Genomic DNA, 57,671 nt, shown 5'->3' with positions numbered 1-57,671 from the left:
GCGGTGTTGAACACCTCCGCCTCCTCGGGGTGCTCGGCGAGGTAGGCGAAGTGCGTCGTGCCGATCACCTTGTCCCAGGCGGGCTGCCCGGTGCGCACCGAGTACTCCAGCTCGCCCCAGCTGCGCCACGCCTCGGGGCCGCTCACGACCAGCGCCATGCCGTGCAGCGAGCCCGGCACGTCCGAGCGCAGCCCGTCGCACAGCGGGCCGGGGGCGAACTCGCCCGGCTCGGTCTCCACGAGCACGCCCAGGCAGGCCATGGCCCGCAGCAGCCTGCGCAGCGCCCCGGGGTGGGCGCCGGTCGCCTCGGCGAGCTCGGTCGCGCCGGTGGTGCCCGCGGCCACCAGGTCCGGCAGCCGCAGCCGGGCCGCGACGTGCACCACCTGCGCGGTCGCCAGGCCGAAGAGCATCGGCATCAGGTCGGGGCCTGTTCGGGTCTGGCTCATCGCCTCGTCCTCTCTGTCTGCTGGTCGGGAATCGGGATCTGGGCCCACGACCGGTACTGCCGCCTGCCGTAGAGCAGCGGGGTGGCGGGCTCGGTGTGCACGCGGCGCACCGAGCCGAAGACCACGACGTGGTCGCCCGCCGCCCGGCTGTCCCAGACCTCGCACTCGGCCACGGCGTGCGCGTGCTGGGGCAGCCACGGCAGCCCGCCGTCGGGGCCGGGGGCCCACTCCACCCGCGCGAAGCGGTCGGTGACCGGGGAGGCGAAGATCTCCGCGGCGCCGCGGCCGCGGTGGTGGAGCAGGTTGACGGCGAACGCCCCGGTGCGGCGCAGCGCGGCGAGGGTGCCGCTGAGGGCGTGCAGGCACACCAGCAGCAGCGGCGGGTCCAGGCTCACCGACGCGAGCGAGGTGCAGGTGACCCCGCGCGGGGTGCCGCCCGCCTCCCTCGCGGTCACCACCGCCACCCCGCTGGGGAACAGGCTCATCAGGCTGCGGAAGGCTTCCGGGCTCGCCGTCTCCGGCGGTTCTGGTCGGGTCGCGCTCACCACGCGCACCACCTCCACTCACGCGCGCACGGCAGGCGCCGTGCGGCCCGCCGAGCATCGCGCGGACCGCTCGCGGGAGCGCTGCCCCGGCGAGGTGGCCAGTCGGGTACCCCGCCGAGGGGGACGCGCGCCGGGCCCGTCGGCCTAGCGTCGGGGCCGAGATCAGCAGCCGAGCCTGCGGGAGTGGCGATGGGCCTACACGGCAAAGCAGTGGTGGTGACCGGCGCGGGCACCGGGATCGGGGCCGCGACCGCGGTGGCCGTCGCGGCCCGCGGCGCCGCCGTGGCGCTGGTCGGACGGCGGCGGGACGCCCTGGAGGACACCGCGGCGGCCGCGAAGGACCGCGGCGCGCCCCGGGTCGTGGTGATTCCCGCCGACCTCACCGACGACGACGACGTCACCCGGGTGGCCGAGACCGTACTGGCCGAACTGGACGAGGTGGACGGACTGGTGAACAACGCGGGCATCGGCCGCTTCGCGCCGCTGCGCGACGCCGACTTCGCGGACCTGCGCTACATGTTCGACCTGCACGTCACCGCGCCCGCGCGGCTGATCCGCGAGTTCCTGCCGAGCCTGGCGCGGCGGCACGGCGCGGTGGTCAACGTGACGTCGGTGGCGGGCTCCCTGGCCGCGCCGAACCGCTCCTTCTACGGAGCGACCAAGGCCGCGGCCAACCACCTCACCCGCTCGCTGGCCCGGGAACTGGCGCCGGACGTGCGGGTCAACGCGATCGTGCCGGGACCGGTGGACACCCCGATCTACGACGGGCTCCCGCTCTCGCCCGAGGGGCTGGCGGAGTTCCGCTCGGCCCTCACCGAGGCGACGCCGATGGGCCGCTTCGGCGGCCCCGGCGAGGTGGCCCCGTGGATCTGCGCGCTGCTCGACGAGTCGGCGTCGTGGCTGACCGGGGTGCTGCTGCCCGTGGACGGGGGGCGGTGCGCATGACCGGGTCCACCCGCACCCGCCCGCGCGCGGCCGCGCTGCCCCCGTCCGCCGTGCACGCGATCTACCGGTCGGTGAACGCCTGGCAGGCGCGGACCGGCCGCGAGGCGGCCCGGCTCGACGTCGGCGAACCGGCGTTCTCCCCGCCCCGGGAGGCCGTCGAGGCCCTGGTGGACGCGGTCCGCTCGGGACGGGCGGGGTACACGAGCGCCGAGGGGCTCGCGCCGCTGCGCGCGGCCTTGGCCGACAAGCTCATCGCCCAGGGCCACGACACCGACCCCGACCGCGTGCTGGTCTGCGCGGGAGCCGCGCAGGGGCTCACGTCGCTGCTCATGTCGCTGGCCGACCCCGGTGACGAGATCCTGCTGCCCGCCCTGCACTGGCCGATCCACCTGCAGCAGAGCATGCTCGCCGGGCTGCGGCCGCTCTGCTACCCGCTCGACGAGCACGGTCTGCCCGACCCGGCGGCGCTGCGCGCGCTGGGCGGCCCCCGGTCGCGGGTGCTGCTGCTCAACTCCCCCGCCAACCCCTCGGGCGCGGTGTACGACCGCGACCTGATCGCCGCGCTGCTGGAGGTGGCCGAGGAGCGGGACTGGCAGGTCGTCAGCGACGAGGCGTACGAGCACTTCGCCTGGGACCGGCCGCACATCAGCGTCGCCGCCCTTGAGGCCGGGCTGGCGCCCGCGGCGCGCCGGGTGTCCACCGCGTACAGCTTCTCCAAGTCCTACGCCATGACCGGGTACCGGCTGGGCTACATCGCCCTGCCCGACAGGGAGCGGGCCACGACGTTCCGCGTCGTGCAGGAGGCGGCGATCCTCAGCTCGCCGACGCCGGTGCAGTACGCGGGGCTGGCCGCGCTGGCCACGGACGCGGCGATGGCCAACCGCGACCTGGTCGCCTCGGCGAGGACGGCGCTGGCGCCGCTGGTCGACGCCGGACTGCTCGACCGCCTCCCGGCGGGCGGCTGGTTCGCCATGCTCGACCTGGCCGGGGTGGGCGGCGGCGACGCCGAGCGGTTCGCCGCGACGCTGCTGGAGGAGGAGGCCGTCGCCCTGGCCCCGGCCCGCGGGTTCGCGATGCGCCCGGGGCCCGACGGCGGCCTGGAAGCCGACCCCACCGCCCACAGCAGGCTGCGACTGGCCTACTGCGGGGACCCTGCGGTCGTCGGCGCCGCCGCGACCGCGATCGCCGAGTTCGCCAGGAGGTGGCAGCCATGAGCGGCGTGACCTATGCGGGGTACCTGCGCCTGCCCGAGCTGCTCGGGGCCATCCGCCCGCTCTCCCCGCCAGGGGACCGGCGGGTGTACAGCGCCGAGCACTTCTTCATCGTCGCCCACCAGGCGTCCGAGCTGTGGCTGCGCCAGGTCCTGGTCGACCTCGACCTCGCCGTGCACGCCGTCGACGACGGCCAGCCGGAGGTGGGCGCGGCGGCCACGGCCCGCGCCGCGGCGGCGCTGCGCCTGCTCGCCGAGCACGTCGGCCTGCTCAGGGCACTGTCCCCCAGGGACTTCGCCAACTTCCGCCAGCTGCTCGGCCAGGCCAGCGGCGCGCACTCGGGCCAGTTCCGCTCGGTGCGCAGGGCTTTGGGCCTGGAGGGCGGCGACGGTCCACTCTGGACGACCCTGGTCGCCGCGGCCGACGGCCGCGGTCTCAGCGTGTCGGACCTCTACACCAGTGCCGACGACAGCGACCCGCTGTTCCGCCTCGCCGAGGCGATGGTCGAGCTGAGCCAGGCGTACTGGACCTGGCAGGTGGTCCACGTCGAGGTGGTGCGCCGCAGCATCGGCAACGCCAGGGGCACCGGGCGCACCAGCGGCGCCGAGTACCTGGCGGGCAGGCTCGGCGCCCCGTTCCCCGAGCTGTGGGAGGCGCGCTCGCTCCTGCACGAGAGCTCGACGGTCCCCTCCCCCCGCTAGGGCGTGTTTCAGGTGTGGAGCACGCCTTAGCCCGCACACCCAGGCCGTGTTTCAGATGTGGAGCACGGCATAGCCGCGCCAGTCCACACCTGAGACACGACCTAGGAGTGAGTGCCATGTCCCCCACCGGCCCGGTCCTCGTCACCGGCTGTTCCTCCGGTATCGGCCGCGTCACCGCCGAGCACCTGCTGCGCCGGGGCCACGTCGTGTGCGCGACCGCCCGCGACCCGCGATCGCTCAGCGACCTGGCGCGGGCCGGGGCCGAGACCGCCCGCCTCGACGTGACCGACCCGGACAGCGCCGCGGAGGTGGTCGCCGAGCTGGAACGGCGCCACGGCCGCGTCGGCGCGCTGGTGAACAACGCCGGGTACGGCGAGTACGGGCCGGTGGAGACCGTGCCGCTGGACCGCGCGCGGCAGCAGTTCGAGACCAACGTGCTGGGCATGGCCCGGATGTGCCAGCTCGTGCTGCCCGGGATGCGGCGCGCGGGCGGCGGGCGCATCGTCAACATGTCCTCGGTGGGCGGGCGGATGACCTTCCCGGGCGGCGGGTTCTACAACGCGTCCAAGTACGCGGTGGAGGCCGTCTCCGACGCGCTGCGGTTCGAGACCGCGCCGTTCGGGGTGTCGGTGAGCGTCGTCGAGCCGAACCTCATCCGGGACACCCGCTTCGAGGACCACGTCAGCGCGTCGCTGAGCGGCAACACCGAGCCGGGCGGCCCCTACACCGGCCTGATGGAGGCGATCCGCGACCAGATGCGCCGCTGCTTCGGCAACGACAGGATGAGCTCGCCGCCGATGGCCGTCGCCCGGACCATCGAGCGCGCCCTCACCGACCGGTCACCGCGCGCCCGCTACGTCGTCTCGGTCAGCGGCAAGCTGATTCTCGCCAGTGGCCGGATTTTCCCCGCCAAGTCGATGGACACCATTCTGCGCAGGCAGTTCGGCCTGGCCCCGGACGGCTCCTACACGGGCAAGTACGCGGCCGAGCAGCCGGAGGGCAAGGGCGATAACATCAAAGTTATCAACCAATAACTTCGAGGGCGGAACGGGCGGCCCATGACCGAGCGAGCGGATGTCCTGATCATCGGCGGCGGGCAGGCCGGGCTGGCCGTCGGCCAGTTCCTGCGCCGGGCGGGGGTGGTCCCGCGCATCCTCGACGCGAACCCCGAGGTGGGCTGGGTGTGGCGGCAGCGGTGGGACTCGCTGCGGCTCTACACCCCGGCCAAGCGCAACGACCTCCCCGGGATGCGGTTCCCCGGCCCGCGCGAGGCGGTGCCGGGCAAGGACCAGACGGCCGACTACCTCGTGGCCTACGCGCGGCGCTTCGGGCTGGACGTCGAGTGCGGCGCGCCGGTCGAGCGCCTGACCGCGGAGGCGGGCGGACCGGCGCGCTACCTGGCCGTCTCCGGCGACCGCGACGTCTGGGCCGACCACGTCGTGGTCGCGACCGGCCCCACCGGCACCCCCCGCGTCCCGGCCATCGCCGACCTGATCGATCCCGGCGTCTTCCAGGTCCACGCCGCCGAGTACCGCAACCCGGCACAGCTGCCCGACGGTCCCGCGCTGGTGGTGGGCGCGGGCAACTCCGGCGCCGAGATCGCCATGGAACTCGCCGCCACCCGACCGGTGTGGCTCGCGGGCCGCGACGTCGGCGGCCTGCCGGTCAAGCTCGGCGGGGTGCCGTACCGGGTGCTCAACAAGTTCCTCACCTCCGACACGGCCTGGGGCCGGTCGATGGCGCGCAAGAACTCCGGCAAGGGCACCCCGCTGGTGCGGCTCACCCAGGAGGACATCACCGCCGCCGGGGTGCGCAGGACGCCCAGGGTGGACGAGGTCGATGCCGGGATGCCGGTCGCGGACGGCGTCCGGCTGGAACCCGCGGCCATCGTCTGGGCGACGGGCTACACCCGGGACTTCTCCTGGATCAAGCTGCCGGTGCTCGGCGAGAACGGCGACCCCGCGCACCACCGCGGCGTGGTCGCAGGCGAACCGGGCCTCTACGTGATCGGCCTGCCGTTCCTGCACTCCTTCGCGTCCTCGCTGATCATGGGCATGGACCGCGACGCGGGGCACATCGCCCGGGTGGTCCTGGACCGCCTCGGCAGGCGCTGAGCGCCCGGCCCGCCCCCCGGGCGGGGCGGGCCTACGCCTACGCCCGCACCCGGTCGAGGATCTCCGCGCCGGAGAGGCCCTGCCAGCCCAGTCGCGCCAGCGTGCGGCCCTCCGTGCGGTAGTCCTGGCCCGCCAGGACCGAGGCGAAGGTGATGACGGCGTCGGTGACCGGGGTCGGCACCCCGGCCCGCGCGGCCAGCTCGGTCATCGGGACCAGGGTGCACGAGACGTCCTCGTGCAGGATGCGGTGGTCGAGCGAGGTGGGGGCGGTGATGTTCCGGTAGGCGGGCACCTCGCGCATCGCCTCCAGCACGGTCTCCGCCTCGGGGCAGCCGTAGTAGCGGTCGAGCAGCTCGTGCAGGGCGGGCACCCGCGCCTGGTAGGCCGCGGCGACGTCGACGAACTCCTGGCCGACCTCCTCGAGGAGCACGACCGTGCGCTCGCTCATGCCGTCGCGGTAGAACAGCATCCGGTCGCCCCGATCGATGCGCGCCAGGTTCGCCAGCGCGATCGGCGCGTGCGCCACCGCCCCGAAGTCCACCAGCCCGCGCTCGATCAGGTGCTCGGCGGGCTCGATGCCCGGGAACAGCCCGCACAGCAGGTCGGCGTGCTTGCGGGCGGCGGTGCTGGTGAGACCGGCGAACAGGTTCCACCGCTTGCGCCCGTGCACCCGGACGCCGTCGTCGCCGTCCGGGCGGGCCGCGAACAGCGCGTCGGTCTCCACCACGTCGACTTCCGGGGCGCCCGCCTGCCGCAGGGCGGCGCCGAACGCCGCGCTGCCGCACAGCTTCCCGGAGAACAGCACCACGACGTGGTCCCCGGTCAGCGCGGGCGCCAGCCGGGCCGCGACCTCCGGGTACGCGGTGGTGACCGTCGCGACGAACACGAGCCTGCGCCCGCGCAGGGCGGTGGCGGGGGTGTCGTCCACCTCGGCGACGGGGAAGTCGCCGTCGATCACCCCGCTCGCGTGGACGCTGCCGTGCCTGGCGATCCCGGCGACCCGGTCCGGCTCGCGCGTGCAGATCGTCACCGCGTGGCCGGTGGCGGACAGGTGGGCGCTCAGCGCGAGCCCCTCCCCGCCCGCGCCGACCACCACGACCGGTTCCGGGTCGATGCTCACGCCGCGTCCCGCTTGCGGCGCAACAGGTAGCGCCACGGGTCGAACCAGCCCTTCTCGAACGCCTTGCGCAGCAAGGGCGAGCCGGTCCCGTAGCGCAGCATCTCCTGGCCCGCCAGGCTCTCGGCGTTGACGATCTCCCAGCCGGTGAACCGCGCGCGCACCTCGTCCTCGCGCGCGCCCTTGAGCACCGGATGGCGGGCCAGGGCGAGCATCAGCAGCAGTGCCCCCGGGTTGGCGCGGCGCGTCACGCCCGGCACGTAGCGGTCGCGCATGCGCGCGGGCAGGCCGTGGAAGCAGCCCGCGTCGATGATGAGGTCGTGGCCGCCGGGCACCGCCAGCGCGTCGAGCTCGGTGACGTCGCCCTGCAGCAGCCGCGGCGCGACGTCCGCGGCGGCGGCCTTCTGCCGCGCGGTCTCCACCGCGTCGCGCACGAGGTCGACGCCGGTGACCTCCCAGCCGTGGCCGGCCAGGTAGATCGAGTGCCTGCCGTGCCCGCAGCCCAGGTCCAGCGCGCGGCCCGGGGGCCGCGCGTCCGGGCCCTCGACCAGCGCCCGCACGGCGTCGTCGGGGCCGTCGCTGGACTGGGGGTTGAACGGGGACTTGTAGAGAAGGTTCACGACCGCGCGGGTCGCCAGTGAGGTCATCGTCCTGGACGTCCTTCCTCGTCTCGCCCCGCCGCCTCCGGAACGGCCAGCAGGGTCGCCGCGATGGTGCGCAGCTGGATGTTGGTCGTGCCCTCGTAGATCCCGCCGACCTTGGCGTCGCGGTAGAGCCGCGCGACCGGGGAGTCGGCGGTGTAGCCGAGGCCGCCGAGCACGTCGACGGCCAGGGTCGCGGTCCGCTCGGCCACGTCGGCGCAGAAGAGCTTGGCGCCCGCGCAGGCGCGCATCCGGTCGGCCGGGTCGGCGCCCGCCTCCACCGCGCGCACCGCCTTGTCCAGCAGGGCGCTCGCGGCCTCGATCTCGACCGACGCGCGCGCCAGCGGGAAGCGGACCCCCTGGAAGGCCCCGATGGGGCGGCCGAACTGCCTGCGGGTCGTGGCGTGGCGCAGCGCGTGCTCGAGCGCGCCGCGGGCCAGGCCGACCTGCTGGGCGGCGATCCCGAGCTTGCCGATGTCGAGCACGGCCATGACCAGCTCCGCGCCCCGCCCCGCCCCGCCGAGCACGTCGTGCTCGGGCACCGCCACCCCGTCGAACACGACCGGGCAGGTGGAGCTGGCCCGCACGCCGAGGGTGTCCACGCGCGGCCCGACCCGCAGGCCCGGGGCGTCGGAGGGCACCAGGAACAGCGTCAGCGCGCCGCCGGTGCGCGCGCACACCAGGAACAGGCCCGCCTCGGCCGCGCTGGAGATCCACGCCTTGGCGCCATCGATGCGGTAGCCGCCCGAGACGGCTTCGGCGCTGGTGGCCATGGCGAAGGCGTCGCTGCCCGCGCCGTCCTCGGACAGCGCGAACGCCGCGACCGTCCCGCCCGCCAGCAGGGGCAGCCACCGCCGCTGCTGGTCGCGGGTGCCGTGGCGCAGCACGGCGGCGGCCACCAGCGCGTTCTGCACGTCGACGAGCACGGCGACGGCCGGGTCGACCACCGCGATCTCCTCGATCGCGGCGAGGGTGTGCCGCAGCCCGCCGCCGAGGCCGCCGTAGTGCTCCGGCACCTCGATGCCCAGCAGACCGGCGTCGCGCAGCTCGGCGAGCAGGTCCAGGTCGTAGGCGGCCTTGGCGTCCATGGTCGCGGCCAGCGGCGCCACCCGCGTGCGGGCGAACTCGGCGACGGCCTCGGTGAAGGCAGGCAGGGGCTCCGCGGTGAGGGGTCCGCTCACGCCGCCACCCCCGTGGCCCGGAACCCGACCGGCAGCCGTCGCAGGCCGCGCAGGACCGCGGAGGGCACCCGCTCGACCGGCCCGGTCACCGTGACGGCCTCGACCCGCCGGAGGAGTTCGGCGAACAGCACGCGCAGCTCCATCCGGGCCAGGGTGGCGCCGAGGCAGAAGTGCGCGCCCTGCCCGAAGCTCAGGTGGCGGTTGGGGCTGCGGTCGACCAGGAACCGCTCCGGGGAGTCGAAGACGGCCGGGTCGCGGTTGACCGCGGCGTTCCACACGACGACCCGCTCCCCCGCCGCGATCGGAACGCCCGCGATGTCGGTGTCGGCGGTGGCGGTGCGCAGCACGTGCATGCCGGGGGTGGTCCAGCGCAGGACCTCCTCGACGGCGCGCGGCAGCAGGCCGGGGTCGGCCCGCAGCGCCCGCCACTGCTCGGGGTTCTCCACCAGGGCCAGCAGGCCCCCCGACGCCGCGTGGCGGGTGGTCTCGTTGCCGCCGATCACCAGGTTGGTGCAGTTCAGCAGCACTTCCTCGACCTCAAGCGGCGCGCCGTCGACCTGCCCGTGCACCAGGGCGCTGACCAGGTCGTCACCCGGGTCCGAGCGCCGCGCCTCGGCGAGGGCGGCGTAGTAGTCGAAGATCTCGCCGTAGGCGTCGGCGCGCTCGGACGGGCTGACCCGGTCGGCGTCCAGGCTGGGGTCGCCGCCGCCGAAGGCGGTGCTGGTCAGGTGGTACATCCAGTCGTGGTCGGCGGCGGGCAGGCCGAGCAGGTCGCAGACGACGGCGACCGGCAGCCGCGCGGCCACCGCGTCGACGAACTCCGCGCCGCCCGCGGCCACGGCGCGGCCGAGCAGGTCGCCGACCAGGCCGCGCACCCCGTCCTCCAGCCTGCGCAGCACCCTCGGGGTGAACGCGCCCGCGACGACCGCGCGCAGCGCGCCGTGCCGGGGCGGGTCGGTCACCACGAGCATCCGGCCCGCGGCCGGGTCGGCGTCGACGCCGAGCACCATGCCGCGCTCGGAGGTGAACAGGCCGGGATCGCGGTAGACGGCCAGGGCGTCCGCGTGGCGGGTCACCGACCAGAACGCCGACCCGTCCGCCCGGACGGTGCGGTGCACGGGGTCGCTGTCGCGCAGCTCCGCCCACACCGCGTCCGGGTCGCCGTGGGCGTACAGCTCGGGGTCGGCCAGGTCGATGGTGGGAACCGGGGACACGGCGCTCACCCCGCCGGGGCCAGGTCGAAGGTCATCATGGCGCGCCAGCCCTGCTCGGACTTCTCCGGCGGGGCCTTGCGGGTGAAGGTGTTGCGCACCTTGCACAGCAGGCGGTTCTCCACCTTCTGCAGGCGGTCCATGGTGAACACCCGCTTGCGCAGCCAGGCGACCCGCGCCTCCCGCCGCGACTCATAGGCGCGCAGCGCCGCGACCGGGTCCTGCGCCCTGGCCAGCTCCTCGCCGAGCACGGCGGCGTCCTCCAGCGCCTGGCACGCGCCCTGGGCGAAGACCGTCGGCATGGCGTGCGCCGCGTCGCCGAGCAGGGTCACCGGCCCCGTGCCGCGGTGCGCGGCCTCCGGGCGGACCAGCACGGCGCTGGTGATGATGGCCGAGTCGGGGGTGGAGCGCACCAGCGCGGCGAAGTGGTCGGGGAAGTCGGCCAGGAACTCCAGCACGGCCTCCTTGACGGGGGCGCCACCGGCGATGCGGGCCCGCAGGGCGCTGGTCGTGCCCACGGTCCAGGACACCGCGTCCCCGCCGAGCGGCCAGCAGCCGACGCCGCCGCCGCGCGGCCCCCAGGCCATGCTCACGGTGCGGGGTTCCACGCCGGGGGCGATGTGGCCGATGCCGCGGATGGGGTGGCTGCTCTCGACGGGGTCGCCGTCGTCGAGGAGCACCTGCCGCACCGCCGACCGGGCGCCGTCGGCGCCGATCAGCACGTCCCCGTGCTCGGCCGACCCGTCGGCCACGTGCGCGGTCACTCCGCCGCCGGGTTCGAGTTCGTACCCGGTGCAGGCCGCGCCCAGCCGCAGCGGGATGTCCGCGGCGCGGCACGCGTCGGCCAGGATGCCGACGAGGTCGGCGCGGCGGATGTTCACCGACGCGGTGCCGAGCTTGGCGCCGATCGCCCCGATCGGGGTCTCCCCGATCGGCCTGCCGAGGTGGTCGCTCAGGCGCATCCGGTCGATCGGGTCGCCGACGGCCAGGACGGCCTCCCGAAGCCCGATGCGCTCCAGCGCGGTGACGGCGTTGCCCCACAGGTTGAACGCCGTGCCCGCCGAGCGGGTGGGCTCGGCCGAGCGCTCGATGACGATGGGCGCGGCGCCCGCGCGGTGCGCGGCCAGCGCGGCGGCGAGACCGCCGACGCCGCCTCCGGCGATCAGGACCCGGCCACGGGTGTGCTCGGCCACGCCAGTGCTCCTTCCTCGGTGGGGGTGTCCTTGGGCTCGACCAGGAACCCGATCTCACGCAGGTGGTCGAGGTAGCGGGCGAGGACCTCGGCGTCCACGAGCGGGCAGCGCACGTCGTCGCCGAGGAACTCCTGGGTCTTCCCGGACTCGAACCGGGGGTCGCGCATCCGGTGGCTCGCGTGCTGGGTCCACTCGCTGAGCAGCGCGGTGGCCACCGACCAGTCGGTGTCGGGCTCCTCGGCGGCCAGTTCGAGCAGCCGCGCGTACCAGCGGGTCATCGGCAGCGTCGTGGTCGGCCTGCCCGCGAGGGCGAACCCGGCGACCAGGTCCTCCAGGGCCAGCGGGCGGGGGTTGACCAGGTGGAACACCCGGCCCGACGCGTCGGGCCTGCGGGCGATCGCCGCCATCGCCGCGCCGACGTGGTCGACGGGCACCATGTCCAGCACGCCGTCGAAGGCGGGCAGCGCGCCGAGTGCCACCGAGGCGCGCAGCAGTTCGGCCAGCGCGTCGTGGCCCGCCCGCCACGCCCCGGTCCTGCTGTCGCCGCTGACCCGGCCCAGCCGGTGCACGACCACCGGCAGCCCGCGGTCGCGCGCCTGGGTGACCAGCCGCTCGGCGACCCACTTGGTCTCGGTGTAGCCGTTGGGCAGCACCGGCGCCGTCGGGGCGAGGTCGACCTCCACGCCGCGGTACTCGCCCTCCGCCGCCGCGCGGGCGGGGAAGACCCCGACGCCGGAGACGTGGTGCAGCACCGACGGGGCGCCGGTCATGGCGAGCCGGATGACCTCGGTGGTGCCCTCGACGTTGCTCGCCCGCAGGCGCCGGTAGGGGTAAAGGAAGTTCACGTGCGCGCCGAAGTGGTAGATCTCGTCCACGCGGGCGAGCTCGGCGAAGCGCTCCTCCCCCACGCCCAGCGCCGGGCGGGCGAGGTCGCCCGCGACGCCGTGCAGGCGCTCGGCGAACCCGTCCTCCCACCAGCCCAGCTCGCGCAGGTGCTCCACCAGCCGGGCCCGCGCCTGGGTGTCGTCGGCGGCGCGCACGAGGCAGTGCACGTCGGCCTTGGTGGTGCGCAGGGTCTCGACCACCAGGCGGGCGCCGGGGAACCCGGTGGCGCCGGTGACCAGGACCGAGCGCGGGTCGCGTGGCCACGAGTGGCCGCTGTCGCAGGTCAGGTCCGGGGCGAGGACCGCCTCGCGGGTCAGGTCAGCCGCGCCGGGCCGGTCCGGGCCGGTGACGGGGACGCCGCCGCCGTCCACCAGGGTGGCCAGGGCCGCGACGGTGGGCGACTCGAACAGGGTGCGCAGCGGAATGGACATCCGCCAGCGCGACCGGATGCGGCTGACCACGCGGGTCGCGATCAGCGAGTGCAGCCCGAGGTCCTGCAGGTTGTCCTCGACGCCGATGGGGGTGACCCCGAGCAGCTCGGTGAACAGCTCGACCAGGTGCGCCTCGGTGGCGCTGCGCGGCGCGGTGTGCCCGCTCGCCGCCCCGCCGGGGGTGGGCAGCGCGGCGCGGTCGACCTTGCCGTTGTCCCGCAGCGGGATGCGCTCCAGCACGGTGACCGTGTCGGGGACCAGGTAGTCGGGAAGGGCCGCGGCGCACCGGGCGCGGACCGCGGCGGGCAGCTGCTCGGGGTCGGTGCCCGGGTCGGGCACGACGTAGGCGGCGAGTGTGCCGCCGCCTGCCGGGTTGCGGACGGCGGCGACGGCGGCCTTGACCCCCGGCACCCCGTGCAGGTGGTGCTCGACCTCGCCCAGCTCGACCCGGTGGCCGCGGACCTTCACCTGGTCGTCGGCGCGGCCGAGGAACTCCAGCTCGCCGTCCTCGGTCCAGCGGGCGAGGTCGCCGCTGCGGTAGGCGCGCAGGTGGGCCAGCTCGGGCAGGGGGGCCTGGCCGAAGCGGTCCGCGGTGCGCGCGTCGCCGTCGGTGTACCCGGCGGCCACCCCCGGCCCGCACAGCCACATCTCCCCCGGGGCGCCCAGCGGCGTCGGCAGGCCGTCGGCGTCGGTGAGCACGATGGCGGTGTCGGGCAGGGGCACGCCGATCCGGGACCGGGCCTCGGGGTCGGCCGCCTCCCGCGGGCTCAGCCGGTGCCCGCACACCCACACCGTGGCCTCGGTGGGCCCGTAGGCGTTGACGGTGTCGACGTTCTCGGTGGCGCCGAGCCAGTCGGTGAGCGTGGCCGGTTCCACCTTCTCCCCGCCCAGGACCACCACGCGCAGGGCCAGGTCGGGGCCGTCGGTCGGCACCTGCCGCAGGGCCGAGGGCGACAGCGTGCACACCGTCACCCGCTCCCGGGACAGCAGCTCCCGCAGCGCCTCCGGGTCGCGGGCGGTGTCGGCGGGCACGATCACCAGCCGCCCGCCGGTGACCAGGGCGCCCCACGTCTCCCAGGCGGCGCCGTCGAAGGCGGGTGAGAAGAACTGGGACCACACGTCGTCGCCGCGCAGTCCCAGCCGCTGCTGAGCGCCCGCCACCAGGCGGAGCACGTTGTGGTGGGTGACCGCGACGCCCTTGGGCGCGCCGGTGGACCCGGAGGTGTGCAGCACGTACGCGGGGGTGTCCTGGTCGACGGGCACGGGGGGCTGGGGGTCGGGCAGGTCGCCGTCGATGTCGACCACCGGCAGGTCCAGGTCCGCGCCCAGCCCGCCCTCGGCGACCACCGCGCCCGCGCCGCAGGCGGCGGCGACGGCGTGGTGCCGGGCGGCGGGGTGGTCGGGGTCCAGCGGCACGTAGGCCGCGCCCGCGCTGAGCGCGCCGAGCACGGCGGCGGCGTGCCGGGCGCCGCGCCGGGTGCGCACCAGGACGCGGTCGCCGGGGCCGATGCCCGCCGCGCGCAGGGCGGCGGCGACGCGGTCGCCCAGGGCGACCAGTTCGGCGTAGGTCAGGGAGCCGTCGGGGCCGGTCACCGCGACGCGGTCGGGCGCGGCCCCGGCGTGCCCGCGCACGGCATCGGGCAGCGAGCGGGCGCCCGGCTCGACCGCCCCGCGCGGACCGGCCAGCTCGATGACGCGGCGCCGCTCGTCCTCGCCGACGACGTCGAGGCGGCCCAGCGCGATGTCCGGGTCGGCGACGAACGCCTCCAGCGTGGTGACGAGCCGGTCGAGCATGCGCCGCGCGCCCGCCTCGCCGAAGCGGGTCCGGTCGAAGATCACCCGCAGGGGCAGGCCGTCGCCGGGCAGGGCGATCAGGCTCATCGGGTACTGCGGCCTGCCGTCGACGCGGTAGCCCAGCAGCTCCAGGCCCTCCTCGGCGAAGGAGATCTCCGGGATGGGCACGTTCTCGTAGGACACGATGGTCTCGAAGAGCGCCGCGGGCGCCCGCACGGGGCTCCAGGCGCGGATGTCGGGCAGCGTGGCCCCCGCGTGCTCGCGGGCGGCGAGGATGCGCGACTGCAGGTCGGCCAGCCAGTCCGCCGCGGACGCCGCCGGGTCGACCCGGGCGCGCACCGGCAGGGTGACGATCAGCGGCCCCACCACCGACTCGCAGCCCGCGACCTCGGCGGGCCGGTGCGACATCGTCGCCCCGACGACCACGTCGCGCCTGCCGTAGGACCGGGACAGGACCAGGGTCCAGGCGCCCTGCACGAGGGTGTTCAGCGTCAGCCTGCGCTCGCGTGCCAGGGTCTCCAGGCGCTGGGCCAGCGGGCCCAGTTCGCGCTCGACGTAGCCGTGGCGCACCAGCTCGTCGGTCGGGCCGGGGTCCTCCCCGGTGTCCAGGGGCGGCGGCGGGGCGTACCCGGCGAGGTGCTCGGTCCAGAAGTCCTTCAGCCGCCCGGTGTCCTGCTCGCGCCACCAGCGCACGTACCCGCGCGGGGAGTGGGCGGGGCCGAGCACGGGCTCACGGCCGTGGTGCAGCGCTTTGTATAGCTCGATGAAGTCGGCCATGATCAGCCCGAATGACCAGCCGTCCATCACCAGGTGGGAGAACCGCCAGGCCAGGCGGTACTCCTCGGCGGCGGTGCGGAAGACGGTCAGCCGCAGCAGCGGGGCGGACTCCAGGTCGAAGCCGCGCCTGCGCTCGTCGAGCAGGTGGGCGTTCAGCGCGCGTTCCTGCTCCTCGGTGTCCGGCCCGCGCAGGTCGACCTCGTCGAGGGGCAGCGTGGCCTGCCGGTGCACCACCTGCACGGGCCGGTTGATGTCCTCCCACGAGAACGACGTGCGCAGGCCGGGGTGGCGGGCGACGATCGCCTCCCAGGCCCGGCGCACGAGCCCGGTGTCCAGCGGCCCGCGCATGTCGAAGGTCATCTGCTCCAGGTAGTAGCCCGCGTTCGGCGCGCGCAGGCAGTGCACCAGCAGGCCGTGCTGGACCGGGGTCAGTTCCAGGACGTCCTCGACGTCCGGAGCGCGCAGTGTGGTCATCGGCGCGTCCCTCCTTTCGGCCGGGCCCCTTCGGGGGCCGCGGTGGCGTGTGCGGAGGCCAGGGCCGCGGCGATGCGCCGCAGCAGCCCAATGCGGTCTGTGTTCGGGAAGAAGTGGCCGCCGGGCAGCACGTGCACGGCGAAGCCCGCGGTGGCGTAGCGCGCCCACGCGGTGGCGTCCTCGACCGGGGCCTCCTCGTCGTCGGCGCCCGCGAAGACGGTGAGCGGGCAGCGCAGCCGTTCCCCGGTGCGCGGGCGGTAGGTCTCGGCGACGGTGAGGTCCGCGCGGAGGGTGGGCATCAGCAGCGCCATCAGCTCCGCGCTGTCGAGCACCTCCCGGGGCGTGCCGCCGAGCCGGGCGAGGTGCGTGAGCAGTTCCCGGTCGCCCATGCCGCCGGTGCGGCTGCGGGCGGGCAGGTGCGGGGCGCCCGCCCCGGCGGGCAGCAGGCACAGCGGCGGTCTGCCGTCGCGCTGCATGTCCACCGACAGCTCGTACCCGACGAGCGCGCCCAGGCTGTGCCCGAACACCGCGTAGGGCCCCTGCGCGGCCGCGCTGAACTCGGGCCGCACGGCGTCGAGCAGGCCGTCGCGGTCCGGGCGGGCGCGCTCGGAGAACCGGGCGCCCCGGCCGGGCAGCTCGACCGGGACGACCTCGATCCAGTCGGGCAGGTCCCAGTCGAGGTAGGCGCGGGCCGTCCCGCCCGCGGGCGGCAGGCAGAGCAGGCGCGTGCGCGGCGGGGTCATCGCCCACCGTCCGAGAGCCCTGACAGTCCCGAGAGGACGGTGGCCAGCTCCCCGTCGTCCAGCCCGGCGAGCGGGAAGTCGGCGGCGTCGGCCATGCCCGCGCCGACTTCCGTGCAGTGGCGGGCGATGGCGCGCAGGGCCTCGGCGGTGGCCTCGGCGAGCGCGGTCGCGTCCCGCCCGCCGTGCGCGGCGTTCCAGGCGAAGCGCAGGGCCCCGTCGACCACGGCGGCGGTCATGACCGGTCCGGCCGTCTCCTCCGGCAGGGGCGCCGCTCCCGCGAAGTGGAAGCCGACCGCCGCCTCGCCCGCGTCGTGGCCCAGTCCGCGCAGGGCGGACTTGGCGTGGGAGAACAGCTCTGGCGCGGGGGCGTCCGCCGCGGGCGCGGTGAGCGAGCCCGCCAGGGTGAACGGTCCGATGTGGTCGGTCGCGTCCACCTCGGGCAGCGCGCCGCGACCGTCGAGGCGCACCTGGCAGGGCGTCGGCTCGGGCAGGACCAGTGCCAGGGCGGCGAAGCACGCCTCGGCGAGGGTCATCCGGTAGGCGTCGGCGCACACCCGCGCCAGCCGCTCCGTCTCGGCCGGGTCGAGTCCCGCCCCGGCGGGCTCGCCCGGCTCGCCGGGCGGTGGCGGTGGCGCGGGGGCGTGGTCGCCCAGGGCGCGCAGCCACTCGACGGCGGCGGTGGCGGGCTCGGGCGGTGGGCCGCCCGCGAGCAGCGCGGCCGTCCGCTCGGCCAGCAGCGGCAGCGAGGCCGCGTCGGCGGCGAAGCCGTGCGCGAGCCAGTAGACGGCCTGCTCGTCGCCGAGTTCGAAGACCGCGGCCTGGGCCACCGTGCCCGCGGGGTCCAGTTCCTCGGTCATCTCCGCGAGCATCGCGGTCAGCACCCGGCGCTGGCGGTCGCCGGGCAGCGCGGACAGGTCGACCACCGGCACGTACGCGGGCTCGGGATCGGTGACGACCTGGATGTCGTCCTCGCGCCGCAGCCGCAGCGCCGGGGTCGCGGCGAGCAGCGCGGTGGCGGCGGCGGTGACCTCCTCGGCGCTCACCTGCCGCTCGGTCGGGACGCGCACCCAGGCCGCCCGGTCGGCGCCGCGCTGGTGCGGCGTCAGCGGGATCGGGACCCCCGTGGCCGCTCCCCCGCCGGGCCGCGGCACCGCCAGCGCGGCGGCCGTCCGCAGCGTCGGCTGCTCGAACAGGTCCTGCAGGGCGATGGCGAGGCCCTCGGCCCCGGCCCGCGCGGTGACCTGCACGGCCCGGATGGAGTCCCCGCCGACTTCGAGGAAGCCGCGGTCGATGTCGACGGACTCCAGGCCCAGCGTCTGCGCCACGATCCGGCCCAGCAGCTCGGCGGCGGCGGAGTCGGCGGGACCGCCGCCCGAGGCGGGGGCGGCGTCGGCGGCCGGGTCCGGCAGCGCGGAGCGGTCGACCTTGCCGTTGGCGGTCAGCGGCAGCCGGTCGAGCACGACCAGCGTCGGCGGCACCAGGTAGGCGGGCAGCTCGCCGCGCAGGTACTCGGCGACCTCGTCGACGAGCCGGTCGCGGTCGGTGTCGGGCTCGGGCACCAGGTAGCCGACGAGCCTGCGGTGGTGGCGGTCGCCGGGGGCGGCGGCCACCGCGGCGGACACCGCGGGGTGGCGGGTCATCGCGGCCTCGATCTCGCCCAGCTCGATCCGGAACCCGCCGACCTTGACCTGGTTGTCCTCCCGGCCCAGGAACTCGATGAACCCCTCCGGCCGCCACCGGCCGAGGTCGCCGGTCCGGTACAGGCGCTCACCCGTGCGGGGGTGGCGGATGAACCGCTCGGCGGACTTCTCAGGGTCGCCGAGGTAGCCCTCGGCGAGGCCGACGCCGCCGATGTGCAGCTCGCCCGCCACGTGCACGGCGCACTCGTCCAGCGCCTCGTCCAGCACGTGGAAGCTCTGGTTGCGCATGGGCGTGCCGTACGGGATGGAGTCCCACTCGGGGTCGACCTCACCGATCTCGTGGGTGATCGACCAGATCGCGGCCTCCGTCGCGCCGCCCAGCGACATCACGCGCATGTCGGGGGCGATCGCGCGCAGCTTCCCGGGCAGGTCCAGGGGGATCCAGTCGCCGGAGAGCATCGCCAGGCGCACGGGGACCGGGTCGGCGTCGGGCAGCCCGAGCACGTGCTCGGCGAACATGGTGGCCAGGGCGGGAACCGAGTTCCACACCGTGACCCCGTGCTCGCGCACCAGCTCCAGCCACCTGCCCGGGTCGCGGCGGTCCCCCTCCCCCGGCAGGACCAGCGTCGCTCCCGCGCCCAGGGCGCCGAACACGTCCCACACCGAGAGGTCGAAGCTCAACGCCGACAACCCCAACACCGCATCGCCCGCGCCAACCCCGAACCGCTCGCACACGTCCACGCAGGTGTTCACGGCGGCCCGGTGCGACACCACGACACCCTTCGGCTCCCCCGTCGACCCCGACGTGAAGATCACGTACGCGGGGTCGGTGGGGCGCACCAGCACCTCGGGCGCCGTGCGCCGCTCGGGGGTCTTGGCCGGGTCGACCACCAGCACGCCCACCCCGTCCGGCCACTCGGCGTTGGTGTCGGCCGAGGTGACCACCACCCGGCAGCCCGCGCGGTCGAGCAGCCGTTCGCGCCGGGACAGCGGGGAATCGGGGTCCATGGGGAGGTACGGCGCCCCGGAGGCGAGCACGCCGAGCGCCGCCGCCACCTGGGCCGCGCCCTTGGCGCAGGCCACCGCGACGTACTGGCCGGGGCCCGCGCCGAGCGCGCGCAGCCGGTGGGCGAGGTCGGCGGCGTGCGCGCCGAGGTCGCCGAAGGTCATGCCGCCCGGCGCGTCGGCGGCCACGATCGCCCGCTCGTCCGGGTGCTCGCGGACGCGCTGCCAGACCCGGTCGCCCAGCAGCCCCTCGGGCACCGGGCCCGCGGTGTCGTTGGCGGCCTCGACGAGGGCGCGGTCGCCGTCGGGCAGCGCGAGGACGGGCCGCTCGTCCCAGCCCTCGCCGTCGGCCATGCGCTCCAGCAGGCCGACGAAGCGGTCCAGCATGGTGTCGAGCAGCCCGTCGGGGAACAGCGCGTCGACGCCCAGCCAGCTCAGGTACACCCCGCCCGCGACCTGGATGGCCGCGCCGTCGAGCCACACCTGCGGGGTCTGCGCGGCCTCGTGGACGATCTCGCCCAGCCAGCCCAGCAGCGCCTCGCCGGGGCCCTCGGCCTGCTGCACGAGCGTGGAGGTGAACACGACGGGCATACCGCCCTGCACGCCGCGGCGGGCCAGCTCGCGCAGCACGTCCATGCCGTCGACGTGGCGGTGCTCCAGGTCGGTCCAGCTCTGGTCGCGCAGCGCGACGGCCACCTCGGCGAGGGTGCCGCCCGCGAGGTCCACCGGCAGCAGGTCGAAGGAGGCGAACTCGCCCACCAGATCCTCGACGTCGGGGTGCACGGGGTGGCGGTTGGTGACGGTGACGTTGACGGTGAAGCGGCGCTCGCGCGTCCACCGGCCCAGGGCCACGCCGTAGGCGGCGAGCAGGACCGACGACGGGGTGAGGCCGCGGCGCGCGCCCTGGTCGACCAGGCGCAGCCAGGTCGGCTGCGGCAGCAGCCTGCTGTGGGTGCCGAAGCGGGGCGCGGTGATGTCGGCGGGCCGGGTGACCAGCGGCAGGTTGGGCGCGGCAGGCAGTTCGCCGACCCGCTCGCGCCAGTACTCCAGGGACGTGGCGTGCTCCGGGGTGTCGCGCACCCCTTCGGCGGCCAGGACGTAGTCGCGGTAGGTGATGCCCAGCGGGCCGAGCACGTCGGGCCCGGAGGCGTAGGCCCGGCCCCAGTCGCGCAGCAGCAGCCGGATGGAGCCGATGTCGGCGATGAGCAGGTCGAAGGAGAGGAACACGCGGGCGGCGCCGTCGGGCAGCAGCGCCACGGCGATCTCGTAGAGCGGCCAGCTGTGGATGTCGCGCATCTCGTGCGAGAGCCGCTCGCGCAGCCCGGCCAGGCCGCCATTCTGGTCGGCGCCGGGGCCGCTCAGGTCCACGACCCGGATCTCGTAGGGCCCCACGTCGGAGCAGATCCGCTGGTGGCCCTCCGGGGTGATGACGGCGTCCAGCATGGCGTGCCTGCGCTCCACCGCGCGCCACGCGGCACGCAGGCGGGGCAGGTCGAGGTCCTGGGCGGCCACCTCGAAGTACACGTGCGCGGCCACGTTGCCCATGGCGAAGCTGCCCTGCCTGCCGATCCACTGCGCCTGCTGGATGCCGGTGAGCGGGAACGGCTCGCCCGCGTCCTCGGGCCGCGCTCCCGCCGCGGGCACGACCTCGGTGCTGGGCGCGGCGGGGTCGCCGGGTTGCGGGTCGACCGCGCCCAGTCCGGCGGCGAGCGCGGCGACCTCGGCGACGGTGCCCGCGTGGACCAGCTTGCGCAGCGGGATGGCCACCCCGAGGTCGGCCTCCACCCGCTGGACGACCTTGATGGCCAGCAGGGAGTGCCCGCCCAGCTCCAGGAATGGGTCGTCGGCGCCGACCTTGCGCACGCCGAGCAGGTCCGACCAGATCGCCGCGATGGCGCGCTCGAGCCCGGTGCCGGGGGCGCGGTAGGCGACCTCCAGGTCGGGGCGGTCACCGGTGGACGCGTCATCGGGCGCGGCGGTGGCGGCGGTGGGCTCCGGCGGCGCGGGGACCGGCCCGCTCGCCGGGTCGGCGTCGACCCAGTGCCGGTCCTTGCGCAGCCGGTGGCCCGGCAGCGCGACGCGGCGCCTGCGCACCCCGCCGTCGACGGCCGTCCAGTCGAGGTCCACCCCGGACATCCACAGCCTGCCCGCCGCCGTGGCCGCCGCGTGCGCGTCGTCGCCCTCCTCGCCCGCCGCGCGCAGCAGCGGCACCAGCGCCGCGCCGCGGGCGGCCGGGTGGGTGCGCACGAGGGAGGTCAGGGTGTGGCCCGGTCCGACCTCGACCCACGCCGCGCCGGGGTGGCGCTCGGCGACGGCCGCGACGCCGTCGGCGAAGCGCACCGGCTCCAGCAGCTGGCGCGCCCAGTAGGCGGGATCGGTCGCCTGCTCGTCGGTCAGCCACGTGCCGGTCGGGTTGGACAGCACCGGCACGGTCGGCGCGCTGAGGGCGACACCGTCGAACACGCGGGCGAAGTCGTCGGCGGCCGCGCGCATCATCGGCGAGTGGAAGGCGTGCGAGGTGTGCAGGTCGCGGGTGCTCACCCCGTCCTGGCGCAGCCGCTCGGCGAACTCGGCGACGGCGTCGGCCGGACCGGAGACCACGCTCAGCTCCGGGGCGTTGGCCGCGGCGGGCGCCAGGCCCTCGGGCAGCCGCTCCCGCAAGGCGTCGATGGGCAGCCCGACCGCGACCATCGCGCCGGGCGGGCAGTCCTGCATGAGCCTGCCGCGCGCGGCCACCACCCGGGCGGCGTCCGGCAGCGACAGCACGCCCGCCAGGTGCGCGGCGGCGAGTTCGCCGACGCTGTGGCCGAGCAGGGCGGTGGGCGCCACGCCCCACGACCGCAGCAGCGCGGCCACGGCGACCTCGGTGGCGAACAGGGCGGGCTGGGCGTGGCGGGTCTGCCGCAGCGCCGCGGGGTCGGCGCCCTCGGCGATCAGCGCCCGCAGGTCGGCCCCATTCAGGTCGGCCCCATTCAGGTCGGCGCCATTCAGGTCGGCGCCGTCGAGGTCGGCCGCCACGGCGTCGGCGCAGGTGTCGATGACCTCGCGGAAGACCGGTTCGTCGCGGTAGAGCCCGGCGCCCATGCCGGGGTACTGGCTGCCCTGTCCGGGCAGCAGCCAGCACAGCGGCGGCGGGTCGGCGGGGGCGCGGCGGGTGAAGACCCGGCGCGGGTCACGCGCGGAGAGCGCCTCGGCGATGCCGTCCGCGCCACCGGCACTGTCCACAATGGCGATCCGGCGGTGGCGGAAGGCGGTCCGGCCGGTCTGCAGTGTTCGCGCCACGTCACCCAGGTCCGTCTCGGCCGGGCTCCCGGCGAGCGCGGCGGCCAGGTCGTCGGTCGCGCCGTCCAGGGACTCGCTGTCGCGGGCGGACAGCGCCAGCACGTGGACGGGCCGGGCGGGACCGGCGGGCGGCGGCTCCGGCGCCTGCTGGAGCACCGCGTGGACGTTGGTGCCGCCGAACCCGAAGGAGCTGACCCCGATGCGCCGCGGGCCCTGCCCCGGCCACGGGGTGGCCTCGGTGGGCACCGCGAACACCTCGCCGAAGTCGATCTCCGGGTTCGGCTCGGCGTAGTTCAGGCTCGGCGCGACCTCCCCCGCCCGCAGTTGCAGCACCGCCTTGGCGAAGGCGGCGATCCCGGCCGCCGAGTCCAGGTGGCCGAAGTTCGACTTGACCGAGCCGAGGAGGCACGGCGCTGAGCGGTCCGCGCCGTCGCCGAAGACCCGGCGCAGCGCGGCGACCTCGATCGGGTCGCCCAGCGGGGTCCCGGTGCCGTGCGCCTCGATGACGTCGATCTCCTCCGGGGTCACCCCGGCCACCGCGAGCGCGGCGGCCACGGTCCTGGCCTGGCCGAGCACGCCGGGGGCGGTGTAGCCCGCCTTGGCGGAGCCGTCGTTGGCCATCGCGCTGCCGATGAGGACCGCGTCGACCCGGTCGCCGTCGGCCACCGCGTCGATCAGCCGCTTGAGGACCACGACGCCCGCGCCGCTGCCGATGGTCGTGCCCGTGGCGCGCGCGTCGAAGGGCCTGCAGTGCCCGTCGGAGGAGAAGATCGACCCCTCCTGGTAGAGGTAGCCGTTGCCGTGCGGCACGCGCACGGTGACCCCGCCCGCGAGCGCCACGTCGCACTCGTGGGTCAGCAGCGCCTGCGCGGCCAGGTGCACGGCCACCAGCGACGACGAGCACGCCGTCTGCACCGACAGGGCGGGCCCGTCCAAGCCGAGGGTGTAGGCCACCCGGGTGGCGAGGTAGTCCTTGTCGTTGCCCAATAGGTAGCGGAAGCTGTCCGGCGAGGCGTCGTAGACCTGCCCGCGCAACAGGTTCCCGATCAGGTAGCCCGACAGCGACGCCGCGGCGTACACCCCGATGGACTCCTCGCCCACGCCGGGGACGCGACCCGCGTCCTCCAGGGCGCGCCAGCAGCACTCCATGAACAGCCGGTGCTGCGGGTCGAGGATGGCCGCGTCGCCGGGGCTCATGCCGAAGAAGCCCGCGTCGAAGCGGTCGATGTCGGCCAGCTCCACGACCCGCCGCACCAGGCGCGGGTCGGAGAGCCAGGCCGGGTCGGCGCCCCGGTCCAGCAGCGTGGTGTCGTCGAGTTCGACCACGGACTCCACACCGGCGCGCAGGTTGGCCCAGAAGCCCGCCGCGTCGGCGGCCCCCGGGACCCGGGTGGCCAGTCCGATGACGGCCACGGCCGATTCGGGACGGTAGGTCTCGCTCATGACCGGGTCGCTCCTTCCCCCGCGGATGCGGGTTCCTGGCGGGGCCGCACCCTGGCGACCCGCTGCAGCCGGGCCCGCCGGGTCGCCCGCGCCAGTTCGGCGTCGGGCACCGCGGACTCCGGTGTGGACAGACGGCGGGACAGGTGCGCGGCGAGCGCGCGCACACTGCCGTGCTCGAACATGGCGACGAGCGGGAAGTCGACCTCCAGCTCGCCCTTGAGCGCGCGGTAGACGCGCACCAGCACCGCGGAGTCGGCGCCGAGTTCGAGGAAGCGCGTGGTGGCGGGGATGTCGCGGCCGAGCTCGGCGCGCAGGGCCGCGGCCACGGTCTCCTCCAGCGGGCCCGACGGCGGCGCCTGCCGTGCCCCGGGGGTGGCGACCAGCGCCCCGATCGCGGCCCGGTCGACCTTGCCGGTGGGGGTGAGCGGCAGCGCGCGCAGCACACCCAGCGCGCCGGGGACCATGTGGGCGGGCAGGGTCCTGGCGAGCGCCTCGCGCACCCGCTCGGCGAATCGCGCGTCGGTCTCGGTGGGATCATCGTGGGTGCCTGCCGCGCGGTGGTTGGCCGCAGTGGAGCCAGGTGCAGTGGAGTCAGGTGCGGCGGAGTCGGGCGTGGCGGGGTCGGGTGCGGGGCCGTCCGGGAGCAGGGCGCCGCCGAGGAGCGTGTGCAGGACTTCGTGGTCCTCGCCCAGGCGCAGCGCGGTGTGCAGGGCGTGGTCCGGGTCGCGCAGGCCGGACTGGCAGAGCCCGATGCCGTGGCTGGGCGCGGCGTCGTCGAGCGCCTGGGTCATGAGGCCCGCCTCCAGCAGGCAGAAGTCCCGGGCGCGCGGGCCGTACAGCGGGCGGATCGCGGCGAGGTCGGCCACCAGGAACACCGTGAACGCCGCGGTGGCCGTGGTGTGCTCGGGGACGCCGAAGCCGATGCCGTCGGGCAGGTCGGCGCCCGCGGTCAGGGAGACCAGGCCGTGGGTGTCGGGATCGTGGTAGTAGTGCCCACCGTCCAGCCCGGTGACGGCCCCCTCGCGGACCCACAGGTAGGTCTGGACGGCGTAGGCGCTGCCCGCCGAGGCGTAGGCGAACTTCCGGAACGGCTCGCCCTCGTGGGAGCGCAGCGGTTCCAGCGCGGCGGCCAGGTCGGCCAGCGGCATCGGGCGGTCGGCGTAGGCGCGCCTGCTGGCGCGGCGGGGCGCCGGGGCGGCGGTGGGCAGCGGGACGGCCGCCGGGCCCGCGTCGGTGCGCCGCCCGTGCCGCGCCAGCAGGAACTCGGCGCGGTCGATGCCGTGGAGCAGGCCGTCGTCCGGTTCGGCGGGCACAGTGGGCACCTGGCCGTTCTGCGGATTCCCGCCGTTCTGGGGATTCTGGCCGTTCTGGGCGAGGTGGCCGTTCCGGGTGGCCTGGCCGTTCCGGGTGGCCTGGCCGTTCTGGTTGGCCTGGCCGTTCTGGGGCGCTTCGCCCTCCTGGCGGACGACAGCGGCGATCAAGCGCTTGCTGTGGCGGTCTCCCGTCGTCGCGGCGACCGCTTGGGCCACCCCCGGACAGGCGACGAGCGCCGCCTCGATCTCGCCCAGCTCGATCCGGAACCCGCCCACCTTGACCTGGTTGTCCTCCCGACCCAGGAACTCGATGAACCCCTCCGGCCGCCACCGGCCCAGATCGCCGGTCCGATACAGCCGCTCACCGGTACGGGGATGGTGCACGAACCGCTCGGCGGACTTCTCCGGATCGCCCAGGTAGCCCTCGGCGAGGCCGACCCCGCCGATGTACAGCTCGCCGGTGACGTGCACCGGGCATTCCCGCATCCGGTCATCGAGCACGTGGAAGGTCTGGTTGCGCATGGGCGTGCCGTACGGGATGGAGTCCCACCCGGGATCGACCTCATCGATCTCGTGGACGATCGACCAGATCGCCGCCTCCGTCGCCCCGCCCATCGACACCACGCGCGCCCCGGGCGCGCAGGCCCGGATCTTGTCGGGGAGGTCGAGCGGAATCCAGTCGCCGGAGAGCATGACCAGTCGGAGGGGGACCTCCGCGCCCGCGCCCGCGTAGTCGGTGAACATGCCCGCCAGGGCGGGAACCGAGTTCCACACCGTCACCCGGTGCTCGCGCACCAGTTCCAGCCACCGCCGCGGATCGCGGTTGTCGTCGGCTCCGGGCAGCACCAGCGTGGCCCCCGCGCCCAGCGCGCCGAAGACATCCCACACCGACAGGTCGAAGCTCAACGCCGACAACCCCAACACCACATCGCCCGCACCAACCCCGAACCGCTCACACACATCCACACACGTGTTCACCGCGGCCCCATGCGACACCACGACACCCTTCGGCTCCCCCGTCGACCCCGACGTGAAGATCACGTACGCCGGGTCGGCGGGCCGGGCGGGCGCGGGCGGCAGATCGATCTCCCCCGGCTCCGCCGACAGGTCGACGGCGACGGCCACGACGTCGTCGGGGAGACCGTCGCCCAGGCCCACGACGAGGCCGCAGCGGGCCCGGCGCAGCAGCAGGTCCCGGCGGGCCTCGGGCAGGGTGGGGTCCAGCGGGAGGTACGCGGCCCCGGTGAGGGTCACCGCGATGGCGGCCACGACCTGCGCGGCGCTCTTGGGCAGGCGCACGGACACGACCCGGCCCGGACCCGCGCCGCAGGCCCGCAGGTGCGCGGCGAGGGCACGCGCGTGGGCGCGCAGCGCCCGGTAGTCGAGGGTGGCGTCATCAGCGATCAAGGCGACCGCGTCCGGGGCCAGCCCGGCGCGCTCCATGAGCCGGTCGGCGAGCAGTTCCTCGGGGCGGAACCCCGCGGTGGCGTTGGCCCGGTCGGCGAGGTGGAGCTGGTCGGCCGGGCGCGGGTCGGGCAGCGGGGCCGACCACGCGTCCCCGTCCGGGGCGGCGAGCTGCCGCAGCAGCCCGGTGTGGGCGTCGAACATGGCGTCGAGCACGCCGGGGCGGAACAGCTCCTCGACGCAGTCCCAGTTGAACTCCAGCCCGTCGGCGTCCTCGAACACCTGGTGGTCCAGCAGGACCTGCGGGGTCTGCGAGAGCCCGTGCACCTGCTCGCCCAGCCAGCGCAGCGGCATCCGCGCCCGGCTGCCGCCCGCCTGGCCGGAGGCGCTGGCGAAGACCGCCGGGGCGAACACCTCCCCGAGGTCCCCGGTCAGCCGGGCCAGCTCGCGGAGCACCGCGACACCGCTGTGGGCGCTGTGGTCGAGGTCGGCCAGGAGCTGGCGCTGCACCCGCCCGGCCAGCGCCGCCACGCTGTCCTCGGGCAGCACGTCCACCTCCAGCAGCGTCACCGAGGTGAAGTCGCCGACGAGACCGCCCACGTCCGGGTGCAGCGGCCTGCGGTCGAAGGTCGGCAGGCTCAGGGTGAACCGCCGCCTGCCGCCCCACGCCGCCAGAGTGGCCGCGTAGCAGGCGATGAGCACCGCGGCGGGGGTCAGGCCGTCGGCCCTGGCGCGGTCGACCACGCGGGACCAGTCGGCGCCGTCCAGGCGGGCGCGGCGCCGGGTGAACCGGGGCGGCCCGGTGAGCGCCGAGGGGGCCGCCGCGAGCGGGAGCGCGGGCCCCGGCGGCAGGTCCGCCAGCCGGTCCTGCCAGTAGCGCCGCGCGCGCTCCTCCTCCCCCGGATCGCCGCCGACGGCGAGCACGTAGTCGCGGAAGGACAGTCCCGGGGCGGGCGCCAAGGGCTCGCCGCGGTAGGCCGCCTCCCACTCCCGGGAGACGACGTGCAGGCTCCACAGGTCCATCACCAGCAGGTCGAGGGCGACGCAGACGCGGTCGGTCCCGCCGGGCAGGCGCAGCACGCGGATGTCGAACGGCGGCCAGGTGTCGTCGCTGAACGTGCGCCGGGACAGCTCCGCGCGGAGGTCGTCGGCGGCCCCCGACGGCCCGTCGCGCAGGTCGACGACGGTGATCTCGGCGGGCGGGGCGTCGGGCAGGACGCGCTGGGTGCCGTCGGAGCCGATCACCGACCGCAGCGCGCCGTGCCGCTCGACCACGGCCCGCCACGCCCCGGCGAGCCGGTCGATGTCGAGGTCCCCGGTGTCGAACTCGCCGTAGAACTGCGTGCCGACGCCGCTGAGGGCGTAACCGCCGGAGCGGCCGACGAAGTAGGCGTGCTGCAGGTCGGTGAGCGGGAACGGCTCGTGCCGCGCGCCCGGGTCGGCGACCAGCGCGGCGGCGGTGTCGTCGGCGGGGGCCGCGCAGGCCCGCGACCGCAGGCCCGCCACCGTCTCCCCCGCCAGCTCGGGCATCGCGACCCTGAGCCCGAGATCGCGGGCCAGCGCCGCGCGCAGCGTGATCAGGCGCATCGAGTCCAGGCCGAGGCGGACCAGCTCGACGTCGTCGGCATCCGGGGGCAGCGGCTCGCCGAGGACCTCGGCGACGAGGTCGCCGACGGCGTCGGCCGCGTCGCTGGTGCCCGCCGCGCCCGCGTCCGTGCCGCCGCCGAAGGCGCCTGCCAGGAACGCGTCCCGACAGGCGGCGCGGCGCACCTTCCCGTTGTGGGTCAGCGGGATGTCCGCGTCCGCCACCGCGAGCACCGCGTCCGGCTCCACCTCGTGGTCGGCGATCACCGCCCGGCGCGCGGCCACCGCCACCGCGTCGCGGTCGTCGCCGGGACCGGTTCCGACGAGCACCACCAGGTGGTCGCGGTCCTGGTGGGCGACGGCGAACACCGCGGCGCGGTGGCCGGAGTTGCCCGCGCGCACGGAGGCTTCCAGGTCGTGGGGCAGCAGGTTGCGGCCGCGCACGACCAGCACCTCGCTGACCCGGCCGCAGACGACCAGCTCGCCGTCGAGGTCGAAGCCGAGGTCGCCGGTGCGCAGGTACGGCCCGGCACCGTCGAGCAGGTGGGCGCCGAACACCTCCTCGGTCGCCTCCGGCCTGCGCCAGAAGCCGGGCGCGACGCTGTCGCCCGCCAGCCAGATCTCGCCGACGGCGCCGGGCGGCACCGGGGTCGCGGTGTCCGGGTCCACCAGCAGCAGCTCGGTGCCGCGGCCGGGGCGCCCGCACGCCACCAGGTCGATGCCCCTGGCCGGGTCGTCCGGGCCGATCTCCCGCACCCGCCGCCGCTCCAGCTCGGTGGCGTCCACCCGCACGGCGCGCGGCCCGTCGGCGCGGAGCCCGCCGGTGCCCATCATCACGTCCGTGGTGCCGTAGGCGGGGAAGAACGCGGCGGGGCGGAAGCCCGAGGGGGCGAACGCCGCGGCGAAGGAGTCCAGCAGCGTGGGGTCGATCCGCTCGGAGCCGATGATGGCCACCGACCAGCCGGACAGGTCCAGCGCCGCGGTGTCGATGCCGGGCAGCGCCTCAAGGCACCGCCGGTAGCCGATCGGCGGGGCGCCGGAGAGCACCGGGGCCGTGGCCGCCGACAGCGCGCTCAGCCACACCCCCGGCTCGGCGAGCACGTCCTCGGCGGCCAGCAGCGTCAGGTCGCCGCCGCGGTGCACGGCGAGCAGGACGAAGTTCAGCCCCAGCACGTGGTGCGTCGGCGCCCAGCTGACCACCGACCCGCCCGGGGGCAGCCCGGTGCGGTCGGCGAGCACGTCGAGCCAGGTCCGCAGGAGCCGGTGCGGGACCACGGTGCCCTTGGGCGTCCCGGTGGACCCGGAGGAGTACAGCAGCAGCGCGGGGTCGTGCCCGTCCACCGGGCGTGGCCGGTCGATCTCCTCGCCCGTGCCTGCGTCCTCCAGCGCGATCCACTCCACCGGCCGGGCCCCGCGCGCGGTCCACATCGCCTTGGCCCGCGTGAGCGTGGCGGCGTCGGCGACCACGGCGTCGACGTCGGCGTCGATGGCGATGTCGATGAACCCGTCCCGGTGGGCCGCGGGCGCCTGGGCGGGCACCGCGCAGGCTCCCGCGTAGAGCACGCCCGCCAGGGCGACGCAGAACCAGGCGCCGTCGTCGGGCAGCAGCAGCACGCGCGAACCCGGGCGCAGCAGGCGGGCGACGGCTCGGGCCGAGCGGTCCCACTCGGTCCCGGAGAGCGTCCTGGCCGCCCGTCCGTCCGGGCCCGCCTCGATGACGGCGGGGCGGTCGCCGTACGCGGCGCAATGGGCCCGGAGCAGGTCGACCACACCCGTTGAGGTCTCGATCATCGCTCGCGCTCCCGTCCGGCGGTGACTGCGGCATCGACGTGGACGCTTCCACCGCGGGGGCGGTCCAGGAGAGCGCCAACGGGCTGACCCCCGGTCCCCCTCCAGGGAGGTGCCCGACCGGGTACCGCCGCCGGACGCGCGAACGCCGCCTGGCACAGGTCCAGGCGGCGTGATCGGGCGGGTGGTCGAGTGGGGTGGTCGGCGGGGGTCAGATCAGGCTGAGGCGGACGGCCTCAGCCGCGGCTAACGTCCTGTTGGGACAGTTGAGCTTGGCCAGCACGTTGCCGACGTGCCGCTTGACGCCGTTGATCCCGATGCCGAGGCGGTTCGCGATCTGCTTGTTGCTGCACCCCTCGGAGAGCAGGCGCAGGGTCTGGATCTCCCGGGGCGTGAGCAGGTTGCCGACCAGCGCCCCGGTCTTGGTCGGTCTGCGCACCTCGGCGAGCAGGCCGGTGGTCATCGCCGCGGGCACGTGCACCCGCCCCGCGGTCACGTCCCGCATGGCGGTGCGCAGCTCGGCGCCGCTCAACACGCGCTCCAGCAGGAACCCGTCGGGTTCGAGTTCGGCGGCCTCGGCCACGGTGCGGTGCTCGCAGTCGGGCAGCAGCACCAGGATCTTCACCCCGCACGCGCGCAACGCCTGCGCGCGCCGGGAATCACCGCCCAGCAGCTCCGCCGCCGCGATGATCAGCTCCGCCCCCTCGCGCCGTTCCCTCCGCTCGTACAGCGCCGCCCACGAATCGTAGGACCGCGAGCCCGACACCTCGTGGAAGTCGCGGATCAGTGTCCCCAGACCCGCGCGGATCATCTCGCCGGGGTGGGCGATGCTCACGGTCAGGCCGAGGCCCAGGGGCGGACTGGCGGGTACGGGGACCTCGGCGGCGCGGGCGAGGGTGCTGACGTGCATGGGCATCGGCCTCCAGACGGATGGTGCGCGGATGGTCCTGCTCGGTGGCCACCGACCAGCCAGCCATTCGCGGTGGCTTCGACCTTGACCCTTTCTGGATAGCAAAGGGGCCGGTGCCGCGCGACCAGATCACACCCATTGGGCGCGACCACGCGCGCCATGACACGACAGTTGTCGAATCACTGGAGTCATTTCCGCGGGCGCGGCCGGAGTCGCGCGCGGAGGGCCCGCCTCCGCCGCACCGCGTGCCAGATCGCCAAGGCTACCAGCGTATAACTGGGAACAGCGTGAAAAACGACCTCCTTGGGCAGGCCCGCCCAGCGCAGGAGCCCGGTGATCACCGTCAGCGCCGCCGCGACGAGCAGGACGCTCACGGCGAGGGCCGCGCGGCGCGGGAACACGACGCGCCGGGTGCACAGGTGCACGACCAGGCTGGCGGTCAGCGCCAAGCCGGTGAGCAGGTGCGCGAGGGCCAGCGGAATGGTCATCCAGCAGACGAGCAGCAGCGCCGCCACCGGCAGGTCGAACCACAGCCCTGGCCTGCGGGAGGTGCTCACCAGCGCGACGCGGTCTCCGGGCAACTCTCCGGGCGACTCTCCGGGTGGCATTGCCCGGACGCTAGCTATTGGTTGATAACCTGTCAATGTGGCCGAGAGCGGAACGCGGATGAGCGCGGAGCGCAGGTATGAGCAGATCGTGGCGGCCGCGATGTCCGCTTTCAGCCGCACGGGCTATTCAGGAACGACGACCGAGCACATAGCGGCCCTGGTCGGCGTGTCCCAGCCGTACGTCATACGCCTCGTCGGAACCAAACACGCGCTGTTCTTGGCGGCATTTGACCGCGCGTGCGACGCGATGGAGCACTATATTCGCTCCGCCGTGTCGGCACTGGAGCGGGCGAGCTCCGAGGAGCGGCTCGACGCGCTGCGCGCGGCGGGCTACCGCGACATCCTCGCCGACCGCGACCTGATGGGGATGATGCTCCACGCGTTCGCCGCGGCGGGCACCGACGACAAGATCCGCGAGGTGGTCCGGGTCCGCTACGGGGCCATCTTCGTCCTCGTCGCCGAGGCCACCGGCGCCCCGCCCGAGGGCGTGCGCGACTTCATGGCCGTCGGCATCCTGTGGCAGATCCTCGCCGTGCTCGGCGCCGCGGGGCCCGACGCCACCCACGAGTGGGCCCTGCCGATCCCGTGGTGACAAGGGCATCCGACTGTCCACACCAGACATCCCAGCGGGGTGGTCGCCGTCAGCGGCGCAGGGGGATGCCGCAGTGGAAGGTGCCGGTCGGGTCGTAGGCCGCCTTGACCCGGCGCAGGCGGGGCAGGTGCTCGCCGTAGTAGTGGGCGGGGTCGGCGGCCGGGTCCGGGTAGTTCGGGTAGCCCCGGTCCGCGCCGTGGAGGTCGGTGATGGCCCGGGAAGCGCCGACCCACGCGCTCGCGGCGGCGCGGAGGTCGTCACAGGCGCGGGTGCCGGTCTGCGCGGTGTGCTTCACCAGGAATGCCTGGTCGCGGTGAGCCACGGCTCCTCCCCCACCGGTCGCGATCGCGCCGCCCCATGGCACCAGTTCCAGGTCGCGGTAGACGCCGTGGGAGCGGCCGTGCGCCAGGTGCGCGGTGAGCGCGTCCAGCGTCTCGCGCGGGAGCGGGCGGGCGGCGAACCCGGCGCGGGACAGGCGCAGGGCGGGGCGCTCCCCGGGCGGGAGCCGGGGCAGGGTGTGCTCGGCGGCGTCGCCGGGGTAGTCGCAGAACGTGGCCGCCTCGACGGGGGACAGCACCGCGACCCGGTGTCCGGCCGCGTCGGGGTAGTGCCGCAGGAGCGCGTGGGCGGCGTCCGGGTCATCGCCCACGACGACGCCGAAGGCGGCGGTCACGGGCGGTTCGTCGGGGAAGTCACTGGCGTAGGCGGAGATCTCCAGGTTCACCTCGCGCGGGGCGGAAGGGGCGTGGTGCTGCCACGCGTCGATCACGGCGGCGGCCCGCTCGTGCGGCCACGTCGCCGTCAGCGCGACCACGGGCACCGACGGGCGGGGGCGCAGTTCCGCCGACAGCACGATCCCGAACGTCCCGCCGCCCGCGCCGCGCAGCGCCCAGAACAGGTCCGGGTGCTCGTCGGCGGCCGCCCGCACGACGCGGCCGTCGGCGAGCAGCACCCGGGCGGCCAGCAGGTGGTCGGCGCCGAGGCCGTAGTAGCGGCTCAGCACCCCGTACCCGCCGCCGAGCACCGCCCCGACCACCCCGACCGAGCGGCACCAGCCCACCGGCGCGACGAGGCCGTCCACCGCGAGCCGGTCGGCGAGGGCGCCCACGCGCACCCCGGCGCCCACGACGACGCGGTCGTCGCGCACGTCGATGGCGGACAGGGCGCCGAGGTCGAGGACCACCCCCTCGGACGTGGAGTGCTCGGCGAAGCTGTGCCCGCCGCCGCGCACCGCGAAGGGCATGCCGTGCCGCCGGACGAACGCCAGCGCCGCGGCCACGTCCTGCTCGCGGGCGCACGCCACCACGGCCGAGGGGACCACCTCGTCCGGACGGCCGATGAACATCTTCCGCGCGCGCTGGTGCCCCGCGTCACCGGGCAGGTGAACCTCGACGGTGGCCGCGAGCGCGGCGAACGGGCCGGTCACCGGGCGGGCTGCTCGGCGTACAGCTGGGCCTGGAGGCGGTACAGCTCGGCGTAGTGGCCGTCGAGCGCCATCAGCTCCTCGTGCGTTCCCTGCTCCGCGAGCACGCCCTGGTGCAGCAGGTAGATCCGGTCGGCGTCGCGGACACTGCCGAGCCGGTGGGTGATCAGCACGACCGTGCGGCCGTCGGCCAGCGTGCGCAGCGACTCGTACACCGCGCGCTCGGCCTTGGCGTCGAGCGCGGCGGTGGGCTCGTCCAGCACCAGCACCCGCGCGTCCCGGAACAGCCCCCGGGCGACCGCGAGCCGCTGCCACTGCCCGCCGGAGAGCTCGGTGCCGCCGCGGAAGTACCGCGACAGCAGCGACCGCCAGCCCTCGGGCAGGGCCGCCACCACCTCGTCCGCGCCGGAGGACATCGCGGCGGCGCGCAGTGCCGCGTCGTCGGGGTCGGGGCGTCCCGGGCGGCCGAGGCGGACGTTCGCGCGCGCGTCGTGCGGCCAGTGCACCGGTGTCTGGGCCACCATGCCCACCCGGTCGCCGACGCCGGCCGGGTCCAGGTCGGCCAGGTCCCTGCCGTCCCAGGTGATCCGGCCCTCCGTCGGCCGGTACAGCCCGGTGATCAGTTTGGCCAGCGTCGTCTTGCCCGAGCCGTTCTCCCCGACGAGGGCGACGACCTGGCCCCGGTGGATGGTCAGGTCGATGCCGGAGAGGGCGGGCGCCGCCGCGCCCTGGTAGCCGAACCCCACGCCGCGCAGCTCGACGCGCGCCGGGTCGGCAGGCGCCGGGTGGTCCGTCGGCGGCCGGGCGCGGGCCAGGGCGTCGGCGCGGAACGCCTCGTAGTCGGCGACGTAGAGCCCCTGCTCGAAGACGAGGTTCGCGGCCAGCACCAGCCTGCCCAGCGCGGCGGAGGCCGACCGGATGGCGATGAGCGCGGTACCGGCCACGGCGAGCGGCATCCAGCCCACCTGCAGCAGCACCACCAGCAGCGCGACGGCCAGCCCCACGGCCGTCCCGGACAGCGCCCGGCCGAGCGCCTTCACCTTCGCCTGGCCCAGTCCGACCGCGGTCTCCTGCTCCTGCAGCCGGTCGGCGACACCGCGGTACTCCGCCCGCAGGAACGCCTCCGCCTGGCACGCGCGGATCTCCGGCGCCGGTTCGCGCCCGGCCGCCAGGTCCCCGAGCATCCGCTGGCGGCGGTTCAGCGTCACCGTGCGGGCCATCGTCGCGTAGCCCAGCCGCGCGGAGCGCACCACGGCCCAGCCGTTGGGCACCACCGACAGCGCGAGCACCGGCAGCAGGACCGGGTGCAGCAGGCCGACCGTCCCCGCGGCGGCCAGCACCGCGAGCGCCGACCCCAGTAGTTCCACGAGGTTGTCGGTGGCGCGCTCCAGGTGGTGCACACCCCGGTCGCGGGCCCGGTGCAGCCGGTCGTAGAACTCCGGGTCGTCGAAGGCGGCCAGGTCCACCCGCAGCGCGGAGTCGACGATCCGCTCCTCGGCCGCGCGGCGCACCGCGGGCACGACCCGCGCGTGCGCCAGCGCGACCCCGGTGTCCAGCAGCCCGCGCCCGGCGAACGCCGCGACGACCACCAGCAGCGACGGCACCGCGGCGAGCACCCGCTCGCCGGTCGGCCCGGCCGCGAACAGCTTGTCCAGGGCCCCGGTCGTGGCCAGCAGGCCGAAGGCGAACGCCAGCCCGGAGGCGACCTGCAGCAGCAGGATCGCCAGCGCGGCGCGCGGTGCGGTGTCGCGGAGGATGGCCAGCACCGGGCGCAGGCTGGACGGCAGCCGCCGCAGCAACTGGGGCACGGTCAGGGACATGGCGTCCTCGTCGAGGTGCCAGTACGGGGTGTCCATCTCCAGCTCGGGCTCGACCGCCGTCACGGCACGCCGCCGGGATCGGGCAGCAGCACCGACGGCAGCGGGCTGTCGGGGTGCAGGCGCAGCAGCTGGTACGCGATGCCGCCCGCGCCCGGCAGCAGCCCGGGGCTGAACGCGTCGCGCGCCATGCCAGTGACCACCCCGTGCTCTTCGAGCACCGCCACGACGTGCGCGGTGACCGCGGCGCGGTCCAGACCCGCAGGCGCGAGACCGGCGGCGTCGGCGTCGGCCAGCAGTTCCCACACCCCGAGGTCGCCGTGGCAGAGCGTGTGGTTCCAGCCGGTGCCGCACGCCCAAGCCGACGCCGCGGCTCTGCGGACCACGTCGGAGCACCGCTGGGCATCGTCCGGCCACCGCGAGAGGTCGAGCGCGGCGACTCCGATCCCGGCGGCACCATGGCACCACGCCCCGCCGATGTGGTCCTCCTCCCGCAGGTCCCGCCAGCCGCGCCTCTCCTCGTCGTAGAGGGTTTCCTCGTAGGCGAACGCCGCCCGCGCGGTGTCGGCGTGGGCGGGGTCCCCGGTCACGGCGGCGAGCCGGGCCAGCGCCCACCCGATGCCGGTGGCACCGTGGGCGAACCCGCCGATGCCCTCGGGGAACTGCCGGTTGGGCCAGGAAACCAGGTCGAGCCCGTCGGCGGTCGCGGCGGGCGCGCCCTCCGCGACGAGCTGGTCGCCGATCATGCCCGCGAGGTCGATCCACCGGGGGTCGCCGGTGTGCTCCGCCAGGCGCAGCAACGGCACCACCGCGCCCGCGCGGCCGATGAGAAGGTCGTACTCGGTGTCCTCGACGACCGCGCGCGGCAGCTGCCCGGCCAGCACCGCGGCCCGCTCGAGCGCCTCGTCCCCGACGGCGCCGAGACGGCGCAGGAGAAGCCAGCCGGTGATCCGCGAGCCGAGGCCGACGTAGCCGCCCGGCGGCTCGGGGCGCAGGGGCGTGCCCGCCGCGGTGTCGTCGGCCCACCGCTGCTCGGCCAGCCGCATCGTCGTCACCGTCGCGCGCAGCAGGTCCGCGAGCCCGGGAACGGGATCGGCCCGGCCCGCCGCGGACTCCCGCAGGTAGCCCGCCAGCAGCACGGCGACCCCGGACAGGCCGCTGTAGAGGTCGGCGCTGAGCGCGTGCACCGCCCAGCCGGTGGGGTTGAGCGTCGGCGCCACCCAGACCGCCGTGCCGTCCGCGCCGCGGATCGCGGTGGCCGCCACCTGGCGCACGATGTCCGCGGCGAGCGCGCGGCGCCGCCGGTCGAGGCCGGTGGTGTCCGTTGTGGACGGCATCCGCCGCACGGGCGGCGGCAGCCAGCCCTCGTTGAGGTAGGCGCTCACCAGCGCCGCCTGGATGACCCGCCGGTCGACCTCGGGGTCTGTGGCCCGCCACCTCGACCTGGCCTCGGCGATCACGTCGACCGAGCGGCCCCAGCGGGTGCCGCGCGGTCCGGCGAGCACGCCGGTGTCGGCGGTGGTGGCGAAGAACGGGACGTCGCCGTCGAGCAGGTCCGCGACCTCGGCGGAGATCACGGCGGGGTCGCCAGGGGCGTCCGGCGCGTTCGCCGCGTGCCTGGCGAGCAGGTCCTCGGCGCGGGCCACCGCCTTCGGCTCGTTGTTGAGGGAGGCGGGGTGCCAGAGCATCCGACCAAGCTCGGCGTAGGTCTCGGTGCTGCGCACGACGGCGCGCACGGGCAGGCCCGCGAACGCCGCGAGCGGGGCGTCCAGCGCACCCGCTGCGTCGAAGGTGCGCAGGCGGTCGGTCAGCGTGGTGAAACCGGTGAGGACGTGGTCCCAGAACTTGCCGAGCACCGGGTTGGGGTCGGGGTGGTTCGCCGCCCCCGCGCCCGGGGCCTTGGCGAGGCCGATGCGCGCCTGGTCGGTGCCCGCGCCCACGATCACCGGGACGTCGGGGACCGGCTGCTGGCCGGGCAGCGAGCCGATGGCCGAGTTGTCGATGCCCCGCCAGCCGAGCACGAGCCCGCGGCCGGGCAGCAGCCCGGTCCCGAGCACCGAGCCGGTGACCATGGCCAGGGCCGCGTCGACGGCGTCGCCGTAGCCCGACGGCGGGGCGGGCTGGGTCGGGGTGAACAGCGTCTCGCAGTCGATCACCACCGGCACTGGCCCCGCGGCGATCAGGTTCTCCTGGTGCAGGTCGGTGCCGCCGATCAGCCGCATGACCGCGAGCCAGCGGCCGAGGTTGCGGTAGAAGCGCCGCAGCTCGGCGTCGTCGGCGCAGTAGCGGTGGGCGACGTGCTCAGCCCACCCGTACCCGTCCCGGATGAGGACCTCTGGCACCCGGATCGGGTCCGGCTCGTCCGGGAGGACGGCCGCCAGCAGGTCCGCGAGCGCCCGGTCGACGCCAAGCGAGCGCGGTTTGTAGACGACCGCGCCCGCGGCGCACGTGAGGACGGCGACCGAGCGGCCACCGCGGTGGCTGTCGCCTTCGCCGAAGGACACCGCGCGCAGTTCGCCGGGGTCGACGCCGGTGAGCCGCACGAGCGCGGCCCGGTCGGCGGTGAAGCGGGTGGCCAGTTCGCGGATCGCCGCGACCCGGTTGTCGATCACGGTGCGCAGCCGGGGCCGCAGTGCCGGGTAGTGCGCGTCGATCGAGTCCCAGAAGCCGGGTTCGCAGGTCCGCTCGACGAACTCGGTCCACCGGCCCGCGCTGTCGGTCGCGGTGAGCCTACCGGTCAGCCGGGCGGCGTTCAGCTCCAGCACCAGCACCCGGCTCACCTTGCGCAGCACGCTCTGGCGCAGCACGGCGTCCGCCCCGGCGAGGACCGCGTCCCGCTCGGCCGCGCCGAGCCCGGCGAGGCCCGTGAGGTCCGCGGCGAGCCCGGCGCGCGCGGGGGCGAACAGCGCGCGGGCCGACCGGTCGAACTGCTCGGCCTCGGTGCTCACCCAGTCCACTCCGGCGGCGGCGCCCAGGGCCGCCCGCTGCGCGCGGACGGCCCACGGTGGTCGGTCAGCAGCACTGGTAGATCGATGAACCCGAACACACGGTGCCGCACCGGCCGGACTGGCCGGGGCCGGTCATGGTGATGTCGGCCTCGGTGTGCTCCCCGCTGAACAGGGGCCCCGCGGGGTTGTCGTCCATCTCCGCGCCACTGCGCCACGCGGCGATGATCTCCTCGGCCCGGGTCAACTCGAGTGTGCTCATCAGCGATCCTTTCCGTGCGGGAAGATGGGATCGACCAAGCCTGACAACCCGCGCCTGACCAGGCAATACGCTCATCAGCTACGCGGCTGCCCGAGAACCGCGACCGTCCGTGCGCCCCTGCCCGCCGAACGAGGCGTTCCGGACAGCGATCTCAGCCAACCGTCGTAACCGACGGTCTCCGAGCACCAGTCGAGTAGGGCGTCCGGGCCGACGCGGTGCCGCCGAGCAGCGCATTGACGGTTGGAAATAGTCGACCACGCTCATAAGAGCGTGATCCGTCGACTAGGAGGCTCCACTACATGCGCTTATCCCGCCGCCGTCCCGCGGCCAGACCCACGGTTGCCCTGCTGGCCGCCGCCACCCTGCTGTCCGCAGGCATCGCGTCATCGACGCCCCAGGCGGTGGGCCCAGCGGCGCCGATCGCGCCGGAACTGCTGTCCAACGTCGTCGCGGGCCCGGTCGGGGAACCCGTGCGGGCGCTGGTGATGCTGCCCAACGCGGCCGAGCTCGGCGGCGGCCACGACCAGGTGGTCACGACCCTGCGCGAGCACGCCGAGGCCACCCAGGCCGAGGTCGAGGCCGCCATCGAGGCGCGGGCGGAGACCGACGGGGTCACCGTCGTCAACCGCTTCTGGATCACGAACATGCTGCTCGTGGAGTTCCCCGCCGATTCGGGGACGCTCGACGCGCTGGCCGAGATCCCGGGAGTCGCCAGGCTCAACCCGAACTTCGAACTGAGCCTGCCCGACACCGCCGCGGGCACCGCGGAGGCCACCGCGCAGGACGTGACCTGGGGGCTCGGCAAGATCGAGGCCGAGCGGGTCTGGCGGGAACTGGGGGTGACCGGAGCCGGGGTGCGCATCGCCACGCTGGACACCGGCGTCGCGATCAGCCACCCGGACCTGGCGGGCAAGATGGTGACCGCCGACCCGGCCAACCCGCACCACCCGGGCGGCTGGATGGAGTTCAACGCCTCCGGCGGGCTCGTCGCCTCGGCCCCGCGCGACTCCCAGTACCACGGCACGCACGTCGCGGGCACCATCCACGGCGGCTCGACCTCGGGCACCTCGATCGGCGTCGCACCCGCGGCCGAGATGATGCACGGGCTGGTCATCCCGGGCGGCAGCGGCTCGTTCGCGCAGGTCGCCGCGGGTATGCAGTGGGCCATCGCGCCGACCGACGCGGCGGGCAACCCGGCGGGCGAGCCCGCGCACATCGTCAGCATGTCCCTGGGCGGCAACGGGTTCCACCAGGAGATGATCCAGCCGACGCGGGCCATGCGGGCCGCGGGCGTGTTCCCCGCCTTCGCCATCGGCAACAACTGCGGCACCAGCGGCACCGCCAGCCCCGGCAACGTCCACGAGGCGGTCGGGGTCGGCGCGACCGACAGCGCCGACAACGTGGCGAGCTTCTCCTGCGGCGCCGTGGTCCGCAAGGCCCAGTGGAGCGCGCCGCCCGCGGACTGGCCGGAGAGCTGGGTCAAGCCCGACATCTCCGCGCCCGGCGTCAACATCCACTCCGCTGACCCGAACGGCGGCTACCGCACGCTGTCGGGCACGTCGATGGCCACCCCGCACACCTCCGGCGTCGTCGCCCTGATGATGTCCGCCTCCGGCGGGCTCAGCGTCTCCGACGTGCAGCGCATCCTCGGCGACACCGCGTTCTGGGACACCCGGTACAGCCCCACGCCGCCGGACACCCGGTTCGGGCGCGGCCGGATCAACGCCTACGAGGCGACCGCGTTCGTCGCGCTGGACTCCGGTGTCCGGGGCGCGGTCACGGTCGCCTCGACCGGTGACCCGGTCACCGGCGCGACGGTGACCGTCGAGCCCGGCGGGCGCACCCTGACCACCGGCGCGGACGGCACCTTCACCGCCCGGCTCGCCCCCGGCACCTACACCGTCTCGGCGTCGGCGTTCGGCTACGACTCGGGCACGGTGTCCGACGTGGTCGTCGTGGCCGACGAGTTCACCCCCGTCACCGTGGCGCTCACCGGCCTGCCCAGCGGGCACATCGCGGGCAGGGCCACCCTCGCGGGCTCCGGGCACGGCATCCCCGGCGCCATGGTCCGGGTGACCGGCGTGCCCGGCGACCTCTCCGCGGTGACCGCCGCCGACGGGTCCTACACCATCCGGGGCGTGCCCGCGGGCACGTACCAGGTCGCGGCCACGCACCCGACCTTCGCCGCCCCGGCGGCCGTCGGGGTCACGGTGGTCCCCGGCGCGGTGGCGAGCGCGGACTTCGGGTTCTCCCCGCCGCCGCGCTCCGTGGCCATTGTGGACAGCACGGCCAGCCGCGCCCAGCAGTACGTGGACGTGGTGTTCGCCCCGCGCGGCATCCCGACCGCGATCTACAACTGGACCCAGCTGGAGCAGGCCGCGCAGCACTCCACCGTCGTGCTCGGCTACGGCGTGACGACCAACTACAACGCCGCGGCCTTCCAGGCGTTCCTGGACGCCACCGACGCCAACGGCACCGGCGTGATCTTCACCGACCACGCCTTCAGCACCGGCAACGGCATCCGGCAGCTCTCCCGGCACACCGGCCGGCCTGCCACGACCGGCTTCGACTCCGGCGGCTCCGGACAGGCCGAGTCCTACTACGAGGTGACCGCCGAGCACCCGCTGTTCGCCGGGCGCCAGGTGGGCGACCGGATCGTGCTGGAACGCAGCACCCAGGCCAAGTGGCTGGCCTGGTTCGGCGGCTACGAGGGCGAGGGCAGGCGCACCATCGCAACCGTGGGCCGCACGGCCAACGGGATCATGGGCGGCGGCATCGGCGTCGACCAGCGGGCGAACAACCGGCACGTGCTGCTGTCCACCCACGGCGTCTCCGCCACCCGGGGCCCCGCCGACTGGACGCCGGAGGCGACCGAGCTGTTCCTCAACGCCGCCACCTGGGCCTCGCCGCCCCCGGCCGACGACCAGGCCCACTTCGCGGTGTACGACCTGTCGGTCAGCCCGGACGTGGTGCTGGCGCACAAGCCGGTGACGGTGTCCGTGCGGGTGAAGAACGTCGGGAACGCGGCGGGCACCTATGACGCGGTGCTGCGGGTCGGCGGCCAGATTGAGACGACGACCAAGGTCCCCCTCGCCGCAGGCGCCGCCACCACGGTGACCTGGACGGTCGCCAAGGACCGGCTCAGCACCTACTCCGTGCAGGTCGGCCACCTCAGCGACTCCTTCAGGGTGCGGGCGCCGATCGTCACCGTCCTGGCATCCACTGTGGACGCGCCGGGGGCCACCCAGGTCGGGCCGCTGGCCGGGGCCACGGTGGAACTGGTCGCCGACAACATCCCCCGGCAGGTGGGCGTGACCGACGCCGCGGGCTCGCTGTCGTTCGAGGCCAACAACCCGACTGGCCGCTACACCCTGGTGGTGCGCAAGGAGGCGGCCGACGGGGCGCCCGCGTACCTGCTGCACCGGGTGATCACGGTGATCGACGACGACAAGGTCAGCTTCGCCCCCCGGGTGCTCGCGGGCCCGGCGCCCGCGTCGATCGGCGAGAACTTCGCCGTGCGGGCGGCGATCGACCTGGCGGGCTCCGACGCCAGGAACACCGCGTCGGTGTACCTGCGGCCGACGACCACCGGGGAGCACGGCTACCGGTTCGCCCCCGGCGAGCTGATCGCCACCCTGGACACCTACGAGGCGGTGACCGTGCACGAGGTGCGCCACCTGGAGCAGGACTGGTTCCTGCCCAGCCAGGTGATCACCGGGCTGCGGTGGCACGAGCCGTACGACACCAGGTTCGCCATCGGCGGGCCCGCGTCGGTGCGGATCGGTGACGTCGCCGTCGCCGAGAACGGGTCGACCACTGTGGACTGGTCCATTGTGGACTCCCATGGTCTGCCGTTCGAGACGGTGATCGCCACCAACGTCCGGCCGTTCCTCACCCTGCCGGAGCGCCTGCCCCTCGAGCACGTCGAGGGTGTCGTGCGCGGCGGCGGGCCGAACGAGCTCAAGCCGATCCTGCGGCTGTTCGACCCGGCGGGCACGCAGATCCGGGCCGGATCGGTCGAGTGGGACGCCCAGCCGTTCACCTTCAGCCTGCCCGCGGACGCCGCGGACGGGCTGTACCGGCTGGAGCTGGGGACGAACACCGGCGGCTACTCCGGCGAGGTCTCCGCGGCGAAGTCCTTCCGGGTCGGCCCGGAACCGGCGCCCGACGTCGTGGTCTCCGACACCCGCGGCACCTCGGCGGTGGCGGGGACCGCGCTCGCCTACGACGTGCTGGCGGCCAACCACGGCACCGCCGCGTCCGGCCCACTGGCCTGGACCGTGCGGCTGACCGGCGAGAAGGCCCTGGCGCCCAACGACGTCGTGCTGAAGCTGGGAACCGGCACCTCCTGGCAGCGGGTCCGGCTGACCCGCGACGGCTCCGGCGGGCTGGTCGGCACCGTGGTCGGCGACGTGGCCCTGGCCGGGGGCGCCGAGAAGACCTGGCGCCTGTCGCTCCTGCTGCACACGCCGGGCACCGTCACGGTGACCGACACCTTCACCGGGGAGGGGACGTCGGCGGTCGGCACTGACGTGATCACCGTCTCCCCCGCCCCGGTGGGCGTCGGCTGAGTTCCCCGGCTCCGGTCGGGCTCGGTGCTCCGAGCCCGACCGGAGCCGCTCTCCCGCCTACGCCATCGCGGGCGCCTCGGCCACTCGCCCCGCGGCCCGCTCATCGCCCGCCGCAGGGGGGATCGGGTCGAACCTCAGGCGCTGCTCGATCCGGCGGATCTCGGCGTGGTCGGCGGCCACCTGCTCGGGGCTCTCGTGGGAGAGGATCGCGAAGCCGAGGGTGTGGCTGTCCACGAGGTCCCGGGTGACGGGCACGTGGTCGCCGTTGCGGACCTTGACGGAGCACAGGTGCGCGCTGGGCAGGTCGCGAATCCGCTCGTACTCCTCGGCGTTGCGCACGATGCCCCCGGTGCGGGCCATGAACAGCACCGCCCAGACCGTCTTGTGGAGGTCGTAGCCCGCGGGGATGTCCCGGTCGCCCGCGCAGTAGCGGACCATCCGGTCCACCTGGCTGTCCCCGGTCGCCTCCCGGGCGAACCGGGGTGTCCCGCCACCGGCGAGCCGGGCGTTGACCTCGATGAGCCGCGGCCCGTCGGCGGTGAGCATGATCTCGTTGTGCGCCGCGCCGAAGCGCATCCCGACCGCGTCCAGGACGGCGGCGGTGTAGGCGGTCAGGGTGTCGTGGCCGGGAGTGTCGGACGGCAGCCACTCGACGTAGTCGTAGACGGCCATGTGGTCGCCGATGTCGAGCTTGCGGTAGCGGCAGATGTTGACCACGGTGTGGACGCCGTCCGCGGTGACGGTGTCCACGACGTACTCGGTGCCCACCAGGAGCTCCTGGACGACGACCTCGGTGTTGATCTCACCGAACTTGTCGCGCTTGTCGAGCACGGCGTGGAAGGCCGCCCGCCAGTCGTCGCCCGCCCGGACGCGGATCACGTTGTCGGTGGCCGCGCTCTTCGGCGGCTTCATGACCAGGTCGACCCCCGCCAGCCCGTCGCGCGCGATCCAGGCGGCGACCTCCTCCGGGTCGCCCGTGCACACCTGCCGCGCGCAGGGCAGCCCGGCCGCGGCGACCGCCTGCCCCATGGCGCCCTTGTGCCTGCGCGCGTCGGTCCTGGCGGGGTCGTTGGCCAGCGCGGGCGTGAGCAGCGCGGCCAGCCGGTCGGCCAGCTCGACGCCGCTCTCGGCGCCGGGCACCACCGCCAGCGGGGCCAAGTGGCGTAACCGGTCCGCGGTGTCGGCCACGCTCGGACCGTGGACCACGACGCGGGCGAAGTCCTCGGTGGGGACACAGCCCGCGAAGATCGGGGGCGGGGGGTCGGAGGTGATCACCGCGACCGGGACGAGACCGGCGGCCCGCAGGGCGGGGGCGAGCTGGTCGCCGGAGGAGTACGGGTCAACGACGACCACCGTCGCGGCGGTGTTGGCTTCGGTCATGCTGGGCTCCCGTTCACGGTTTTAACGGCGCGGTGCGCCGCGAATGGGTCACGCCGCGCGTTGTCAACTCGCGGTCTTTGCCTTCCGGGTCGCGGCCGGTTGGCCGTCGTCCCCGCCCACGGGGGTTGCCCTGCCGGTCATCCCGGCGAGCGCCGCGATGACCGCGACCACCGTGATGGCGGTCGAGCCCCACCACACGCCGTCGCGCCACAGGGTCCAGACGGCGACGCCGAGCACCGGTCCGGCCGCGTGCCCGACGTGCATCGCGAACGCCGCCGCCGCGATGTAGCGCCCGCGCGTGCCCGCCGCGGCGACCTGCCCGGGGTAGGCCGAGGCCGTCGGCAGCCCGATGATCTCCCCCAGCGTCCACACCACCGTCGCGACGACGAACATCGCCACGAACGGGCCCGCGAGGTAGAGGTTCATGCCGACGCCCATCAGCCCGATCCCCACCGCCACCGCCACCCGCGCGGGCAGGCGCTGGACGAACTTGGTGAACGGCAGCTCCAGGGCGATCACCAAGGCGGAGTTGAGCGACAGCAGCACCGCGTAGAACGCCGGGTCGTGCCCGTCGGCGGTCACCTGCAGCGGCAGGACCGCGATGTGCTGGATGTAGACGACGGCGTTGAGGAACAGGGCCAGCATGAACAGGGCGAACCCGCGGTCGCCCAGCACCGCCAGGTACCCCCCGCGGGCCCGCGCCTCGCCCACCGCCGCGTCGACCCGGTGCGGCAGCCGCATGGCGAACAGGGCGAAGACCACCGAGGTGACGGCGTCGACGTAGAACATCAGGTCGTAGGAGTACACGATCAGCAGCGCGCCCAGCAGCGGGCCCGCGGTGGTGCCGAGGTTGAACGCCAACCGGCTCACCGCGAACACCATCACGTGCCGCTCCTCCGGCGTGAGCTCGACCAGCAGCGCCGACGACGCGGGCCGGTACACCTGGGCCAGCAGCCCGATGACCGCGGCGGTCAGCACCACCAGCGACAAGGTGCCGACGTGGGCCAGCACGGCCGTGAGCAGGCCCGCGCCCGCCATCGACGCCACGATCGTCCACCGGTAGCCGAACCGGTCGGAAATCACCCCGCCCAGCGCGACGCCCACCACGGAGCCGACCCCGTACGCGCCGAGCGCGACACCGGCCGCGGTCTCGCTGAACCCCTTCTGCGTCAAGTAGAGCACCAGGTAGATCTGCAGGAAGTTGCCCAGCCGGTTGACGAACATCCCGACGAGCAACAGCCACACCGGCCCGGAGAGCCCCCGCAATGTCTGGACCACCGTGGGGTGCCCAGCTAATCGGCCGTCCGATCCCATGCGCGACTTCCATCCTGCTCAACACCCGGCGGGCGCTTCCCTCGACCGCCGCGCCGACCAGGAACAGCCCGCCCCCAGGCGTCACAGCGCGAACGGTCCGGGATTATGGCCTGAGCCGAAGGTCGACCTGACGCCAGGGGTCGGTCACCAGCGGATGTGGCTGGCCTCATGGAAGCGGGTGGCGCGGGACGTGCCCCTCCGGTCGTGATCTTCCAGGCGTGGCCCGGAGGGTCCGGCACGGGGGCTCGTCCAGCGTGGATGAGTCCACAGTGGTCTGTCACACATCGCTGTTTCGATGGCGTTCTCGAAGACGGTGGCGCCCCATCGTTTTGGGCGCGGACACCGGCCGGTTCCGCTGGATCAGCAATCTGGGCTGTTTGTTCTCGCGCAGGCGGGGTACGTCGGATGTGTGGCGGCCGAGTCGGCCGCCACGGGCTGTCCGTGGACAGGAGGAGCCATGCGCGCGCTGAAAAGGGTCGCGGAGACCGAGCAGACACTGATCGTGATGCTGGCCATGGTGCCCCGCCTCCTGCGCGACGCGGACTGGCGGCGGCGGACCCCGGACGAGGGCGCGGGCCTGGGGGTCCTGCTCGTGCCCGGTTTCGGTTTCGGCGACAGCAGCCTGGCCTTGGCCGGGGCGTGGCTCCGCGCGCGGGGCTACCGGCCCGCCCCCGCCCGCATCGGCCTCAACGTGGCGTGCACCAGCACACTGGTCGACCGCATCGAGCGACGGCTCGACGAGCACGCCGACCGCACCGGCGGCCGCGTGGTCATCCTCGGCCAGAGCCGCGGCGGCTGGCTCGGCAGGCTGGCCGCGGCCCGCAGGCCCGACCTGGCCCGCGGCCTGGTGACGCTCGGATCACCGGTCCTGGACCCGCTCGGCGCCAGCCCCAGCGTGGTCAAGGTCGCCAGGACACTGGCAAGGCTGTCCGCCCTCGGCTTCCCCGGCCTGGTCAACGCCGACTGCTTCACCGGCCCGTGCTACGAGAGCAATTCGACCGCCCTCGCCGAGAAACTGCCCCCCACCGTCCCCGCCCTGGCCGTCTACTCCCGCCTCGACCGCGTGGCCCCCTGGCAACTGTGCCAAGACCCCAGCGCCGAGTGCGTCGAGATCCGCAGCAGCCACACCGCCATGGGCCTGCACCCCGACTTCTACCGCACCCTGCGCCCCAGGCTGGCCTCCTGGGCCGCCCAAGACGACCACACCCCGGAAACCCCGATGCCGACCGCGGCCAAACAGGAAGTCGCGGTCTCGTAAACGCCCTGCGAACTTGCCTCTGGCGGCCCGGGAGCACGCCACAGGACTGGTGCGGCTGCCGGTGGGGCGGAAAGATCTCTGCGATGGACGCATCTGAGGGCGCGATCGCGGTCACCGGGGCCACCGGGCGGCTTGGGGGGCGGGTAGCCCGGCGGCTGGCTGAGGCGGGGGTTGGGCAGCGGTTGGTGGTGCGGGAGCCGTCTCGGGCGCCGGAGTTGCCGGGGGCGACGGTGGTGGCCGGGGCGTTCGGGGACCGGGAGGCGGTGCGGGCCGCGCTGCGGGGTGTGGACAGGGTGCTGATGGTGTCGGCGGCGGAGTCGCCGGATCGGGTGGAGCAGCACCGGGTGTTCGTGGACGCCGCGGTCGACGCGGGGGTGGCGCACCTGGTCTACCTCTCCTTCTACGGAGCGGCGCCCGACGCCGTGTTCACCCTGGCGCGGGACCACTGGGCCACCGAGGAGCACATCCGCGCCAGCGGCCTGTCGCACACGTTCCTGCGCGACAACCTCTACGCCGACTTCATGCCCGCGCTGCCCGGCGCCGACGGCGCCATCCGCGGGCCCGCGGGTGACGGCAGGGCCGCCGTGGTCGGCCTGGACGACATCGCCGACTCGGCCACAGCGGTGCTGCTCAACGCCCCGGAGCACGCGGGCGGAACCTACGAGCTGACCGGCCCCGACGCGCTGACCCTGCACGAGATCGCCGAGGTCATCACCACGACCACCGGGCGCACCGTGACCTACGTGCCCGAGAGCGTCGACGAGGCGTACCGCTCCCGCGCCCCCTACGGCGCGCCGGACTGGCAGCTCGACGCCTGGGTCACCACCTACACCGCCATCGCGGCAGGCGAACTCGCCCCCGTGACCGACCACGTCGAACGCCTCACCGGCCACCCCGCCACTCCCCTGGCCGACGTGATCCGCCGCGCCCCCACCGAGCACTGACGGCCGCCGACTCAACGCGCTGCGATGACGTTCATGACGGCCACTTCAGACCCCGACCAGCGCGATGTCCAGGCCGGACACCTGTGACGCCCGCCATCCGATCGCGGCGCGTCGACGCGCCGATCCCTCCACCCGATCCTCGACGTGCGATGACACCCAGCGACGGAAGCCCGGACACGGGGTGACCGCACCACCCTGTCGAGGGTTACCGATGGAGACCGCCCTGACCTTCCGTCTCCCACGCAGCGCCCGTCAGCCCGCCACCTTGGCGAAGGCGGACAGGTAGCCGCTGGCGTGGCCGGTCTTGTTCGGGTGGTAGGAGTCGCTGATGGGCCAGGTGACGGCGTTGATCCAGGAGCTGCCGGAGCAGATCTCGTGGCCGGCGAAGTCGTCGCGGACGTCCTCGTAGACCGCGCCCGCGGCGGCGGCCCGCGCGGCGGTGATGTCAGCGAGCACGTTCGCGCCGTCGTTGAGGGCGCGGCGCTTGGACTGGCTCATCACGCAGAGCGCGGCGCCGTCGGCGAACAGGCGCGGGTAGCCGAGCACGACCAGGCGGGCGTCGGGAGCGCGGTCGCGGACGGCGGCGTAGACGGTGTCCAGCCGGGCGGGCAGGTCGGCGCGGGCGCGGTCGGCCGCCGACTGCGCCGCCGAGGCGCAGGCGGCGTCGCCGGACAGCGTGCACTCGGTGAGGACGTCGGCGAAGCCGATGTCGTTGCCCCCGACGGTGATGGACACCAGCGTCGTCTTCGACGAGACCTCGTTGAGCTGGCCGCCGAGGACGTCGTCGGTGGTCGCCCCCGTGCAGGCGGCGAAGGTGAAGGACGCGGGCTGGTGCTCGGCGGCCCACAGTCGCGCGTAGGCGTTGTCGCTGCGACGGCAATCGCCGCTGTAGTTCCCCGCGCCCGAACCCGACGAGTACGAGTCACCGAGCGCGACGTAGTGCACCTCGGCCGACGCTCCCGCGGGCTGCCCCGCCACGGCCATCCCGATCACCACGGCGCACGCGATCACAGCGAACCTGCGCATGAGTCCTCCAAAACCTGGGCACGTGGCTCAGTTCTTACCGCCGACGTGCCCAGCGTGCCGCCCCGGCGCGGCCGCTTCCCCCGATCCGGTCCACATCAGACCCGTTCGGGATCTTCCTCCGGCGTGGATACCGCGAGCGGCTTGGAAGCCTTTGAGCCCAATGTCTTTCCGCCTACCAGTATCGGCAGCCGGAACCATCGGCGCACCGAGACGCCGCGCGCCCGTATCGCGCCGGTTTGACCGCGAGGCGATCTCGGTGGATCGGCACCGGCAGTTCACCCGCCGGACTGCCGGGCGGGCTTCTGGTTGATGGTGACGTCGATCGACATCTCGTCGGCTCCCGGTGTGCCGCTGACCTTGACCGTGACGCCGGACCACGTGCCCTGCGGCAGGTTGAGGGCGGGCACCGTGTCCTCCCCCACGGTGTGGCGGGTGCCGAAGGGGTACAGGTCGTCGGCGTCGCCGCGGTTGCCGCGGCCGAAGACCGCGGCGAGGTCGCGCCTGCCGTCGGCCTGGAGCAGCTCGATGGCGAGGTGGTCCTCGTCGTTGACGTTCTTGATCGCCTCGTCGACGACGTAGACGGCGACGCCCTCGTCCGGCAGGAACGCGTCCTGCCCGCGCCTGCGCCGGTATTCGACGACGACGTACTGCGTCTCGCGCATGGTGGCGCGGTTCTGGACCAGCACGACTTCGCCGCCCTCGGCCGCGGGTCTCAGCACGATGGCGCTCGTGGACTTCGTGACCAGCCGCGGGGTGATCCAGCCGTGGAACATCCGCAGCATCCCGTTGGCGAAGGTCGGGGTCAGGCCGCCGTTGCCCCACGAGCCGGACGCCATCAGGCAGTAGTTGCCCAAGCCGTTGGACCGCGTGAGCCGCGCGGTCCCGGTGTCGTAGTAGTCGGCCCAGCGGGCGGCGAGGTGGCCCCACTCGTGGGCGCAGACGCCGACGGCGCAGTCCTCCGGCACGGTCAGGAAGGTGAGCGCCACGAGGCCGGGCGCGACCTCGACCCCGTTCGGCGGGATGCCCCACTTGACGCTCCACAGGTCGTGCCGGGACAGGGTCTCCTCGGCCCCGCGCCCGGCGTGCACGATGAACAGCGCGGTCACCATGCCCTCGCCGAGGACGTCGTAGGGGGCGAAGTCGACGCCCTCGGCCAGCGCGGCCCGCACCGCGTCGCGGGCCATTCCCTGGGAGTTGCGCGGGAAGTTCTCGTTCGTCCCGGAGTTGCCGTCGGCGTAGAACGACAGCGGGCGCGGCATCCGGAACCAGCCGTGCACCTCGCCCTGGATGTCGATCCCGTTGTCCGTCGTCGGGTCGAAGGCGCTCAGGGCGCGGTAGTAGTCGCGCATGCTGCCCGTCGACAGGGTGTCGGCGCTGAACAGCATCGTGTCGTAGTAGCCCGGGGTGTGGTCGGCGTCGTGCGGCTTGTCGGGGAAGTCCACGAGGAGCACGATCGTCCGCACGACGCCCTTGAGCGGGGTGGTCGGCCGGGTGATCAGCTGCTTGTCCGCGCGCGCCGCCGGGGCGAGCGCGCCGTCGTCCATGCCGACCCCGGCGCTGCCGCGCCTGCCGGAGCGCCACACCGTGTAGTACTGCTCGAACGACATGGCCTCCGGCAGGCGGCCCGAGGTTCTCCGTTCGAGGTAGCGGGTGTGGAGTTCGGCCATCGCCTGCGGCGACAGCGGGACCCGGCACGCGTTTCCGGTGCCGTGGGGATCAGGGTGCTGGGGTGTGAGTGTGTGTCGCATACCGGTCCAGATGCACCCGATCGATCCCCTGATACACGCGCGGCGCATCAGGAAGGGCTTCCCCGGCCTCAGTACCCTTGACAGCGCTTGGAGGTGGAGATGGACGTTCGCGCGCTGCTGGCCTCGGCCGCCGCGGGGGACCAGGCCGCCTGGGACGCCCTGGTCGAGCGGTACACCGGCCTGCTGTGGTCGATCGCGCGCGGGTACGGGTTCGGCGCGGCCGACGCCGCCGACGCGGTGCAGATGACGTGGCTGAGGCTGGTCGAGCGGCTGGACAGCATCGTCGACCCCGAGCGGCTGCCCGCCTGGCTGTCCACCACGGTGCGCCGCGAGTGCCTGCAACTGCTCCGCCGGACCCGCCGGGAGCCGCCGCGCGGCGTCTTCGACCCCACCGCCGAGCCGGTCGACCCGACCGCTCCGGTGGACGACGTCCTGCTGCGCGCCGAACGCGACACCGCGCTGTGGCGGGCGCTGGCGACGCTCTCGGAGCGGTGCCAGCGGCTCTTGCGGGTGCTGATGGCCTCACCGCCGCCCGCGTACGCGGAGGTCTCCGCCGCGCTCGACATCCCCGTCGGCAGCATCGGGCCGACGCGGCAGCGGTGCCTCACCCAACTGCGCGCCGTCGTGCTGGCCGACGAGGTGCTCGGCGCCGAACTCGCCGAAGGCGGCGGCCGTGACCGATGACGACCGGCTCGTGGACCTGCTCCGCGGCACGGCCGCGCGGATCGACCCACCGCCGCCCGCGGTCGCCGAGGCGGCGCGGGCGGCGCTGTCCACGCGCCGGGTGGACGAGGAGCTGGCCGCGCTGATCGCCGACTCCGACCTCGTCGGCGCGGGCGTGGTCCGCGACGGCGGCGACGAGCCGCGGCTGCTGGTGTTCGAGACGGCCGGGGTGTCCCTGGAGTTGCAGGTCGAGCACGTCGGCGCGCGGGTCGTCCTGCGCGGGCTGGTCACCGGGGCCCGCGGTCCGGTCGTGGTCGAGACCCCGGGCGGGCGGCACACGGCCCAGCTCGACGCCGAGGGGTGGTTCACCGTCCCCGGCCTGGCCGCGGGCGGCCTGCGGGTGCGGTTGCGCGGCGACGACGGCACGCCGGTCACGACCAGCTGGGTGCGGGTCTGATCCCCAGCGTGCCGCCCGGCCAGTTGGCGCGGCACCAGGCCGTAGCGTCCGGCCGGTAGCGGCCCAAGCCGCCAGTGCGACAGCAGACCGTGCCGTCCGACGAGTTGGCGGTCCAAGTCACCGGTGCGGTACCAGGTCGTACCGGTCCGACCAGTTGGCGACCAAGTCGCCAGTGCGGTACCAGGTTGTGCGGTCGTGCTCGACCGGGTCGCGGTGAGGCAGGCCGCGTCGCGGTGAACCCGGTTCCGCCGACCCACGGTCACCCCGCGCCCAGCGCGACGAAGGACTGGGCGGTGGCGCGCGGCACCGGGTCCTCGCCCACCGCGCGCCGGGCGTCGCACAGGGCCTGCGCGCATCCCGCCCCGGCGCCCAGCGACTCGTGCAGGGCGACCATCAGCGGCACGGTCGCGGCGTCGTTGACCGGGACGAGGCTCGCGACGATCCCGGCCGTCCCCAGCGGCAGCAGCGCCGCGGTGAGGCCGAGCAGCTCGTCGGCGCCGGCCGGGAGCAGCCGCCCGGAGCTGCAACTGGGCAGCACGATCCGGTGCGGCGCCCTGGGCAGCCGCTCGAAGTCGTAGACCGTCAGCGGCCCGTCGTCGAGCTGGATGGCGGAGAACAGCGCGTTGTCGGCCCGGAAGGCGCCGTGCGCGGCGATGTGCGCCAGCGCCGTGCGGCCGAGGGAGTCCAGCACCCGCGCCGCGGTGGCCGAGCCGTCGGCCAGCACCGTGGCCTGCGGGTACATCCGGGTCAGCGCGGGCAGCTCGGCGCCCAGCGACCCCAGGCCGGGCCCGCGCACCAGGACCACGTCACCGGTCTCGGGCGCGGCGGCCCGTGAGTTGAGCCAGGCCGTGGCCGACGGGGCCACGGCGTGCGCCCGGTCGGCCAGGGCGGGCAGCAGCGCCCACGGCACGCCGTGCAGCCGCCCCGGCGGGACGATCACCACCGGTCCGTCGCCCAGCAGGCGCACGGCAGGGCCGAGCAGCACCTCCTCCAACCGCCTGCCGAGTGCGGCCAGCCGCGCGGACAGCCGGTCCGCGCCCGCCGAGACGTAGGCGAGCCTGCGCAGCGCCATCCTGGCGGACTCCACCGCGCCCGCGGCCTCGGCGGCGCGGCCCGCCCGCACCCGGCGCACCCGCCCCGCGCCGCAGACGAGGACGTGCAGGTCGCCGTCGACGTCGACCAGTTCGAGCAGCCGGTCGCCGCCGAGGGCGTCGAGCAGCGCGCCGACGTCCAGCCTGCTCGCGGCGGGGGCGCGGCCGGGAGCGCGCAGTGTCCGGGCCCGGACGGCCCGTTCCAGGCGCAGCCGCTCGGCCTCCAGGGCGGGCGCCGGGGTGCGCTCCAGCCGCAGCCTGCTGGTGATCTCGCGCAGCGCCGCCAGGTCACGCCGGAGGGCCGGGTCCTCCGGCGGGCGGACCACGGGCACCGCGCACGCCGTCGCGCGCCACCGCTCACTCCACTGGAGCAGCCTGCGCGGTTCGCGCGCGCAGGCCCGCTGGCCCAGCTCGGCGAGCTGCGCCCCGCGCGCGGTGGCCCTGGCCCGCAGTTCGGACGCGCCGAGGGTCAGGCGGTGGTCGTCGAGGACGTCGAGCCCGCGCCGACAGGCCACGAGCATCCCGCGGTCGTCGCCCGCCGCGTCCGCCAGCAGCGCCTGGGCCAGCCACCCGTCGACCCGGGAGATCGCCGGGCCGCGTCGCCGCGCCGTGGCCGCCCGCTCCAGGTGCGCCGTCGACGGCAGACCCCGGGCCAGGGCCGCCCGCCCGGCCAGCAGGTGGGCCTGGACCACCTCGGGCGAGCCGAGTGCGCCGAGCCGCCTGGCGACCCGCTCGGCCTGGCTGAGCAGCCTGCCCGCCGACGGGTCGGCGCTGAACCGCGCCTGCAGCGACAGCAGCCGGGCGTGGGCGTGCCACCAGTCGCGGCGCTGCACGGCGAAGCCGGCCGCGGCAGCGCCCGCGCGTTCCCCGGCCACCGCGGGATCGCCCGCCGCCAGCGCGGCGCGCGCGGCGACCAGGAGCAGTTCCGCCCGGCGGGTGGCCTGCCCGCGCCGCTGGGCCAGAGCGGTGTCGGCCTCGGCCACCGCGTCGTGGGCGAGCCCGGCGGCGAGCAGGACCGAGCACCGGTCGATGGCCAGGTCCGGGGTGGTGGTCCCCAGTTCCCGGTAGCGCCGCTCGACGTCGTCGAGGCAGGCGAGCGCGGCGGGCAGGTCGCCCGAGCGGAAGGCCACCAGTCCCCGGTTGTGCAGGGCGAAGGCGGAGGCGTGCCGCTCATCGATCCCGGCGAACATCCCCTCGGCCGCCACCAGGTCGGCGTCGGCCCTGCGCACCAGGCCCAGCGCCAGGTTGATCAGGCCGCGCAGGGTGAGCGCCCTGGCGGTCCACAGGACGTCACCGGCCCGGCGCAGCACCGGCACGGCGACCCGCAGGTCAGCCAGGGCTTCCCGGTGCCTGCCGAGAATCCACAGCGCGCCGCCGCGGCGGAACCGCACCCGCGCCCCGGGCGCCCCTGCCGCGCGCCCGACCGCCTCGTCCAGCACGGCCAGCCCCCGGCTGGTCCTGCCCGCGTGCACCATCGTGATGCCGAGCGTGGCGAGCACGTCGGCCAGCCGCGCCGCGGAGCCGGACCTGCCCGCCAGCGCCCTGGCCCTGCGGAGTTCGGCGATGGCCGCGTCGAGATCGCCGTACTCGCGCTCGGCCAGGCCGATGACGTGGTGGGCGACGGAGGCGTCGAAGGCCGACGGGGTGCCCGCCAGCAGGGCGCGGGCCGCGGAGACCGCCGCGGCAGGGCGGGCGAAGACCAGCTCAAGCAGATCGAGCGGGTCGCCCACATGGGCCATTTTAGGCCGCGGAGGTATCAGGGGGCCATGGGGCGCGATCCTCCATTCGACACCTCATCCCCGTGGAGGAGACATGACGGAGTTCGACGGCCGCGTCGACGCCAAGTTCCAGTCGCAGTGGGACGCCGTGCGCATCGCCGCCCTCGACCGCGGCGTCGACCTGGCCCGATCGAGTGAGCTGAGCGGGAACCGGACCAGTCCCGCGTTCGTGTACGAACGCGACCACGTCCTGGTCCGCGACGAGGACGTCGGCGAGGTCATCGGGCGCCACCTCGACGGGGACCGGATCTGCGAGCGCAGCCTGCCGGGCGTGGGCCTCTACCGGATCGGCGAGGAGGTCCAGGACACCGTCGAGCGGGTCAACCGGGAGCTGAGGACGGGCGCGGTGACGCCGAACCACCTGGTGTCCATCTGCCCGGTGCAGCTGTGCCCCGCGGACGAGCCGGTGCCGCTACCGGTCACCGGGAGCCAGGACCCGTACCCGCCGCGGTCGTTCGGCCAGGGCGGGCGGGGCGTCGAGGTCGACGTCCTGGACACCGGACTGGTGCCGGACTACGAGGTCGGACACGGCTGGCTCGCCGACATCCCCGCGCCGGACCTGTGCGCCTCCTTCGGACCGAGCGGGACCATCAGGGAGTACGCGGGCCACGGCACGTTCGTCACCGGCGTCCTGCGGTGCGCGGCGCCCGCGACGTCGGTCCGGTCGCTGAACATCTTCCAGTACGCGGGCGCGACCACCGAGGACCAGCTCGGCCGGGCCCTGCTCGCCGCGCTGAAACGAAAGCCGCACATCATCAGCCTCTCGGCGGGCGGGTCCACTCTGGACGGTCTTCCGCACGCCGCCCTGGCGCCGTTCTTCAAGGAACTCGACCGGCCGGGGACGCGGACGCTGCTGGTCGCCGCCGCGGGCAACGACGGCAGCGACCACCCGTTCCACCCGGCCGCCCACGGCGGCGACGGCGTGGTCTCCGTCGGCGCCCTGCGCTACGACAGCCGGGGCCGCGCGTGTTTCAGCAACCACGGCGACTGGGTCGAGGTGTACGCCCTCGGGGAGCGCCACGTCAACGCCTTCATGTCCGGCGGCTATTCCTATGTGGACCCGGTGCGGGAGGACCTCACGTGCCGGTTCTACCCGGACGAGCGCCTGTACGGCGCGTGCAGCTGCGTCACGATGCCACCGCAGGGCGCGGTGGTGGCCTTCCGCGGCATGGCGCGCTGGAGCGGCACGTCCTTCGCCACGCCGCTGGTCGCCGGGCTCATCGCCACGCACATGTCCACCACCGGCGAGATGGACGCCCGCGAGGCCGCCCAGCAGGTCCTGGCCACCACCCGGACGGTCACCGACCCCGACGGGGCGGTGATCAAGGCCCTCGACCACGGGCTCGGCGCGGACCTCGGCCGGTGAGACGGCCGGTCCGGACCGCCACGCGATCCGGACCGGCTCCCGGCCTACGGCCTAGCCCCACATGCCGCGTCCCCAGCCCGCCGCGGCCACGAAGCCGTCGCCGCCGGAGGCGCACGACAGGAGCTCGGTGCCGAAGACCGTGCCGTCCCGCTCGTAGCCGTGGTGCACGCCGATGGCGTAGGGCCCGTCGTCCCACCAGCCCCACAGCGGGGCCCCGGAGACACCGGACGCCTCGTCGGCGTCGCTCTCCACCTGGGTGGTGTCGTAGCGGCTGCCGTTGACGGTGATGTCGTCGCCGTCGTCGTCATCGCGGACGGCGATGCCGGTCTCGTGGGTCATGTGGGTCAGGCTCCAGTCGTAGGGGAACCCGGCCATGGTCCAGTAGTCGCCGTCCTCCCAGGAGGAGTTGTAGTGGCGGTAGCCGAAGTAGCCGCACCGGTCGCCGATCGGGTCGAACAGCTGGCAGATCCGGATGTCGCTGCCGGAGTCGGAGTTCCACCACCAGGTCGAGCGGACGTAGCTCACCATGCCCGCGCCGAAGACCGACTGGCCGTTCCAGCAGGCCGGGATGACCTGGATGCGCCAGGGCACGGTGGTCGGCGGGCCGACGTGGCCGCTGGTCATCAGCGTGCTGCGGCCGATGAGGTAGCCGGTCGCCTGGCCCGTTTCGACCCACGCCCCGCCCGGCGTCGGCTGGTAGCTGCTGTAGAGCTTGCACACGGCGGTGTAGGGGAAGCGGTCGGGATAGACGTACGACCGCGACTCGCCGTTGATGATCGTGCTGTGGTTCTCCGACAGCACCGTCCTCCTGCCGCGCGAGTTGACGCCGTGGCGCCGCCTGCCCAAGGTGGACGCCGTCTTGGGGTGCAGTCCGCGCGGAACGCCGTCCGGGCAGAACGGCGTTCCCGCCGGGGCCGCTTCCCGATCCGCTTCCCAGTCCGCCCGTCTGTCGCGGCGCGGCGCCAGGCGCTGGGCCAGGTCGCGGGTGTGCACCTCACCGGCGTTGGTCTCCAGCACCGGCAGCCCGGGGACCAGGAGCCCGGACGCCCGCAGCGCGCCGTCGTGCAGCTCCGAGCGCACGACCTCCAGCCCGGCGCCGCCTTGGGCCGTGAAGGTCCTCGCCGACTCGGTCACCTCGCCCCAGGGCCTGCCGTCCTCGGCCACCTCGGGGTCGTCCATCTCCAGCAGCCGCGCAGGCGTCAGCGGTGCGTCGTAGTCAGGCATGCCACGCTCCTCTCCCCAAGACGACGCCGTGCGCGCCGTGTGCAAGAACAGATGACCGGGACGCCCTCGGTGATACGGCTCAGTCGCGGGGTTTCGGCGCAAGTCGCGGCTGACCCACCGGGAACTACCAGCGGTGACCATCTCGCCGTCGATGGTCACCGATCGCGGTCTTCTCGGGTGAAAGTGACCCGTCCGGTAACAACGGGTGAACGTAGGGCCGGAAAGGACTGGCTTTGATCTTTCCCGGCCGCGAAGCTAGGACTTCCGAGCAACTTGACCGGAAGGACATGGCGTGGGACCAACCAAGCGCCGGCCGCTACACGGTTTGATCGCGACCTCTGCCGCGTTACTCCTGCTGGGCGCGCCCGCGGCCCAGGCCGAGGGTGATCTCGGCGGCAACTACGAAACCAGCGACAACGTGCGGCT

36 protein-coding genes (2 of these 36 cut by a window edge) are annotated in these 57,671 nt (G+C 74.9%); 13 read left to right on the top strand and 23 right to left on the bottom strand.

Features of this window, described 5'->3' with window-relative positions:
- Together ACTG9Q_RS14180 and ACTG9Q_RS14175 are read right to left on the bottom strand one after the other, a co-directional pair.
- On the bottom strand, nt 1–446 hold the 5' portion of the coding sequence (locus tag ACTG9Q_RS14180; protein ID WP_455573217.1) for a methyltransferase. Its footprint begins 568 nt before the window's first position; only the first 446 of its 1,014 coding nucleotides appear in the window; its start codon is at nt 444–446; its stop codon lies beyond the left edge, outside the window.
- On the bottom strand, nt 443–991 hold the full coding sequence (locus ACTG9Q_RS14175; RefSeq protein ID WP_455573216.1) for a flavin reductase family protein: 549 nt from the start codon (nt 989–991) through the stop codon (nt 443–445). The genes ACTG9Q_RS14180 and ACTG9Q_RS14175 overlap by 4 nt, the downstream gene beginning before the upstream one ends.
- A 189-nt stretch (nt 992–1,180) precedes the next feature.
- Between ACTG9Q_RS14175 and ACTG9Q_RS14170 the strand changes: the two genes are divergently transcribed.
- The 5 genes from ACTG9Q_RS14170 (at nt 1,181) to ACTG9Q_RS14150 (ending at nt 5,962) form a co-directional block, all read left to right on the top strand.
- Nucleotides 1,181–1,936, top strand: a complete 756-nt coding sequence (locus tag ACTG9Q_RS14170) for an SDR family NAD(P)-dependent oxidoreductase (protein ID WP_455573215.1) — start codon at nt 1,181–1,183, stop codon at nt 1,934–1,936.
- Nucleotides 1,933–3,150 (top strand): pyridoxal phosphate-dependent aminotransferase, encoded by a 1,218-nt coding sequence (locus ACTG9Q_RS14165; protein ID WP_455573214.1) that lies wholly within the window; start codon nt 1,933–1,935, stop codon nt 3,148–3,150. Before ACTG9Q_RS14170 ends, ACTG9Q_RS14165 begins: the two co-directional genes overlap by 4 nt.
- Complete coding sequence (locus ACTG9Q_RS14160) at nt 3,147–3,848, top strand: tryptophan 2,3-dioxygenase family protein (protein WP_455573213.1); 702 nt, start codon at nt 3,147–3,149, stop codon at nt 3,846–3,848. Before ACTG9Q_RS14165 ends, ACTG9Q_RS14160 begins: the two co-directional genes overlap by 4 nt.
- 116 nt (nt 3,849–3,964) lie before the next feature.
- Nucleotides 3,965–4,882: an SDR family NAD(P)-dependent oxidoreductase gene (locus ACTG9Q_RS14155; protein WP_455573212.1), complete on the top strand. Its 918-nt coding sequence runs from the start codon at nt 3,965–3,967 to the stop codon at nt 4,880–4,882.
- Between the two features lie 24 nt (nt 4,883–4,906).
- The gene (locus tag ACTG9Q_RS14150) at nt 4,907–5,962 is read left to right on the top strand and encodes a flavin-containing monooxygenase (RefSeq protein WP_455573211.1); all 1,056 of its coding nucleotides are present in this window, start codon (nt 4,907–4,909) and stop codon (nt 5,960–5,962) included.
- A 37-nt stretch (nt 5,963–5,999) separates the two neighbouring features.
- Here ACTG9Q_RS14150 and ACTG9Q_RS14145 read toward each other — a convergent pair whose 3' ends face one another.
- From ACTG9Q_RS14145 to ACTG9Q_RS14095, 11 genes are all read right to left on the bottom strand, one after another.
- The gene (locus ACTG9Q_RS14145) at nt 6,000–7,082 is read right to left on the bottom strand and encodes an NAD/NADP octopine/nopaline dehydrogenase family protein (protein WP_455573210.1); all 1,083 of its coding nucleotides are present in this window, start codon (nt 7,080–7,082) and stop codon (nt 6,000–6,002) included.
- A complete protein-coding gene (locus tag ACTG9Q_RS14140; protein ID WP_455573209.1) occupies nt 7,079–7,726 on the bottom strand; it encodes a class I SAM-dependent methyltransferase in 648 nt (215 codons plus the stop codon). The genes ACTG9Q_RS14145 and ACTG9Q_RS14140 overlap by 4 nt, the downstream gene beginning before the upstream one ends.
- A complete protein-coding gene (locus tag ACTG9Q_RS14135) occupies nt 7,723–8,901 on the bottom strand; it encodes an acyl-CoA dehydrogenase family protein (RefSeq protein WP_455573208.1) in 1,179 nt (392 codons plus the stop codon). Before ACTG9Q_RS14135 ends, ACTG9Q_RS14140 begins: the two co-directional genes overlap by 4 nt.
- Entirely contained in the window at nt 8,898–10,115 is a 1,218-nt protein-coding gene (locus ACTG9Q_RS14130; RefSeq protein WP_455573207.1) for a cytochrome P450, read from the bottom strand. Before ACTG9Q_RS14130 ends, ACTG9Q_RS14135 begins: the two co-directional genes overlap by 4 nt.
- A gap of 5 nt (nt 10,116–10,120) precedes the next feature.
- The gene (locus tag ACTG9Q_RS14125; RefSeq protein WP_455573206.1) at nt 10,121–11,305 is read right to left on the bottom strand and encodes an FAD-dependent oxidoreductase; all 1,185 of its coding nucleotides are present in this window, start codon (nt 11,303–11,305) and stop codon (nt 10,121–10,123) included.
- Nucleotides 11,275–15,666, bottom strand: a complete 4,392-nt coding sequence (locus tag ACTG9Q_RS14120) for an amino acid adenylation domain-containing protein (protein ID WP_455573205.1) — start codon at nt 15,664–15,666, stop codon at nt 11,275–11,277. The genes ACTG9Q_RS14125 and ACTG9Q_RS14120 overlap by 31 nt, the downstream gene beginning before the upstream one ends.
- Nucleotides 15,663–16,409: a thioesterase II family protein gene (locus ACTG9Q_RS14115; protein WP_455573204.1), complete on the bottom strand. Its 747-nt coding sequence runs from the start codon at nt 16,407–16,409 to the stop codon at nt 15,663–15,665. Before ACTG9Q_RS14115 ends, ACTG9Q_RS14120 begins: the two co-directional genes overlap by 4 nt.
- On the bottom strand, nt 16,406–23,779 hold the full coding sequence (locus ACTG9Q_RS14110; RefSeq protein WP_455573203.1) for a hybrid non-ribosomal peptide synthetase/type I polyketide synthase: 7,374 nt from the start codon (nt 23,777–23,779) through the stop codon (nt 16,406–16,408). Before ACTG9Q_RS14110 ends, ACTG9Q_RS14115 begins: the two co-directional genes overlap by 4 nt.
- Nucleotides 23,776–29,871: an amino acid adenylation domain-containing protein gene (locus ACTG9Q_RS14105; RefSeq protein WP_455573202.1), complete on the bottom strand. Its 6,096-nt coding sequence runs from the start codon at nt 29,869–29,871 to the stop codon at nt 23,776–23,778. The genes ACTG9Q_RS14110 and ACTG9Q_RS14105 overlap by 4 nt, the downstream gene beginning before the upstream one ends.
- A gap of 208 nt (nt 29,872–30,079) precedes the next feature.
- Nucleotides 30,080–30,784 (bottom strand): response regulator transcription factor, encoded by a 705-nt coding sequence (locus tag ACTG9Q_RS14100; RefSeq protein ID WP_455573201.1) that lies wholly within the window; start codon nt 30,782–30,784, stop codon nt 30,080–30,082.
- A gap of 182 nt (nt 30,785–30,966) precedes the next feature.
- Nucleotides 30,967–31,386 (bottom strand): hypothetical protein, encoded by a 420-nt coding sequence (locus ACTG9Q_RS14095; protein ID WP_455573200.1) that lies wholly within the window; start codon nt 31,384–31,386, stop codon nt 30,967–30,969.
- A 37-nt stretch (nt 31,387–31,423) separates the two neighbouring features.
- On the opposite strand from ACTG9Q_RS14095, the gene ACTG9Q_RS14090 reads away from it, so the two are divergent.
- Nucleotides 31,424–31,978 (top strand): TetR/AcrR family transcriptional regulator, encoded by a 555-nt coding sequence (locus tag ACTG9Q_RS14090; RefSeq protein ID WP_455573199.1) that lies wholly within the window; start codon nt 31,424–31,426, stop codon nt 31,976–31,978.
- Between the two features lie 49 nt (nt 31,979–32,027).
- Here ACTG9Q_RS14090 and ACTG9Q_RS14085 read toward each other — a convergent pair whose 3' ends face one another.
- The 4 genes from ACTG9Q_RS14085 to ACTG9Q_RS14070 all read right to left on the bottom strand — a co-directional run bounded on the left by ACTG9Q_RS14085 (nt 32,028) and on the right by ACTG9Q_RS14070 (nt 38,425).
- Nucleotides 32,028–33,404: an FAD-binding oxidoreductase gene (locus tag ACTG9Q_RS14085; protein ID WP_455573198.1), complete on the bottom strand. Its 1,377-nt coding sequence runs from the start codon at nt 33,402–33,404 to the stop codon at nt 32,028–32,030.
- Nucleotides 33,401–35,284 (bottom strand): ABC transporter ATP-binding protein, encoded by a 1,884-nt coding sequence (locus ACTG9Q_RS14080; protein WP_455573197.1) that lies wholly within the window; start codon nt 35,282–35,284, stop codon nt 33,401–33,403. Before ACTG9Q_RS14080 ends, ACTG9Q_RS14085 begins: the two co-directional genes overlap by 4 nt.
- Entirely contained in the window at nt 35,281–38,166 is a 2,886-nt protein-coding gene (locus tag ACTG9Q_RS14075) for a type 2 lanthipeptide synthetase LanM family protein (RefSeq protein ID WP_455573196.1), read from the bottom strand. Before ACTG9Q_RS14075 ends, ACTG9Q_RS14080 begins: the two co-directional genes overlap by 4 nt.
- Before the next feature lie 64 nt (nt 38,167–38,230).
- Complete coding sequence (locus ACTG9Q_RS14070) at nt 38,231–38,425, bottom strand: DUF6229 family protein (protein ID WP_455573195.1); 195 nt, start codon at nt 38,423–38,425, stop codon at nt 38,231–38,233.
- Between the two features lie 299 nt (nt 38,426–38,724).
- On the opposite strand from ACTG9Q_RS14070, the gene ACTG9Q_RS14065 reads away from it, so the two are divergent.
- Entirely contained in the window at nt 38,725–42,996 is a 4,272-nt protein-coding gene (locus ACTG9Q_RS14065; RefSeq protein ID WP_455573194.1) for a S8 family serine peptidase, read from the top strand.
- Between the two features lie 57 nt (nt 42,997–43,053).
- On the opposite strand, the gene ACTG9Q_RS14060 is transcribed toward ACTG9Q_RS14065, so the two are convergent.
- A complete protein-coding gene (locus ACTG9Q_RS14060; RefSeq protein WP_455573193.1) occupies nt 43,054–44,376 on the bottom strand; it encodes an ATP-grasp domain-containing protein in 1,323 nt (440 codons plus the stop codon).
- Nucleotides 44,377–44,439: 63 nt separating this feature from the next.
- Entirely contained in the window at nt 44,440–45,690 is a 1,251-nt protein-coding gene (locus ACTG9Q_RS14055; protein WP_455573192.1) for an MFS transporter, read from the bottom strand.
- Nucleotides 45,691–46,147: 457 nt separating this feature from the next.
- Between ACTG9Q_RS14055 and ACTG9Q_RS14050 the strand changes: the two genes are divergently transcribed.
- Nucleotides 46,148–46,948, top strand: a complete 801-nt coding sequence (locus tag ACTG9Q_RS14050) for an esterase/lipase family protein (protein WP_455573191.1) — start codon at nt 46,148–46,150, stop codon at nt 46,946–46,948.
- An 83-nt stretch (nt 46,949–47,031) separates the two neighbouring features.
- The gene (locus tag ACTG9Q_RS14045; protein WP_455573190.1) at nt 47,032–47,892 is read left to right on the top strand and encodes an SDR family oxidoreductase; all 861 of its coding nucleotides are present in this window, start codon (nt 47,032–47,034) and stop codon (nt 47,890–47,892) included.
- Nucleotides 47,893–48,144: 252 nt separating this feature from the next.
- Here the strand turns inward: ACTG9Q_RS14045 and ACTG9Q_RS14040 are convergent, their stop codons facing one another.
- Complete coding sequence (locus ACTG9Q_RS14040) at nt 48,145–48,918, bottom strand: SGNH/GDSL hydrolase family protein (protein ID WP_455573189.1); 774 nt, start codon at nt 48,916–48,918, stop codon at nt 48,145–48,147.
- Nucleotides 48,919–49,193: 275 nt separating this feature from the next.
- A complete protein-coding gene (locus tag ACTG9Q_RS14035) occupies nt 49,194–50,666 on the bottom strand; it encodes a M6 family metalloprotease domain-containing protein (RefSeq protein ID WP_455573188.1) in 1,473 nt (490 codons plus the stop codon).
- 99 nt (nt 50,667–50,765) lie between these two features.
- On the opposite strand from ACTG9Q_RS14035, the gene ACTG9Q_RS14030 reads away from it, so the two are divergent.
- Both ACTG9Q_RS14030 and ACTG9Q_RS14025 read left to right on the top strand, forming a co-directional pair.
- Entirely contained in the window at nt 50,766–51,350 is a 585-nt protein-coding gene (locus tag ACTG9Q_RS14030; protein WP_455573187.1) for an RNA polymerase sigma factor, read from the top strand.
- A complete protein-coding gene (locus tag ACTG9Q_RS14025) occupies nt 51,340–51,786 on the top strand; it encodes a hypothetical protein (protein WP_455573186.1) in 447 nt (148 codons plus the stop codon). Before ACTG9Q_RS14030 ends, ACTG9Q_RS14025 begins: the two co-directional genes overlap by 11 nt.
- 259 nt (nt 51,787–52,045) lie before the next feature.
- On the opposite strand, the gene ACTG9Q_RS14020 is transcribed toward ACTG9Q_RS14025, so the two are convergent.
- Nucleotides 52,046–54,607, bottom strand: coding sequence for a CHAT domain-containing protein (locus ACTG9Q_RS14020; RefSeq protein WP_455573185.1), 2,562 nt, complete (start codon nt 54,605–54,607; stop codon nt 52,046–52,048).
- An 82-nt stretch (nt 54,608–54,689) separates the two neighbouring features.
- Here ACTG9Q_RS14020 and ACTG9Q_RS14015 point away from each other — a divergent pair, with 82 nt between their 5' ends.
- Complete coding sequence (locus ACTG9Q_RS14015) at nt 54,690–56,021, top strand: S8 family peptidase (RefSeq protein ID WP_455573184.1); 1,332 nt, start codon at nt 54,690–54,692, stop codon at nt 56,019–56,021.
- A gap of 51 nt (nt 56,022–56,072) precedes the next feature.
- Here the strand turns inward: ACTG9Q_RS14015 and ACTG9Q_RS14010 are convergent, their stop codons facing one another.
- Nucleotides 56,073–57,245, bottom strand: a complete 1,173-nt coding sequence (locus ACTG9Q_RS14010) for a trypsin-like serine peptidase (protein WP_455573183.1) — start codon at nt 57,243–57,245, stop codon at nt 56,073–56,075.
- A gap of 325 nt (nt 57,246–57,570) precedes the next feature.
- Between ACTG9Q_RS14010 and ACTG9Q_RS14005 the strand changes: the two genes are divergently transcribed.
- Nucleotides 57,571–57,671 carry the 5' end (the start) of an LVIVD repeat-containing protein gene (locus ACTG9Q_RS14005; RefSeq protein ID WP_455573182.1) on the top strand. Its footprint extends 1,270 nt past the window's final position, so the window shows 101 of its 1,371 coding nt (coding positions 1–101); it begins with the start codon at nt 57,571–57,573; its stop codon lies off the right edge, out of view.

It is taken from the genome of Actinokineospora lacus (assembly GCF_053813445.1).
This window is presented reverse-complemented; position numbering and strand designations above follow the sequence as displayed.

Bases quoted from the DNA above. Each gene is read 5' to 3' on its own strand.
- ACTG9Q_RS14060 (WP_455573193.1), bottom strand. From the start codon at position 44,376: ATGACCGAAGCCAACACCGCCGCGACGGTGGTCGTCGTTGACCCGTAC.
- ACTG9Q_RS14015 (WP_455573184.1), top strand. From the start codon at position 54,690: ATGACGGAGTTCGACGGCCGCGTCGACGCCAAGTTCCAGTCGCAGTGG.
- ACTG9Q_RS14030 (WP_455573187.1), top strand. From the start codon at position 50,766: ATGGACGTTCGCGCGCTGCTGGCCTCGGCCGCCGCGGGGGACCAGGCC.
- ACTG9Q_RS14065 (WP_455573194.1), top strand. From the start codon at position 38,725: ATGCGCTTATCCCGCCGCCGTCCCGCGGCCAGACCCACGGTTGCCCTG.
- ACTG9Q_RS14150 (WP_455573211.1), top strand. From the start codon at position 4,907: ATGACCGAGCGAGCGGATGTCCTGATCATCGGCGGCGGGCAGGCCGGG.
- ACTG9Q_RS14105 (WP_455573202.1), bottom strand. From the start codon at position 29,871: ATGATCGAGACCTCAACGGGTGTGGTCGACCTGCTCCGGGCCCATTGC.
- ACTG9Q_RS14070 (WP_455573195.1), bottom strand. From the start codon at position 38,425: ATGAGCACACTCGAGTTGACCCGGGCCGAGGAGATCATCGCCGCGTGG.
- ACTG9Q_RS14160 (WP_455573213.1), top strand. From the start codon at position 3,147: ATGAGCGGCGTGACCTATGCGGGGTACCTGCGCCTGCCCGAGCTGCTC.
- ACTG9Q_RS14165 (WP_455573214.1), top strand. From the start codon at position 1,933: ATGACCGGGTCCACCCGCACCCGCCCGCGCGCGGCCGCGCTGCCCCCG.
- ACTG9Q_RS14010 (WP_455573183.1), bottom strand. From the start codon at position 57,245: ATGCCTGACTACGACGCACCGCTGACGCCTGCGCGGCTGCTGGAGATG.
- ACTG9Q_RS14040 (WP_455573189.1), bottom strand. From the start codon at position 48,918: ATGCGCAGGTTCGCTGTGATCGCGTGCGCCGTGGTGATCGGGATGGCC.
- ACTG9Q_RS14055 (WP_455573192.1), bottom strand. From the start codon at position 45,690: ATGGGATCGGACGGCCGATTAGCTGGGCACCCCACGGTGGTCCAGACA.
- ACTG9Q_RS14050 (WP_455573191.1), top strand. From the start codon at position 46,148: ATGCGCGCGCTGAAAAGGGTCGCGGAGACCGAGCAGACACTGATCGTG.
- ACTG9Q_RS14035 (WP_455573188.1), bottom strand. From the start codon at position 50,666: ATGCGACACACACTCACACCCCAGCACCCTGATCCCCACGGCACCGGA.
- ACTG9Q_RS14045 (WP_455573190.1), top strand. From the start codon at position 47,032: ATGGACGCATCTGAGGGCGCGATCGCGGTCACCGGGGCCACCGGGCGG.
- ACTG9Q_RS14100 (WP_455573201.1), bottom strand. From the start codon at position 30,784: ATGCCCATGCACGTCAGCACCCTCGCCCGCGCCGCCGAGGTCCCCGTA.
- ACTG9Q_RS14095 (WP_455573200.1), bottom strand. From the start codon at position 31,386: ATGCCACCCGGAGAGTCGCCCGGAGAGTTGCCCGGAGACCGCGTCGCG.
- ACTG9Q_RS14170 (WP_455573215.1), top strand. From the start codon at position 1,181: ATGGGCCTACACGGCAAAGCAGTGGTGGTGACCGGCGCGGGCACCGGG.
- ACTG9Q_RS14110 (WP_455573203.1), bottom strand. From the start codon at position 23,779: ATGAGCGAGACCTACCGTCCCGAATCGGCCGTGGCCGTCATCGGACTG.
- ACTG9Q_RS14120 (WP_455573205.1), bottom strand. From the start codon at position 15,666: ATGACCACACTGCGCGCTCCGGACGTCGAGGACGTCCTGGAACTGACC.
- ACTG9Q_RS14140 (WP_455573209.1), bottom strand. From the start codon at position 7,726: ATGACCTCACTGGCGACCCGCGCGGTCGTGAACCTTCTCTACAAGTCC.
- ACTG9Q_RS14115 (WP_455573204.1), bottom strand. From the start codon at position 16,409: ATGACCCCGCCGCGCACGCGCCTGCTCTGCCTGCCGCCCGCGGGCGGG.
- ACTG9Q_RS14155 (WP_455573212.1), top strand. From the start codon at position 3,965: ATGTCCCCCACCGGCCCGGTCCTCGTCACCGGCTGTTCCTCCGGTATC.